Source organism: Mesorhizobium sp. WSM4850 (genome assembly GCF_055811735.1).
In genome coordinates, this window is the sequence record NZ_JBVVPV010000012.1 from 1 (window position 1) to 56420 (window position 56420).

50 protein-coding genes, 3 tRNA genes and 2 pseudogenes (1 of these 55 running past the window's edge) are annotated in these 56420 nt (G+C 60.6%); 32 read left to right on the forward strand and 23 right to left on the reverse strand.

The genetic code is table 11. The annotated features are described in order from the left end of the window. The first annotated feature begins 748 nt into the window (after window positions 1–748). The 3 genes from AC0L2Z_RS14100 to AC0L2Z_RS14110 all read left to right on the forward strand — a co-directional run bounded on the left by AC0L2Z_RS14100 (window position 749) and on the right by AC0L2Z_RS14110 (window position 1849). Window positions 749–1018, forward strand: coding sequence for a hypothetical protein (locus AC0L2Z_RS14100; RefSeq protein ID WP_473628394.1), 270 nt, complete (start codon window positions 749–751; stop codon window positions 1016–1018). Window positions 1019–1348: 330 nt separating this feature from the next. Continuing rightward, entirely contained in the window at window positions 1349–1597 is a 249-nt protein-coding gene (locus AC0L2Z_RS14105; RefSeq protein WP_027155572.1) for a DUF982 domain-containing protein, read from the forward strand. A 153-nt stretch (window positions 1598–1750) separates the two neighbouring features. Further along, window positions 1751–1849 (forward strand): hypothetical protein, encoded by a 99-nt coding sequence (locus AC0L2Z_RS14110; RefSeq protein ID WP_023800259.1) that lies wholly within the window; start codon window positions 1751–1753, stop codon window positions 1847–1849. Between the two features lie 51 nt (window positions 1850–1900). Here the strand turns inward: AC0L2Z_RS14110 and AC0L2Z_RS14115 are convergent, their stop codons facing one another. Then, complete coding sequence (locus AC0L2Z_RS14115) at window positions 1901–2725, reverse strand: class I SAM-dependent methyltransferase (RefSeq protein WP_473628395.1); 825 nt, start codon at window positions 2723–2725, stop codon at window positions 1901–1903. A gap of 390 nt (window positions 2726–3115) precedes the next feature. Here AC0L2Z_RS14115 and AC0L2Z_RS14120 point away from each other — a divergent pair, with 390 nt between their 5' ends. The 4 genes from AC0L2Z_RS14120 (at window position 3116) to AC0L2Z_RS14135 (ending at window position 5664) form a co-directional block, all read left to right on the forward strand. Continuing rightward, window positions 3116–3328 (forward strand): KTSC domain-containing protein, encoded by a 213-nt coding sequence (locus AC0L2Z_RS14120; protein ID WP_473628397.1) that lies wholly within the window; start codon window positions 3116–3118, stop codon window positions 3326–3328. A gap of 588 nt (window positions 3329–3916) precedes the next feature. After that, complete coding sequence (locus AC0L2Z_RS14125) at window positions 3917–4354, forward strand: VOC family protein (protein WP_473628399.1); 438 nt, start codon at window positions 3917–3919, stop codon at window positions 4352–4354. A 207-nt stretch (window positions 4355–4561) separates the two neighbouring features. Next, the gene (locus AC0L2Z_RS14130) at window positions 4562–5116 is read left to right on the forward strand and encodes a DUF982 domain-containing protein (RefSeq protein ID WP_473628401.1); all 555 of its coding nucleotides are present in this window, start codon (window positions 4562–4564) and stop codon (window positions 5114–5116) included. A 248-nt stretch (window positions 5117–5364) separates the two neighbouring features. Next, complete coding sequence (locus AC0L2Z_RS14135) at window positions 5365–5664, forward strand: DUF1236 domain-containing protein (RefSeq protein WP_091597134.1); 300 nt, start codon at window positions 5365–5367, stop codon at window positions 5662–5664. 205 nt (window positions 5665–5869) lie between these two features. Here the strand turns inward: AC0L2Z_RS14135 and AC0L2Z_RS14140 are convergent, their stop codons facing one another. Continuing rightward, window positions 5870–6124: a low affinity iron permease family protein gene (locus tag AC0L2Z_RS14140; RefSeq protein ID WP_287225365.1), complete on the reverse strand. Its 255-nt coding sequence runs from the start codon at window positions 6122–6124 to the stop codon at window positions 5870–5872. Between the two features lie 227 nt (window positions 6125–6351). Continuing rightward, a complete protein-coding gene (locus AC0L2Z_RS14145) occupies window positions 6352–6753 on the reverse strand; it encodes a DUF3606 domain-containing protein (RefSeq protein WP_287225363.1) in 402 nt (133 codons plus the stop codon). Here AC0L2Z_RS14145 and ligD point away from each other — a divergent pair. Further along, window positions 6752–8575: a DNA ligase D gene (gene ligD / locus AC0L2Z_RS14150; RefSeq protein ID WP_473628403.1), complete on the forward strand. Its 1824-nt coding sequence runs from the start codon at window positions 6752–6754 to the stop codon at window positions 8573–8575. The two genes, AC0L2Z_RS14145 and ligD, sit on opposite strands and share 2 nt — an antisense overlap. Here the strand turns inward: ligD and AC0L2Z_RS14155 are convergent. After that, a pseudogene (locus AC0L2Z_RS14155) lies at window positions 8558–9436 on the reverse strand (hypothetical protein); the annotation flags it as partial. The gene ligD and the pseudogene AC0L2Z_RS14155 overlap by 18 nt on opposite strands. A 758-nt stretch (window positions 9437–10194) precedes the next feature. Between AC0L2Z_RS14155 and AC0L2Z_RS14160 the strand changes: the two are divergent. After that, complete coding sequence (locus AC0L2Z_RS14160) at window positions 10195–10494, forward strand: hypothetical protein (RefSeq protein WP_287225358.1); 300 nt, start codon at window positions 10195–10197, stop codon at window positions 10492–10494. Here the strand turns inward: AC0L2Z_RS14160 and AC0L2Z_RS14165 are convergent. Genes AC0L2Z_RS14165 through AC0L2Z_RS14175 form a run of 3 tightly spaced genes read right to left on the reverse strand, consistent with a single transcriptional unit; the run spans window position 10387 to window position 12301 of the window. Next, window positions 10387–11268 carry a hypothetical protein gene (locus AC0L2Z_RS14165; protein WP_027155576.1) on the reverse strand — a complete coding sequence of 294 codons (882 nt, stop codon included), beginning with the start codon at window positions 11266–11268 and terminating at the stop codon, window positions 10387–10389. The two genes, AC0L2Z_RS14160 and AC0L2Z_RS14165, sit on opposite strands and share 108 nt — an antisense overlap. Next, the gene (locus tag AC0L2Z_RS14170) at window positions 11265–11660 is read right to left on the reverse strand and encodes a phage holin family protein (RefSeq protein ID WP_473628405.1); all 396 of its coding nucleotides are present in this window, start codon (window positions 11658–11660) and stop codon (window positions 11265–11267) included. The genes AC0L2Z_RS14165 and AC0L2Z_RS14170 overlap by 4 nt, the downstream gene beginning before the upstream one ends. Continuing rightward, entirely contained in the window at window positions 11657–12301 is a 645-nt protein-coding gene (locus tag AC0L2Z_RS14175) for a hypothetical protein (RefSeq protein ID WP_473628407.1), read from the reverse strand. The genes AC0L2Z_RS14170 and AC0L2Z_RS14175 overlap by 4 nt, the downstream gene beginning before the upstream one ends. A 766-nt stretch (window positions 12302–13067) precedes the next feature. On the opposite strand from AC0L2Z_RS14175, the gene AC0L2Z_RS14180 reads away from it, so the two are divergent. Further along, complete coding sequence (locus tag AC0L2Z_RS14180) at window positions 13068–13577, forward strand: ferritin-like domain-containing protein (protein WP_027155497.1); 510 nt, start codon at window positions 13068–13070, stop codon at window positions 13575–13577. Between the two features lie 433 nt (window positions 13578–14010). On the opposite strand, the gene AC0L2Z_RS14185 is transcribed toward AC0L2Z_RS14180, so the two are convergent. Continuing rightward, window positions 14011–14085, reverse strand: a tRNA-Thr gene (locus tag AC0L2Z_RS14185). Window positions 14086–14232: 147 nt separating this feature from the next. Here AC0L2Z_RS14185 and AC0L2Z_RS14190 point away from each other — a divergent pair. The 11 genes from AC0L2Z_RS14190 (at window position 14233) to AC0L2Z_RS14240 (ending at window position 21879) form a co-directional block, all read left to right on the forward strand. After that, window positions 14233–14439, forward strand: coding sequence for a hypothetical protein (locus AC0L2Z_RS14190; protein WP_287176425.1), 207 nt, complete (start codon window positions 14233–14235; stop codon window positions 14437–14439). Window positions 14440–14559: 120 nt separating this feature from the next. After that, window positions 14560–15852 (forward strand): UDP-N-acetylglucosamine 1-carboxyvinyltransferase, encoded by a 1293-nt coding sequence (gene murA, locus AC0L2Z_RS14195; protein WP_473628409.1) that lies wholly within the window; start codon window positions 14560–14562, stop codon window positions 15850–15852. A gap of 299 nt (window positions 15853–16151) precedes the next feature. Beyond that, window positions 16152–16586: a DUF2948 family protein gene (locus tag AC0L2Z_RS14200; RefSeq protein ID WP_128175663.1), complete on the forward strand. Its 435-nt coding sequence runs from the start codon at window positions 16152–16154 to the stop codon at window positions 16584–16586. 9 nt (window positions 16587–16595) lie between these two features. Further along, window positions 16596–17888 carry a histidinol dehydrogenase gene (gene hisD, locus AC0L2Z_RS14205; RefSeq protein WP_473628410.1) on the forward strand — a complete coding sequence of 431 codons (1293 nt, stop codon included), beginning with the start codon at window positions 16596–16598 and terminating at the stop codon, window positions 17886–17888. 5 nt (window positions 17889–17893) lie between these two features. Next, window positions 17894–18379, forward strand: coding sequence for a UPF0262 family protein (locus tag AC0L2Z_RS14210; RefSeq protein WP_027155503.1), 486 nt, complete (start codon window positions 17894–17896; stop codon window positions 18377–18379). A 1-nt stretch (window position 18380) separates the two neighbouring features. Then, window positions 18381–18845 (forward strand): arsenate-mycothiol transferase ArsC, encoded by a 465-nt coding sequence (locus tag AC0L2Z_RS14215; protein ID WP_473524168.1) that lies wholly within the window; start codon window positions 18381–18383, stop codon window positions 18843–18845. Between the two features lie 204 nt (window positions 18846–19049). Then, on the forward strand, window positions 19050–19268 hold the full coding sequence (infA, locus tag AC0L2Z_RS14220; RefSeq protein ID WP_006200926.1) for a translation initiation factor IF-1: 219 nt from the start codon (window positions 19050–19052) through the stop codon (window positions 19266–19268). A gap of 27 nt (window positions 19269–19295) precedes the next feature. Then, window positions 19296–19922 carry a Maf-like protein gene (locus tag AC0L2Z_RS14225; protein ID WP_023803279.1) on the forward strand — a complete coding sequence of 209 codons (627 nt, stop codon included), beginning with the start codon at window positions 19296–19298 and terminating at the stop codon, window positions 19920–19922. Further along, window positions 19919–20122, forward strand: coding sequence for a DNA gyrase inhibitor YacG (gene yacG / locus AC0L2Z_RS14230; protein ID WP_473628412.1), 204 nt, complete (start codon window positions 19919–19921; stop codon window positions 20120–20122). Before AC0L2Z_RS14225 ends, yacG begins: the two co-directional genes overlap by 4 nt. Before the next feature lie 197 nt (window positions 20123–20319). Continuing rightward, window positions 20320–20395: transfer RNA gene (locus AC0L2Z_RS14235), tRNA-Phe, on the forward strand. A 212-nt stretch (window positions 20396–20607) separates the two neighbouring features. Beyond that, on the forward strand, window positions 20608–21879 hold the full coding sequence (locus AC0L2Z_RS14240) for a tyrosine-type recombinase/integrase (protein WP_473628413.1): 1272 nt from the start codon (window positions 20608–20610) through the stop codon (window positions 21877–21879). Between the two features lie 32 nt (window positions 21880–21911). Here AC0L2Z_RS14240 and AC0L2Z_RS14245 read toward each other — a convergent pair whose 3' ends face one another. Beyond that, a complete protein-coding gene (locus AC0L2Z_RS14245; RefSeq protein ID WP_473628415.1) occupies window positions 21912–22067 on the reverse strand; it encodes a non-canonical purine NTP pyrophosphatase in 156 nt (51 codons plus the stop codon). Between the two features lie 40 nt (window positions 22068–22107). Between AC0L2Z_RS14245 and AC0L2Z_RS14250 the strand changes: the two genes are divergently transcribed. Next, the gene (locus tag AC0L2Z_RS14250; RefSeq protein WP_473534310.1) at window positions 22108–22533 is read left to right on the forward strand and encodes a hypothetical protein; all 426 of its coding nucleotides are present in this window, start codon (window positions 22108–22110) and stop codon (window positions 22531–22533) included. Between the two features lie 15 nt (window positions 22534–22548). Here AC0L2Z_RS14250 and AC0L2Z_RS14255 read toward each other — a convergent pair whose 3' ends face one another. Next, a complete protein-coding gene (locus AC0L2Z_RS14255) occupies window positions 22549–23670 on the reverse strand; it encodes a hypothetical protein (RefSeq protein ID WP_473628416.1) in 1122 nt (373 codons plus the stop codon). Between the two features lie 191 nt (window positions 23671–23861). Next, a complete protein-coding gene (locus tag AC0L2Z_RS14260; RefSeq protein ID WP_473534308.1) occupies window positions 23862–24797 on the reverse strand; it encodes a helix-turn-helix domain-containing protein in 936 nt (311 codons plus the stop codon). 225 nt (window positions 24798–25022) lie between these two features. Here AC0L2Z_RS14260 and AC0L2Z_RS14265 point away from each other — a divergent pair, with 225 nt between their 5' ends. Together AC0L2Z_RS14265 and AC0L2Z_RS14270 are read left to right on the forward strand one after the other, a co-directional pair. Then, entirely contained in the window at window positions 25023–25166 is a 144-nt protein-coding gene (locus AC0L2Z_RS14265) for a hypothetical protein (RefSeq protein ID WP_473534307.1), read from the forward strand. Continuing rightward, on the forward strand, window positions 25163–25810 hold the full coding sequence (locus AC0L2Z_RS14270) for a hypothetical protein (RefSeq protein ID WP_473628418.1): 648 nt from the start codon (window positions 25163–25165) through the stop codon (window positions 25808–25810). Before AC0L2Z_RS14265 ends, AC0L2Z_RS14270 begins: the two co-directional genes overlap by 4 nt. A 494-nt stretch (window positions 25811–26304) precedes the next feature. Here AC0L2Z_RS14270 and AC0L2Z_RS14275 read toward each other — a convergent pair whose 3' ends face one another. The 5 genes and pseudogenes from AC0L2Z_RS14275 to AC0L2Z_RS14295 form a co-directional block, all read right to left on the reverse strand. Beyond that, window positions 26305–29715, reverse strand: coding sequence for an NACHT domain-containing protein (locus AC0L2Z_RS14275; RefSeq protein ID WP_473628419.1), 3411 nt, complete (start codon window positions 29713–29715; stop codon window positions 26305–26307). Further along, window positions 29628–30830, reverse strand: a complete 1203-nt coding sequence (locus tag AC0L2Z_RS14280; protein WP_473628421.1) for a hypothetical protein — start codon at window positions 30828–30830, stop codon at window positions 29628–29630. The genes AC0L2Z_RS14275 and AC0L2Z_RS14280 overlap by 88 nt, the downstream gene beginning before the upstream one ends. Window positions 30831–31086: 256 nt before the next feature. Further along, complete coding sequence (locus AC0L2Z_RS14285; RefSeq protein ID WP_473628506.1) at window positions 31087–33723, reverse strand: hypothetical protein; 2637 nt, start codon at window positions 33721–33723, stop codon at window positions 31087–31089. A 291-nt stretch (window positions 33724–34014) separates the two neighbouring features. After that, window positions 34015–34557, reverse strand: a pseudogene (locus AC0L2Z_RS14290) (ATP-binding protein); the annotation flags it as partial. After that, window positions 34554–35813 (reverse strand): metallophosphoesterase family protein, encoded by a 1260-nt coding sequence (locus AC0L2Z_RS14295; RefSeq protein WP_473534303.1) that lies wholly within the window; start codon window positions 35811–35813, stop codon window positions 34554–34556. The pseudogene AC0L2Z_RS14290 and the gene AC0L2Z_RS14295, both read right to left, overlap by 4 nt. 328 nt (window positions 35814–36141) lie before the next feature. Here AC0L2Z_RS14295 and AC0L2Z_RS14300 point away from each other — a divergent pair, with 328 nt between their 5' ends. The 5 genes from AC0L2Z_RS14300 (at window position 36142) to AC0L2Z_RS14320 (ending at window position 47157) form a co-directional block, all read left to right on the forward strand. After that, window positions 36142–42129, forward strand: a complete 5988-nt coding sequence (locus AC0L2Z_RS14300; protein WP_473628422.1) for a DUF3320 domain-containing protein — start codon at window positions 36142–36144, stop codon at window positions 42127–42129. Between the two features lie 46 nt (window positions 42130–42175). Next, window positions 42176–44818: an AAA family ATPase gene (locus AC0L2Z_RS14305; RefSeq protein WP_473628423.1), complete on the forward strand. Its 2643-nt coding sequence runs from the start codon at window positions 42176–42178 to the stop codon at window positions 44816–44818. Window positions 44819–45406: 588 nt separating this feature from the next. Continuing rightward, on the forward strand, window positions 45407–45661 hold the full coding sequence (locus tag AC0L2Z_RS14310) for a helix-turn-helix transcriptional regulator (RefSeq protein ID WP_473534300.1): 255 nt from the start codon (window positions 45407–45409) through the stop codon (window positions 45659–45661). Between the two features lie 60 nt (window positions 45662–45721). Next, entirely contained in the window at window positions 45722–45973 is a 252-nt protein-coding gene (locus AC0L2Z_RS14315; protein WP_473534299.1) for a helix-turn-helix domain-containing protein, read from the forward strand. After that, window positions 45973–47157, forward strand: coding sequence for a tyrosine-type recombinase/integrase (locus AC0L2Z_RS14320; RefSeq protein ID WP_473628424.1), 1185 nt, complete (start codon window positions 45973–45975; stop codon window positions 47155–47157). The genes AC0L2Z_RS14315 and AC0L2Z_RS14320 overlap by 1 nt, the downstream gene beginning before the upstream one ends. A 125-nt stretch (window positions 47158–47282) precedes the next feature. Here the strand turns inward: AC0L2Z_RS14320 and AC0L2Z_RS14325 are convergent. After that, a tRNA-Ile gene (locus AC0L2Z_RS14325) sits at window positions 47283–47358 on the reverse strand. Between the two features lie 245 nt (window positions 47359–47603). Here AC0L2Z_RS14325 and AC0L2Z_RS14330 point away from each other — a divergent pair. After that, complete coding sequence (locus AC0L2Z_RS14330) at window positions 47604–48314, forward strand: SIMPL domain-containing protein (RefSeq protein ID WP_473628425.1); 711 nt, start codon at window positions 47604–47606, stop codon at window positions 48312–48314. Window positions 48315–48530: 216 nt separating this feature from the next. Here AC0L2Z_RS14330 and AC0L2Z_RS14335 read toward each other — a convergent pair whose 3' ends face one another. Both AC0L2Z_RS14335 and AC0L2Z_RS14340 read right to left on the reverse strand, forming a co-directional pair. Then, a complete protein-coding gene (locus tag AC0L2Z_RS14335) occupies window positions 48531–48893 on the reverse strand; it encodes a hypothetical protein (protein WP_128175676.1) in 363 nt (120 codons plus the stop codon). A gap of 245 nt (window positions 48894–49138) precedes the next feature. Next, window positions 49139–49585, reverse strand: a complete 447-nt coding sequence (locus tag AC0L2Z_RS14340) for a YcgN family cysteine cluster protein (protein ID WP_473628499.1) — start codon at window positions 49583–49585, stop codon at window positions 49139–49141. 210 nt (window positions 49586–49795) lie between these two features. Between AC0L2Z_RS14340 and AC0L2Z_RS14345 the strand changes: the two genes are divergently transcribed. After that, window positions 49796–51850, forward strand: a complete 2055-nt coding sequence (locus tag AC0L2Z_RS14345) for an OmpA family protein (RefSeq protein WP_473628426.1) — start codon at window positions 49796–49798, stop codon at window positions 51848–51850. A 289-nt stretch (window positions 51851–52139) separates the two neighbouring features. Here the strand turns inward: AC0L2Z_RS14345 and AC0L2Z_RS14350 are convergent, their stop codons facing one another. The 3 genes from AC0L2Z_RS14350 to AC0L2Z_RS14360 form a co-directional block, all read right to left on the reverse strand. Beyond that, a complete protein-coding gene (locus AC0L2Z_RS14350) occupies window positions 52140–53006 on the reverse strand; it encodes an SDR family oxidoreductase (protein WP_128175681.1) in 867 nt (288 codons plus the stop codon). Window positions 53007–53347: 341 nt separating this feature from the next. Beyond that, window positions 53348–53998: a helix-turn-helix transcriptional regulator gene (locus AC0L2Z_RS14355; RefSeq protein ID WP_473534295.1), complete on the reverse strand. Its 651-nt coding sequence runs from the start codon at window positions 53996–53998 to the stop codon at window positions 53348–53350. Window positions 53999–54006: 8 nt separating this feature from the next. Then, on the reverse strand, window positions 54007–54879 hold the full coding sequence (locus AC0L2Z_RS14360; protein ID WP_128170290.1) for a S1C family serine protease: 873 nt from the start codon (window positions 54877–54879) through the stop codon (window positions 54007–54009). Window positions 54880–55172: 293 nt separating this feature from the next. On the opposite strand from AC0L2Z_RS14360, the gene AC0L2Z_RS14365 reads away from it, so the two are divergent. Then, a complete protein-coding gene (locus AC0L2Z_RS14365; protein WP_473628427.1) occupies window positions 55173–56099 on the forward strand; it encodes a S1C family serine protease in 927 nt (308 codons plus the stop codon). Between the two features lie 3 nt (window positions 56100–56102). Here AC0L2Z_RS14365 and AC0L2Z_RS14370 read toward each other — a convergent pair whose 3' ends face one another. Then, window positions 56103–56420 carry the 3' end of an arginase family protein gene (locus AC0L2Z_RS14370; protein WP_287176508.1) on the reverse strand. The gene runs 594 nt beyond the window's last position, so 318 of the gene's 912 nt are visible here — the last part of the coding sequence; the start codon falls outside the window, past its right edge — the gene reads right to left on this strand; its stop codon occupies window positions 56103–56105.

A 56420-nucleotide genomic window follows, 5' to 3' on the forward strand; every position in this document is an offset into this window, starting at 1 on the left:
TTGGGCTTTGAGGTTCAGTTGGACATGATGCATCGACGGCAGTAACAGCGCAAAATCCTCTGGGGAGAGGGCTTTCAGCACATGATTGCGAGGAAGGGACTGGGACACGGCTCTCTCCCGGACGGGCAAGAGCACGTACCCTCTTACTGTCGGCTGCATCCGCAGCACCGGCGGCCGATATCGAAGCATAGGCTGCAATCACGCGATTGGCAAAACCTTCGCCACCCGCGGCCGAACTCCAAACTGAGACAAGGTGGCGGCGGTCGATCCGGCGCACTCGCGCATCCCCGCGCCGGCCCCGCGCAGCTGCGCACAGGGCGGCATAGAAGCCCTTCCAGAAAGCCTTGAAACTGGTGCTGCGAGAGAGGATTGAACTCTGAGTTGCTGTAATGGAATCAACAGCTTACGAGCTTTTTGTAACACTGTGACGTTCATCAAATGACCCAGGCATCAGATCGAACGCTGAGCGGCGCGAACGCAAACCGAGGCGGTATGAGCATCTGCCACCCCTTACAAGAACCTTTTGATGGCGGCCGAAATTTCGGCGGCTTTGTCTTCATATGTCCTGCCCCGGGGCGCTTGGATGACAAGATACAAGTGGCTTGAGGCCATGCCTCCGGCATGCATTTGCGGCAGCTCCGCCGGGCGCAATCACTCTCCGGCCGGCCAGTTCATGTTTCGTCACTGCATCGAAGCAGACATCCACGTCTGATGCTAGGATGTTGCTCGAGCGGCTCGCCGGCAACAAATGAAAAGCCTGCGTCACGTAAAGATCGGATCTCCTCAACTGCAACTTGGCGAGAACGATTTCAAAGACTTTGTTGAATGGCATTTCGGGAAGGTAACCGAGCGGTCCGAGCTGGCGCTGCTTGGCCGAGTGTTCAATCGCTTGAGGATTGACGGTCAATCGGAACAACAACGCGAAACGCTCGCGTCCCGAATTATTTCCAATTACATGGCCGGAGTGGTGGACGAGGAAGAACTTCTGTCGGCTTTGAAACAAGCGCTGGGGCGGTAAGCGACTGGCATGATCCGGAAATGAGAGCCGGTCAGAGAACTCGATCGAGCCGCCGCTGTGATCTCGCCTCTACCAAACAAGTGAGCATCCCCTAATTTATTCATCATGAGACTCCTCTGGTTCTCTCCCTCCGTCTACGTGAAGGCGAAACGTGTCAAGGGAGCCGCTCAGGAACTCATGGCGTGGGACACAAAGGCTCGAAATGGACGAAGGCGGTCCAATCATGCGTTGACGCGTTCGAGGGCAGAGTGTCCCCCCAAGAGGTCCGTGAAGCCTTGAGGCGGCGGCCAAGGAGGCGACCGTATATCTCTCGCCTGAGTAGGAGGTATCATGGCAACCCTTTGGTTCGTCCCTCCGGTGTTCGTGAAGACTGAAACGGAAGGCGCCAGGCATGGCTGCAACAATGCGAGGGCAGCCCTTGAGCAGCTCAAGACGTGGACCCGGAGAGGACCTCACTGGCACAAGGCGTGGACCCTCTGCCTGTCAGCACTGGAGGGCGATCCGATTGACCCTCACGTGATTCGAAAGGCTTTCGTGGCTGCCGCTAAAGAGGCGGAGATGTATCTCTCGCCTGAGTAGGAGGTATCATGGCCATCCATTGGTTTCACCCTCCCGTCAACATCGAGACCGACCGACCTGGGCTCACCTACGGCTGCAACAATGTCGAGGGAGCCGCTGCTGAATTCATGAAGTGGACCAAGCGGGGACTATGTGGAGGCAGTTAAGGCCTGCATGGCCGTCCATGATGGCGAGCGCACGCCCGACGACGTAAGGAAGGCCTTCGAGGTTGCTGTCAAGGAGGAGGGGCTGCTACGCTCCTCCTCTAATTAGGCTCACTTCCGTGGGCGCTGTTGAACACCGGATGCCGCACAGTGAGCTGCGCTATTTGCGTGCGAGCACGACGTGAGCCTCTTGGGCGAACATCAGCTCCCCTCCAGTTGAATAGATTGCCAGCGAAGAACTTACATCACCCATAATCGCTGCGATGACTGCGTCGCGGTGTCCGGCATCCATTCCGCTGACCAGCCCTGCCTGCGGAGTCGCTGCCAGCTGTAGTCGCACATATTCCTTTGACGAGGGGAATCGGATGTTCTGTGTCGTCGTGTGGATGGTCACCTGACGAAATCCCGCCCCGGCCACCAATCGGTAAAGCTCGTCCGCATCGGCGAGTGAATGCTCGGACCGTTTCGTTGCCGAAGCGCCTGGACCGAGGTGTCGATCCAAGGCGTCCACCAGCGCCTTTGCCGCAGGAGTGCGCTCAATAGCGCTGAAAACGCTTAAGGCCAGTCGGCCGTCAGGCACCAGCACCCGGAACATCTCACGTAGCGCACTCGACCGGTCCGGGAAAAACTGCAGTCCGAGCTGGCAAAGAACCAGATCGAAGGTGGCGTCAGGGAACGGCATTTCGAGCGCGCTTCCCTCGTGCCAGTCGATACGCGGTCCAGCGCCTGTCGGGAGGGATCGAGCAACGGCAAGCATGCCCGTGTTGATGTCGAGGCCGACGACCTGCCCACTTCCCATACGCTCGGCCGCCAAGCGTACCACCACGCCGGTGCCGCAAGCTACGTCCAGAACCCGCTCACCAGATTGAGGCGCAGCACGATCCACCAGGTCGGCAGCCCACAGGGCTGTGATTGCCGGGACCAGGTAGCGCTCGTAGAGTTCCGCGGCGCTGCCTTGCAGCTGCCACTGCTCCTGCTCGGCCATAGCGTTCCTTTCCGCACAACGAGCCGCTCGGCAAAAGGCTCGATCGGCGCTTTTAAGCAGTCATCATAGGCGCGCGTCTGTCAAACAAGCAACCGCGCCAACCGGCGGTTGGTAGACGTGCCGCAGCCGGCGCGCGTAGGATTTTTCCACGATCCGCGAACCGGGCATCCCGACCCACCCGAGCTCGGTGACCGCTTGATCGCCCCGTCGCTCTCCTGTGCGGCGGGTTTTTTTGTTTCCTATGGAACACCGGCATGGGCAGGACGTTCGTTCCTGCAGCATCTTCTGTGCTGCGAGATCGGTGTCCCCTCCCGATCGGCCCGCGTCCTTCCCCTCCGTGGGCGCGGGCAACTTCAGATGGACTCTCTCCCTGATTGGAGTAGTCACGTCATGCCGTCGACCTCGATACACAAAACGGAATACGATCCGGAGCGCAAAGTCCTCCCGGTGTGGCTCGTGGCCAGCGGTAAATGCTACCAGTTTGAGGACGTGCCGCCGGAGACCTTCGCCGAGTTCGAAGCCGCCTTCGCCAAGGGCCGCTTCTTCAACGGCCACATCCGAAATCACTTCCGCTACCGTCTAGTTGGACCCGCGGTCGACTGAGCAGCATCAGCGGACGATCTCTCTTTTGGCAGGGATGCGGCTCATTCGTCGCGGCCGTCCGGCCAGCTTTTGCGAGGGTAAGGTCGGACATCGGAACGAAAGGCGGATTCGCGAATTTCTACTGCTAGATAATCGGAATCGTCGCCCATGAGGCTCGCGACCCTCCACCTTGAAACTGCGAGATACGGCGATGTATATCGCGCGGAAAGGCTCGCTCGGTTGAGGCAGCAAATGATCCGGCACATCAAGCGCACTGACGCCTCGGCTCAAAAAGTCGAGCAAGCGCTGGCTAGTTTGGCCGAAGCAAACGCACCCATGGACCGGCTCGCGCGGCATCAGTAGGGCCGCGCTCATGCTCGCCGCATCGGCACGATGTACGGCGGGTTGTTCGGTTGCTGCATGTGGCGTTCTCACCACATCCGTTTCGTGATGCCTGTCCTTAGCCACCTGGGGCCGCAGAATTGTAGACATGTGGACACGACCGCACGTCCATATGTCATCATCTATCGGTGTTGGGGCCACTCAAGCGTCCGCTGTTAGACTAGGCGACACCCTGTAGATTGGAACGACACCCTGGAGATTCGAAACATGGCGCTCAAGCGGATGGACAACGTAGGAATCGTCGTCGAAGATCTCGGAGGCACGATCGATTTCTTTCGCGAACTCGGCCTCGAGCTCGAAGGGCGGTCCACGATCGAAGGAGAATGGGCCGGACGTGTCACTGGACTGGGCGATCAGCGTGTCGAGATTGCCATGCTGCGCACACCGGACGGCCACAGCCGGCTCGAGCTCTCCCGCTTCCTCACGCCGCCTGTCGTCGCAGATCACCGGAACGCCCCGGTCAACGCCTTCGGCTACCTCCGCGTCATGTTCGCCGTGGACGACATCGACGAGACGCTTGAAAGGCTCCGCACGCGCGGCGCGCAGCTCGAAGGCGAAGTAGTCCAGTATAAAGACGCGTATCGGCTCTGCTACATCCGTGGGCCTGAAGGGCTCCTCATCGGACTAGCCCAAGACCTCAGCTGAGCGCAATACGAAGACAAATGGCGAAGAGTGACCAATGCCAGCGAGCGCGTCCGAGGCCGACCCGCCTGTTCGACGTCCATCCCTCCACGGTCGGCCGCGCTACACGCATGCAATTATCGAAACGTGGGCATGCTGCCACGAAACGGCGCCTCGCGCCTTTGCTCGACCGCATCGACGTCCTGGATCTTGGCGGCGGTTAAGGCCTGCATGGCCGTTCGCGTCGGGCAGCGGCGCCCTGAATTCACGACGATGATGTGCAACCACCGCCACGTCTTCGCGTTTAACCGCCTTCACTCCTGGGGAGCGACGAAAATGACGGCGTTTGTCCCGATTACAAATCACAGGCCGATGGTGGTCGCGTCGATAGCCGACGCTGCGAAAGCGCTTCAGCAACCATGGCCATTCATGGACAAGCCGTCCCGGCTTGAAGCAATCCGAATGATCGAGGAATGCCTGGCCGGACATTGCAGTCACCAAGCTGCGTTCGCCGCCTTCGAGGCGGCTGCAACGGAACAGGGACTTCATAAGCAGAAGCCCCCAAGCGAAGGCCTCAAGAAGTTCGACGGGGTTGCTGAAGATCTGATGTGGGGTGATGCCCGTCCTCGCCACCTTGGAACCGCTGACAGGCCTCGCCTAGGCGGACGTGGTCAGGACCACCCGCAAATCGAGGAATGGCGGTGGTCTCTTGCTGCGCATTCCCTAGCTAACGACATTCCAATTGCCAAGGAACGCGATGGAGACGGCGAAGACCGGAGCGAGTAACCAGCGGGCTTGGTGGACGCTATTTTCCATGGGCTCTTCCAGTGAACTCACAGTGAGCAACGACTAGGGGCAGCCGCGGTTCCGGATGGTGCGATGTCCAGTCTGTTGCGCGAACAGTGAGACTTTGGTCCTGTCTGAGATCGGCCCGAAGCTCCCAGCCAAAGGAACTTTTGCAGCTGCCGCGGGTTCGGTGAGTATCGCGCGTGACGATGCTGTTCGGCGCGACAGGACTCACATAGGAGGCAACTATGAAAATGCGACTTTCCACTGCAGCCGCGGGATTTCTGCTGCTGGCAGGTATCGGCGCTGCTGCCGCTCAGGACGTAGTCATCGAGCCTGAACAGGAGACCGTCATCAGGGAATATGTGAAGAAGCAGCCGCTCGCATCGGTGAAGGTCCCTGGGATAGAGCTCAATATCGGCTCAACGCTGCCCGAGACGGTCGAGCTTCATGAAGTTCCCGACACCAAATACAGTTACGTGATGGTCGACAACCGGACCGTTGTCGTTGATCCAGGCACACGCAAGATCATCAAAGTCATCGAGTGACCTAAGCGACTGGGAGCACAGCCCGCGGTGCCGAAAGGTATAGCAGGACACTAAATCTGGAAGTCGGTCTGATCCAACAGACCATTGCCTGCCCTCTCTCGTAGGCAATGGTCTGTCGGCTCATCCGGCAACTTGCGGCCCAACCCAACGCATTGGGGCTGCAACGGTTTCGCGCGGCAATGCCGGGTCTCGTTATCGGTCAATCTCATTGCTGCTTTCGCTCTCGTTCTCTTTCAATCTCTTCAGGTTCCTCTTTGTCGAACTTGACCGTCTCGCTATCAGCCTTGCCGACGGCGCAAAGCAGTTCGTCCGTCTTGGCGTGAAGGGCCTGAGTATCGGGATGTTCGGCGCGCTGGATGAAAAGCGTCATGGCCCGTGTCGCTAGCGTCGCAATCGAATGCCAATCGAGGCTGCGTGCGTCATAGACAAGCCAAAGCCCGGCATAGGCCAGGAAAATCAAAAACGCCTGCGGGCCGCGACGTCAGCGTGCCAATGTGTGTGATGGTGCCCCGAACTGGGTGGTTTGCCATGTGCAAGAATTCCTACGCATCTTCATAGGACAGAAGCTCATGCTCTGGCTCGTAGTGATGAAGTGCCTGGCCCAAGATCGCGCTAATCGAAATCTTGCCGGCGGATAGGACAGCGCTCGAGATGCTCCGCCCCGGGCTGATCGGCCGGTCGTGAACTTTACCCTGTAGCTGGCTGGCCTCGCTGTTTCTCATTTCCGCTCACGCAGCGCCTCGCGGGTTCTGTCAGAGCGGCCCGGTTGTTGCCGTGGCTTTTGATAAGTTGGCGGACTTGGTCTGCCGAGACACCGTTCTGCTGGGTAAAATACTCGATCTCGTAGTCGTCACCGGCGGATACGCGGTCGCGGAAATCTCGCTCGCTCATGTCATCGCCCATGGCGTTCTCCTGTGAGCTTCGAATCAATTGCAACGCCGGCAAACCGATTTCGTTGCCGCGGGCCTGCGGGATCAAGTTCTGTTCACACGGGAGAATGCCAGCACTGCCGGACCTCACTTTGTTTTTCGGAACCGATTCGAAACGGGGATATTGATTCAAATCGAAGCGTCTGGAGTCCAATTGCATGCTTACCGAGCCTGGCATTGGCCGGCTGTCGTTTATTGAATTCCAGATGCCCACGCTGGTCGAGAAGCCGCCCAAGGGCGATGGATGGATTCACGAAATCAAATACGATGGCTATCGGACCCAGCTGATCATCCAGCGGGGCAAGGCGCAGGCCTTCACCCGAAGGGGCTTCGACTGGACCGACCGATACGGCCCGATTGTCGGTGCCGCGGCTGAGCTGAAAGCAAAGCGCGCAATCATCGATGGCGAGGCGACTGTATTAGGCGCTACCGGCCTTCCTGACTTTCAGGCACTACGCCGCGAGCTTGGAAAAGCTGAGTCAACGAAGCTGATCTTCCACGCTTTCGATCTGCTTCACCTCAACGGCAAGAATCTGCGGGACGCTCCGCTGCTGGAACGCAAGCGCGCCTTGCAACGTCTCTTGAGAGGCGCGCCGCCGGCGCTGGTCTATGTCGATCATTATGAGGGCGACGGCCCGACAGTGTTCGAGCACGCCTGCGAAATGGGCCTGGAGGGGATCGTGTCGAAGCGTGCAGATTCCCGCTACCGCTCCGGCCGGCAGGAGAGTTGGCTCAAGCTCAAATGCATCAAGAGCGACAACTTTCCGATCGTTGCCTTCGTCGAGAAGCTGGGGGCGAAGCCGCGCAGGATTGCCTCGCTTTATCTCGGCCGCCGCGAAGGGAATCGCGTCCACTATGCCGGCAAGGCGCAAAGCGGCTACAGCCTGCGCGATGCACGCGAAGTGCGCGAACGATTGGACCCACTGATTGTGGCGAAATCTCCACTCTCGGAACCGATAGACAAGCCCAAGGCAACTTGGGTGCACCCAGCAGTCGAGGCCGAAATCCAATATAGCGGGATCACCGATGACGGACTGCTGCGTGAGGCGGTGTTCAAGGGGCTGCGCGATGATCTGAGCCCACCAGCCCGCGCGCCGCCTTTAGGCCGCAAGCGGCCGCCGTCCGATGAAAGTTTCGGCGTGCCGCCCGAAAACATTCTGCAATTGCTGCCCGACGCCGTCGTGCCCTCGAAAGAGGATCTGATCGGATATTGGACGAAGGTAGCGAGGAAGGCGCTCGTCCACCTTGGCCGACGCCCGCTCAAGCTGGTTCGCCACTCCCACGGCGTCACGTTCTATCACAAGGGCAGATTGCCCAAAGTTCCGGATGCCGTGCATCAGCTGCGAGTTCAGAAACGCGAAGGTGGCGAAGGTGTGAGGCTGTGGGTTGATGACCTTGATGGGCTTCTTGGCTTGGTGGAAATGGGCGTTGTCGAATTGCACCCATGGAACGCCACCATTGATGATATCGAGCATGCCGACCACCTCGTAATAGATCTGGATCCTGGCGAAGGAGTCGAATGGGAGCTAGTTGCCGGCACGGCTTTGGCGCTCCGCGATATGCTGCGTTCAGCAGGACTCGACAGCTGGCCGAAGGTGACTGGCGGCAAAGGCGTGCATGTGATGGCGCCGCTGAACGCTGCGATCACCCACGATGCGGCCAGGCAGTATGCACGCAGGCTGGCGCAGCAGCTGGTCAACAAGTATCCCGATCGCTACCTGTTGGCGGCTGCGCCGTCCGCCCGCGTAGGGCGGATCTTCCTGGATTATCTCCGAAATGGGCGAGGAAACACGGCGGTCGGTGCGTATTCGCCAAGAGCCGGACCACACTTTCCGATAGCAGCTCCCGTAACCTGGAGCCAGGTCGAAAAGGGAATTCTGCCAGACGCGTTCACGCTGCAAAGCCCATTTCGACCGACGCCGCAGACAAGCCTGCGGAAAGCGGGTCGCGCTCGTGCCATTTTTTCAGATCGCCCGACGTGAAGGAAGACCAGAGACTCTATAATCAGTCGGCGGATCTGGAGATCGTGGCTCGACCAAGGCCAATCTTCCGCACGCGTCAAAGTGGATTGGAATAGGGTCGCAGATTGTCCCCGAAAACCGCTCCTCCGGACCCGAAATGAAGGCAAGTAGATAGTCCTGGTCACCATGTGTAAGAAGGCGCCCGGCATATATCTCGCAGTCGGGTGTGCCGTATAGGAATGGACCGTCCGCCGGTTTCCATGGCCCCAAGGGATGATCGGCACCAAGATAGTGGATGCCCGCTACCGGCTCTCCCGGATAGTTGCGTTTGAATTCTTCCGACCAACATTGTGAATGTGTGCAGAAGAGGCAGAACCATTTGTCGCCCCGCTGGAAGACTTGGGGGACCTCGATTTCCCCGAAAGATCCGACATAAACCGGAGGCTGAAGCTGCCAATTTACAAGATCGTGCGAATGGGCAACGCCAATTGCACCAGAGGCATTGGTATCCGATGGCATCGGCGATCGGGCCGTGAAATACATCAGCCAGCCAGAGCCCTCGGGGTCACGTATCACCCAAGGATCCCGCAGCGAGCAGTCCTTCCAGCGCCGCGGAACGCAACCCTCGTAATACTCGGCATTCTCACCGGTGCGCTCGAGCGCAAGGCCCTGCCTTCTCCAATGGACTAGATCGGCGCTACTCGCGCGTCCGATTCGTTGTATCTTGCCCTCTTCAGCGCGTGATGTCCCGGTATAGAAGAGGGTCCATGAATTCCTGTCGTTCCGCACAATGCAGCCGGTCCAGATCGTCAGATCATCAAAAGACGGAGTTTTGCTCGGCCGGAAAACCGTTCCCCGATACGTCCATTTGCGCAGGTCAGGACTTGTGGCAAGGCCCTAGGTGACATTCCAGTGTCGCAGTTCGGGATTCCCTAGCGAGCGATCGGCCTGCAGAAAGAAGGCATGCCAGAGTCCCTGATCATCCCGGCAATACCAGCTGTCCCATATCCATTTTCCTTCGACGGTCAACATTGGATGCCTCTGACGTCGCATTGCCAACCACTGCTGAAAGAAAACCATCAGCGCGCGCTAACGTTCCGCTTCAAGGCTTACGGCCGGGGAGGCAACCCGACTAATCTTGATTCCAAATATCGTGCGAACTTGGTTTCGGACTTGGTTGCCCAACGCGCGGTTCAGGTTGACCTTGTCGGCGGCCTGTCTGCCGGCCTTTAGGCGTCGGTCGCTACGCGGGCCGATGCCCGACACACCAGCCGTATTTCGGGATGGGTTCGAGCTCTTCCAGGCGGTCGTTCAGGCACCGGACCAGGCCGACTTGGAACGATCGGGTCAGGTGCCGACGGCGAAGCGATCCCCGATAGGCGCGCCTCTGCTTGAAGCGCCGGCTTTCGACGTCGCGGTAGCGGGGTCGGTCCACCTTCACGCGGTGGACCGGGACGCAAGTTTAGGTCGTTGCAAACCCGCGTTCAGGACGATCTGGCGATTTTCTAACTACCGTCATAGGACCCAAAAGGGGAGAAACCTAGCAGGCCCGCGCCGAACCAAGGTGTGAGCGTTATGGCGTTCACCTCGATACGCAAACGGAATACGATCCGGAACGCAGAACCCTCTCGGCGTGGTTCGTGGCCAGCGGTAAATGTTACCAGTCTGAGGACGTGCCGCCGGAGACCTTCGCCGCGTTCAAAGCCGCCATTGTGAATGCCGCTACTTCAAGACCACATCCGCAATCGCTTCCGATCCGGTGTGGTTACGACCGGCGACGGTGCCGGATGACATCGTATGGACCAAGCGCGTCATTCAGGCTGGTGGCGACGCTATGTGGTGGTAGAAGACTCGTCCGACGACCCCGGCAAACGATCGCGAATGGCTTCCTCAGTTCTGTTTGCGGTCGATTCCACAACTTTGCCGACCTTGCCTGCTAGGGTGCCTGCATCTCCACCCGAGCCTTGCCGGTCGGCCTCTTCCTTGACCGTTTCGTAGGCCTCGGCGGCAACTTGCTTTGCTTGCTCCAGGCCCGTTTCGAAAACCTCCTCCGCACTGTCGCGAATTTTGTCGCGGTAGGCGCCAAGTTGCTCGTCCTCTGTGGCTGTGTGGGGCAGCATCACCCCGATGGCAGTGCCCAGCGCAAGGCCGACTGCGGCGATAGCCAGCGGTTCGCGCTCGAAGAGGTCTTGTGCCGATTGGCGCGTCCGAGCCGCTATCTCGCTGGCGCTTGAGCCGAGCTGTCCGGCGGTTTTTGTCATCCTCTCCTTGGCGCCCGTTGCAGCGTTTGCTGCAGCTTCGGCCGCGTCGCTTGCTGCTGATGTAACCGAACCGGCGGTATCGGAGAGCATCGCCCCGATTCCGGACCCTTCGTTGCCCTGGCTGAAATCATCGCCGCGCAAGTTAGAGAAAGCGTCAGGAGCTGTGCCTGTCCGATAGGCGGCGGCAGCTGAGTTGGTTGCCGACGTGCCGTCGCCGAGCATCAGCCAGGCCAGGCCGGCTCCAATCAACGTCAATGGCAACGGGTTGTCCCTGACTTGCGACTTGAGATTGCCAAGCATGGCAGATCCCTCGCCACCGGCGAACATCCCGGTAAATTCGTCGATCAATTGACCCGGTGTCATCTTGCTGCGGATCGAATCGGCGGTGTCTGCTACTTTAGCACGGGCGATGTCGGCATCGCGTTCGAGCTCGGCTGCGGATTTTTCGCTCATCTTATTTGATCCTTGATCACGCGCGCGTCGCGCTTGAGTTGGTCTTGTGTGCGATCAGGCGTCAGCTCGGAAGGAGCCATGCTTTTCGTGCCGGAGCGCAAGAGAATGATCCCCAGTACCGCGACGACGATCCCGACAAGCAGCGAGGACCATCCCGCTCCCAGGCCGGCACTCGCCAGGGCGATTACGAGTGCTTGCAAAAGCACCATCAAGGCCGCGAGAAGGCATATGGCGCCGGCCAGAACCTCGGCGGCGCCTGTGCCGGCCTTGCTGATTTTCTCCGACATTTCGGCCCGCAACAGCCTACTTTCGGTTTGAAGCAGGCTTGTGACCTGCTGTGCCAGATCGCTGACGAGGGTTGCGAGGCCGCGACTTTCCTGATTGTTGTTCATGGGTTCTGCTCCAGGCTTGCGCCTGCCAAATCCCTGTCGTCTCTGGGCTGATTGAAGGGGGGCGGCGTAGTGTCAGGTGCCTCTGCCGATCGCGTAGCGGACTGATCCGAGTTCGAAACCGTTTCTGAACCCCCGTCTGTTTGCGATCGACTCGGTGTCTCGGTCCGAGCAGATGGCGGCGTGCTCTTGATAAACCGCCCCAGCGCCAAGCCTGCCAATACTGAGCCGGCTATCAGCGCCCCTGAGTTTTCGCGGCCGAAAGTCCGCATCTCGCCAAGAACATCTTCGAATGGTTTGTCCTTCAACGAAGATGAAAGGCGTTCAAGCGAGCCGGCGGCATCGAGGGTGAACTTCGAAGCGGTCCGTTGATTATTATTCGCCAGATGCTCGCTTGCTGCTCGCAAGGCTCCGCTAAAGGCCTTCAGGTTGGAGCTGATATCGCGCTGTGTTCCCTCGGCTTTGTCGAACAACGCCTGCTTCGCTTCAGCAGCGTAGTCGCCCGCCTTCCTGGCGAGTTCGTCGCGAGCGCCGTGTAGCGCCTCTGTCGCGGTCTGCGTTTCCTGCTGGAACCGTTCAGACAGTTCGCTTTTGGCTGTTTCGAAATCGGCCGGCTTACGGCCCTGATCGTCTTCGCGCTGCATGGTATCTCCTAATGGAATCCGAGGAAGGAGAGGATCGCAAGCACGACGACGACAAGGCCGATGAGATAAATGACACTGTTCATGGTGGCAATCTCCTCCATTGCCTAACGAACTTGGCGGGGGCAAACAGGTTCCATCACTTCCAGCTAAATTAGCAGTAAGAATTCGGTGCCAAAACCGGCGTCCATCGCATGGACTTCTAGCGACAGCGCGCCCATGGCGTGGGTCCAAGGGAAATATCCAAATGAACCAGGGCATCAATAGGCCCCTCCGAAAGCTGATCCGTTCAAGATGGCTGCCGGGAACCAGCCTCCGCAAGACACGTTGCTGAGTCACCGAACTTCTCAAAAAGGATGCTTGCTATGGCGAAAGAGATACCTCGCGAGGAAGAGCAACGCGGCACAGGAAGGGTCCTCATGTGGGGCGCCGTGATCACCGCTGTGCTTTTTGTTGCCCTACTGGCCACATTCGTCCTCGGGCCGCTCTGATCTGAGATACTCACCGCCCTAACCTCTGGAGCTTGTTCCTGCGGCGGACCAAAAGCTGCCGGCCGGCGCCTACCAGGCAACGCCCACTGCTCACAGAGCACTATTAGCTGACGCTAATGTTGCGCTTCAAGGGGCTTTTGGCCGGGGAGGCAGCGACCTGCGGGACGGGATGTCGTGGTCACCGCCGGGTATCGACTGCGCTTTGCAGGCGATCGGAACTAACGGTCTGTGGCAGCGTTGCGATGGCAGTAAGACAATGCTGACCAACGGAGACAGACATGACAGACTCCAAGGAACGTCTGGTGCAGTGGCTTCGCGACGCTCACGCCATGGAAGAACAAGCCGAGACCATGTTGAGCGGCCAAATCGAGCGTCTCGAAAACTATCCCGAGATTCGCGACCGGATGAACATGCATCTCGAAGAAACGAGGCAACAGGCAAAACGTCTTGAACAATGCCTCGATCGGATCGGCGACGGATCTTCGACGCTGAAGGACGCCGGCGGTAAGCTAATCGCCATCGGACAGAACATCAGCGGCATGTTTGCAGGCGATGAGGTGATGAAAGGATCACTGGCTAGCTACACATTCGAACATATGGAAATCGCCAGCTACAAAATGCTCATTGCCGCAGCCGGCGAGGTCGGCGACTCCGAGACCCAAAGAGCGTGTAAAGAAAACCTCCGCGAAGAAGAGGCGATGGCAGATTGGCTGGAAAACCAACTCGGCACGGTCACCAGCGAGTTCCTCAGACGCGACGAGCGGGATGCTGACACCGCGAAACGGTGACATGCCTAAAGTCTTGCGATCGCGTTGTAGAAATCCTTCGGCGGTACGAGGCTGATCGACGTCAAACCCGGTAGGGCTTCAGACGCGAAGGGATGGCGGATTGGTTGACGTTCTAAAAGAAACCGCTCCCTCTCAGCGCGATGTTCGAAGCAGAACCTGCGCGAGGCTTGCTAGGCCTCGCGAAAATCCCAGCCGGCATGGTTTGTGCAGCCAGGATGTTCGCACGCATGCTGATTCCCGGGCGCTATGACCTGTTCTGGCCGTGGGAGCCTGAATCTCGTCGCACATCACCTTCATCGTATGGGAATGGATACACGTCGATGTCAAGGGGCTGCGCTTGTCGATCTTGTGCCAACCAATTCCGTTGAAGGAATCTGCAGCGATCACGAGAGCCTTGCGTGTCAAGTGGTTGAACGATTTCAATGGGATAAACTGGTGCTGCGAGAGAGGATTGAACTCTCGACCTCTCCCTTACCAAGGGAGTGCTCTACCACTGAGCTACCGCAGCCGCTGATGGCGGGGCTTCTGCCATATCGAACCGGCAAGCGCAAGGCCAAGCGCAAGCGATCTGTGAAAGCCCGCTCCGACGGCTTTTGCGGACATGGCAGCGCCACATTGTTGGCTCCCTGAATAGCGGGTCAGCCGGGACGGAACCATGAACGACAAGGCAACTCCAACTGACAAGGGCGGGCCATCGAAAAAGGACAGCCCACCGAAGAAGGCTGACCGCCAGACCCGGCTCGCCGAGCAATTGCGCGCCAATCTGCAGAAGCGCAAGGCGCAGTCGCGCTCGCGACGCACTGGCGAGGCTGACAAGCGGCCGGAAGGGTTCGGCGCCTTAAGGGAAACGCAAAAGGATTGATATCAACAGGCTGGCCAGGGCGAGAATCCTGTTTCTTGAACCAAGCCGGCCAATGGTTTAGACGGGCCACAACAGACTCAACCGATTAAACCGGCCTTTCGGCCGAGGGGACGCTCTTCCATGGATCGCATCAGAATTGTCGGCGGCAACAAGCTTGCCGGAAGCATCCCGATCTCGGGCGCGAAGAACGCCGCGCTGCCGCTGATGATCGCTTCGCTGCTCACCGACGACACGCTGACCCTGGAAAACGTGCCGCATCTGGCCGATGTCGAGCAGTTGATCCGCATCCTCGGCAATCATGGCGTCGACTACTCGGTCAACGGACGCCGCGAAAAGCAGCAGGAGGGCTATTCGCGCACCGTCACTTTCTCCGCCCGCAACATCGTCGATACAACGGCCCCCTACGAGCTGGTGTCGAAGATGCGCGCCTCCTTCTGGGTGATCGGCCCGCTGCTTGCCCGCATGGGCGAGGCCAAGGTGTCGCTGCCCGGCGGTTGCGCCATCGGCACGCGGCCGGTCGACATTTTCCTGGAAGGCCTCCAGGCGCTGGGCGCCGATATCGACGTCGACACCGGCTATGTCATCGCCAAGACCAGGAACGGCCGTCTTGTCGGCAATCGCTACGTCTTCCCGAAAGTGTCGGTCGGCGCCACCCATGTGCTGATGATGGCGGCGTCCCTGGCCAAGGGCGAGACGGTGCTCGAAAACGCCGCCCGCGAGCCTGAGATCTTTAACCTCGCCGAATGCCTCAACGCCATGGGCGCCAGGATTTATGGCGCTGGCACCGAGACCATCACCATCGACGGCGTCGAGGCGCTGTCGGGCGCGCGCGTCCGGGTGATACCCGACCGCATCGAGACCGGCACCTATGCGATGGCCGTCGCCATGACCGGCGGCGATGTCGTGCTCGAAGGCGCGCGGGCGGACCTGCTGCAGACCGCGCTCGACGTGATTTCCCAAACCGGCGCCGAGATCACGCAGACCAATTCCGGCATCCGCGTCAGGCGCAACGGCGCCGGCATTGCGCCGGTCGACGTGACGACAGCGCCGTTCCCGGCGTTCCCGACCGACCTGCAGGCGCAGTTCATGGGCCTGATGACGATGGCCAAGGGCAAGTCGCGCATCACCGAGACGATCTTCGAAAACCGCTTCATGCACGTCCAGGAACTTGCCCGGCTCGGCGCCCACATAACATTGTCCGGCCAGACGGCGATCGTCGACGGCGTGCCGAAGCTGAAGGGCGCGCCGGTGATGGCGACCGACCTTCGCGCTTCGGTGTCGCTGGTCATCGCCGGCCTGGCAGCCGAAGGCGAGACCACGGTCAACCGGGTCTATCATCTCGACCGCGGTTTTGAGCGGCTGGAAGAAAAGCTGTCCGGCTGCGGCGCGGAGATCGAGCGGATTTCGGGGTAGAGGTAACGGCCTGAGGTCGGCGCTGCCCCTCATCTGCCTGCCGGCATCTTGTCCCCGTATAGTGACGGGGAGAAGGGGCTGGCCGCGACCTCGGCGCCCTTTCTGCAACGCCGGATATTGGCGAAATCCTTGCGAAGGCGTCCCTCTCCCCGCCACTATGCGGGGAGAGGATGCCGGCAGGCAGGTGAGGGGCGGCGCAAACCTGATGCGATTGTGCTGGAATCCGTGGCGCGGTTGCACGGATCGCCAAGACCGCCTAACAGAAAACTGATGTAATCCTTCGCAGGTGCGAACTCCGCATGAACCTTCTCAAGCTTGTCGCGCTCGACGATCAGGATCTGAGCATCGTCTCGGCCCATGTCCAGGACGCCGTGCTCAAGGTCGGCGACCTCGAATACATGCCGGCGGTCAAGCGCTTCATGATGACGATGAACCGCTTCGTCTGGGAGGCGAAATCCGGTTTCTTCCGCCAGCACAATGAGCGGCGGCAAAGCGTGCTGCATTTCGACCGGGTGCTGGGCGCCAAGACCAGCGGCATTGCCCGCGACAAGCCGGACGAGGTGCTGTCGCTGCTGGCGATCAGCTTCGTCGCGCTCGACAAGCCGGCCGGCATTGTCGAGCTGATCTTTTCAGGCGGCGGCGCGATCATGCTCGATGTCGAGTGCATCGAGGCGCGGCTGGCTGACATTGGCGGCGCCTGGGAAGCGACGTCGCGTCCCTTCCACGGAGCCTGAGGACACAAGATGGCCATCACGCTTCGTCTGTCCGATGCCGATTTCGAGCAGCGGTTTGCCGCGTTCCTTTTGACCAAGCGCGAGGTCTCGGAGGACGTCGACGCGGTGGTGCGCGCGATCATCGCGCGGGTGCGCGCCGAGGGCGACGCGGCGCTCATCGACTACACGCAGAGATTCGAAAAGGCCGATATGAAAGGCCTCGGCATTGCCGTGTCGCAAGACGACATCGCCAAGGCCTACGATGCGGCCGACCCGCAGACGATCGAGGCGCTCAAATTCGCCCGTGACCGCATCCGTTCGCATCACGAGCGGCAGCGGCCGAACGACGACCGTTATACCGACGCTGCCGGCGTCGAGCTCGGCTCGCGCTGGACCGCGATCGAGGCGGTCGGGCTCTATGTGCCGGGCGGTACGGCGAGCTATCCAAGCTCGGTGCTGATGAGCGCCGTGCCGGCCAAGGTCGCCGGCGTCGAGCGCGTCGTCATGGCGGTGCCGGCGCCCGGCGGCATCATTAATCCGCTGGTGCTGGTGGCGGCGGACCTGACCGGCATAACCGAGATCTACCGCGTCGGCGGCGCGCAGGCGATCGCAGCGCTTGCCTACGGCACCGAAACGATAAAGCCGGTCGCCAAGATCGTCGGCCCCGGCAATGCCTATGTCGCGGCGGCCAAGCGCCAGGTGTTCGGCACGGTCGGCATCGACATGATCGCCGGGCCATCGGAAGTGCTTGTCGTGGCCGACGGCAATAACGATCCGGACTGGATCGCCGCCGACCTGCTTGCCCAGGCCGAGCATGACGTGTCGGCGCAGTCGATCCTGATCACCGACGATCCTGTCTTCGGCGCGGCGGTCGAACAGGCGGTCGAACGCCAGTTGCAAAACCTGTCGCGCGCCGGGACGGCGGCGGCGAGCTGGCGCGATTTCGGCGCCGTCATCCACGTCCCCCGAATCGAGGCGGCGCTGCCGCTGGTCGACCGCATCGCGGCCGAGCATGTCGAGCTTGCCATCGACGAGCCGGAAGCCTTCCTGGCGCGGATGCGCAATGCCGGCGCCGTCTTTCTCGGCCGCCACACGCCGGAAGCCATCGGCGACTATGTCGGCGGCTCCAACCACGTGCTGCCGACGGCGCGCTCGGCGCGCTTCTCGTCCGGGCTTTCGGTGCTCGATTTCGTCAAGCGCACCTCGATCCTGAAGCTCGGGCCGGAGCAATTGCGGGCGCTGGCGCCGGCGGCCATCGCGCTGGCCACAGCGGAAGGCCTCGACGGGCATGGACGCTCCGTCGCCATCCGGCTGAATATGTAGCTGACATGGCGGACTACGATCGAACCCGTGCCAGGCTCATCGATGTCGAACTCGACGAATCGATCGGCCGTTCGACGCCCGACGTCGAGCATGAGCGGGCGGTGGCGATCTTCGACCTGATCGAGGAAAACAGCTTCCAGCCGGTCAATGACGACGGCGCCGGGCCCTACCGGCTAAAACTGTCGCTGGCCGAATCCCGCCTGGTCTTCGCGGTGACGCGCGAGGATGGCGCGGCGGTCGTAACCCACATCCTGTCGCTGACGCCACTCAGGCGCATCGTCAAGGACTATTACATGATCTGCGAAAGCTATTACGATGCCATCCGCACCTCGACGCCCAGCCAGATCGAGGCGATCGACATGGGCCGGCGCGGCCTGCACAATGAGGGCTCGCAGACACTGATGGACCGGCTGGCCGGCAAGATCGACATCGATTTCGACACGGCGCGCCGGCTGTTCACGCTGGTCTGCGTACTGCACTGGCGAGGCTGAACTGTCAGTCCCTCTGCCCCGCTCGATCCCGCCCCGCTCGATCCTGTTCGTCTGCGCCATGAACGCCGTGCGCTCGCCGATGGCCGAACTGCTGGCGCGCAAAGTGCTTCCGGCCGCGACCTTCGTCGCGTCGGCCGGGGTGCGCGGCGGCGAACGCGACCCGTTCGTCGACGCCGTGCTGGCCGAGGACGGGCTTTCGCTCGGCGACCGGCACCCGAGGACACTGGACGATCTCGAGGACGACTATTTCGACCTGATCATCACGCTGTCGCCGGAAGCCCATCACACCGCGCTCGAGCTTACCCGCTCGCTTTCCGTCGACGTCGAATATTGGCCGATGCCGGACCCGACTGGCGTCGGCGGCACGCGCGAGCAGATCATGGCCGCCTATCGCGAGGTGCGCGAACGGCTGAAGGCGCGGATCGGCCGCCGTTTTCTGGCGCCGGAAGCAGAGAAACCGGGCTGATTTAAGCATGTTCACAAGCGCACGATTATCATATAGGTTCCGCCCAAATTCCGGCTAGAGTCGGATGATTTCAGGTCTGTTCGACCTGAAATCTGAATCCGCCTCTAAATCCAAGAAGTAGAGCATGATGTCGTCCGAAAACCGCTTCACACTTTTCGGCATCATGCTCTAGGCGCTGGGAATCCATCCAAGCAAAGGTATCGAATGCCGAAGGAAGAAGTCCTCGAGTTTCCGGGTGTCGTCACGGAATTATTGCCCAATGCGATGTTCAGGGTGAAGCTTGAAAACGAACACGAAATCATCGCCCACACCGCCGGCCGCATGCGCAAGAACCGTATCCGCGTGCTGACCGGCGACAAGGTCCTTGTCGAGATGACACCCTACGACCTGACCAAGGGCCGCATCACCTACCGTTTCAAGTAAGATCGTCAGAGCTCGGCCGGGATCGCGATGAGCATTTTGCAGAAGCTCGTGCTTGCCTCGGGTTCGCCGCGCCGGATCGAACTGCTGCAGCAGGCCGGCATCGAGCCGGACCGCGTGCTGCCGGCCGGCGTCGACGAAACGCCGCTGCGCGCCGAGCATCCACGCTCGCTGGCCAAGCGCCTGTCGAAGGAAAAGGCCGAAAAGGCGCTGGCCTCGCTGCAGACGGAAGAGGATTATGCACCGAGCTTTGTGCTGGCCGCCGACACGGTGGTCGCCGTCGGCCGGCGCATCCTGCCCAAGGCCGAAACGTTCGACGACGTCGTCAATTGCCTCGGACTGCTGTCCGGCCGTTCGCACCGGGTCTATTCCGGCATCTGCCTGGTTACGCCGAGCGGCAAGCTGCGCCAGCGACTGGTCGAGACCAGGGTGCGTTTCAAGCGGCTGCCGCGCGCCGAGATCGACGCCTATGTGGCCTCGGGAGAATGGCGCGGCAAGGCCGGCGGCTACGCCGTCCAGGGTCTGGCCGGCGCCTTCGTCGTCAAGCTTGTCGGCTCCTACACCAACGTCGTCGGCCTGCCGCTCTATGAGACGGTGGCGCTGCTGGCCGGCGAGGGCTTCAAGGTGCATGCCAACTGGCAGTCAGTTCGGCCATGAACTCGGGTGCGGACGACAAGGTCACGCCGCTGCGCCCCAAGCGGCCCTGCCCCGAATGCGGCAAGCCGTCGGCGCGCGAGACCTACCCGTTCTGCTCCGTGCGCTGCAAGGACATCGACCTCAACCGCTGGCTCAAGGGCACCTATGTCATTTCGGGCCGCGACGACGAGGACGAAACGGACAACGACCCTCCCAAATGAAGCTGTTCGGCACGGCTTGGTGACTTCGACCACGTCCCATGAATCGAGCTGTCCAGTGATTGCTCGTTTGCCGCTTGAAATCAACGCTTAGGCGCTGGACAGGCCGGATTCCCGTGCTATAACCCACGCGCTTTCAAGGGGCGCCTGCGGCGCTTTCAAGAAATCCGGCGTGCAGAACTGCCCGCGTGCCGGAACAGGCCCAGATAGCTCAGTTGGTAGAGCAGCGGACTGAAAATCCGCGTGTCGGTGGTTCGAATCCGCCTCTGGGCACCATTCCCTCTTCTCCCGACAGTCTCTTTCGCCGAAGCTTCTACGCTTCTGTCTTGGCAACTAGCTGAAATCCTTGGTGATTTTAGTGCGCAAGGCGCGGTTGGTCGGGTTTTGTGGAATTTCGGCGTGGTTGGTCCAACGAGGCGGAGGGCTGGTATTTTCGCTGGTATTGGAGATCCTGATGGTATCGATGCAGCCAAATGGAGGTCCCGAAAATGGCGCTGACCGACGTGAAATGCCGAAATGCCCGACCCGCTTCCAAGCTCGTGAAATTTTCTGACGGTGGCGGGCTCCAGCTTTGGGTGCAGCCTACCGGATCTCGGCTATGGCGCCTCGCCTATCGTTTTGGGGGCAAGCAGAAGCTTCTGGCGTTCGGCAGCTATCCCCTCATCTCCCTCGCTGAGGCACGCGAGGCGCGCGATACCGCCAAACGTCTTCTCCTACATGGCATCGACCCCGCACAGGAGCGTAAGTCGCAAAAGGCTTCAGCAGAGGACACCTTTCGCTCAATCGCGGAGGATTATGTCGACAAGCTGAAGAAGGAGGGACGTGCCGACCGGACCATCACCAAGGTCAAATGGTTGCTCGACTTTGCCTATCCAACATTTGGGGACAAAAGCATAAGGGAGATCGATCCGGCCACAATTCTTGCTGCTCTCCGCAGCGTGGAGGTTCGCGGTCGATACGAGTCGGCCAGGCGACTGCGCTCCACCATCGGCAGCGTGTTTCGATATGCAATCGCAACCGCACGCGCCGATGTAGATCCGACGATCGCCCTGAGGGGCGCACTCGTCGGTCCGACGGTCACGCCGCGTGCCGCAGTTACCGATCCTAAGGCCTTGGGAGGCTTGCTGAGGGCGATCAATGCGTTTGACGGACAGCCAACAACCCGAGCCGCCCTGAAGCTGATGGCCCTGCTGTTTCCCCGCCCCGGCGAGCTGCGCGCGGCCGGATGGGACGAGTTCGATTTCGAAAGGTCGGTGTGGAGCATCCCTGAAGGACGCATGAAGATGCGAAGGCCGCACCGTGTACCTCTTTCCAGGCAGGCGGTCAGCGTCCTGACCTCACTCAGAGAAATCTCTGGTGGTGGATCGCTGTTGTTTCCTAGTGTTCGATCGGGTTCGCGTCCGATTTCCGACAACACGCTTAACGCCGCCCTTCGCCGTATGGGCTATAGCAAAGAGGAAGCTACCGCGCACGGTTTTCGAGCAACGGCATCAACTCTGCTAAACGAATGCGGAAATTGGCATCCGGATGCCATAGAGCGGCAACTGGCCCACATCGAAAACAACGATGTTCGTCGTGCCTACGCCCGGGCTGAGCATTGGGAAGAGCGTGTCAAGATGATGCAGTGGTGGGCAGATTATTTGGATGAACTCGAGAGGCTAGTGATCTCGAGCGGGCGACGCGGCAGGCCTGCCGTTCATACACCATCGCGACCGTCCACTTTGAACCCAACAGCGACGGCACACCAAACACCGAGATGAATCTCCAACCGGACGACCAAATGGGGCGTAGGTCATCCCGCCACCGTCGTCGGGCAGAAAAGGCCGTCCCAGTAGAACTCCCGCGATCCCCGAGGCGCGCGAGCGATAGTTCCCATCGTCTCACCCACGAACGTATGAGTCTGTCTCGCCTTCGGAATGATGCGAGTCGACGAGCGCGCTTTCCGCACGCGCTTGGCTGTCCGGCGACGGCATGAACAGCAAGGTCAGATGATAGCTGCTCTCGTAATGCGCGACTTGCCTTCGAAAGCGCCGCGCCGTTCTTCATCGACTACGGTCGGCGAAAGTCCAGACGCTGACGATCTGCTCATGCTGGTCGAGTGTGAGATCAAGGCCGGGTGCTCGTTTCTAAACTGGCGATCCATCCAACTAGCCGTCACTGAGCAGGTCGCGTCCAAGGACTGGCAAGGCGCGTATAACGTTGTGCCTATCCCCGCTGTTGAGCTACGCCAAAAGCTGCTGACGATGACGGGTAGCGGCGCCGCCGACGCTCCCCCCGCCCGCCGCCTAAACGTCATCGACAAGATAGGGGACGAGTACGGCGCGCCTGAAACTGAGCCGCGTCACCCCGGTCCGGCGTCTGGCTGCACGTGGCCGATTCTGACGCCCGATGCCGATTCGGAGGACGGCGATTAGTTCGTTACGACGACCTCAAGAAATTGCATCGGTGCTTACAGCACTGTGCCAGATTTCCAAGGCACCGCGCGGAAGCAGCGCCTCGACCGGCGTCATGTCGAAGGCGACACCGCGACCGATCACCTGGAAGTCAGATGCCTGAATTCCGCACCACAGTAGCGCTAGATCGCGGTCCGCCGTGCAAAGTTGCACGATCTCGCCGGGAAATAGAGCAAATAGATGGATGAGGACCTCGAGCGACCGCAGATCTGAAAGAGCGTTGTATGCGTCCTCACTTGAGTAGCCGGGTCGCAAGTTCAACAGAGTGAAGGTAGGGCTGCACCCATTCGGCACCGCAATCGAACTTGCGATCGCGAGAACCAGCAAAGATTTTCGTGGCACGTCGAACCGGTCTGCTGCGTCAATCACGGTCGCGATGCGGGCCGCGACGTTTTTGCGACTAGTCGGTGCGCAGAGTGTTGGCGCAAGCTCAAGTAACATGGCAGTTTTTCGGCTGAAGCTCGCGCGGGTGTCTTCGATCAGGCCGAGCGCACCTTCCAGACTCTTGGCTCCCACGACGATTTCGGCCTTGGGCAAAGCCCGTCTCAGCTTCTTGATCGCTTCGTCGATCTGCGCTTTGGCCTCATCGGGATCGGGGATTCGACGGCTGTTGCCTTCGAGAGCGCAGAGCACCGGATTGATGCGGATGGGGCTATCTTCGAAGAGGTCGAGGAAATCAGGTTCGCGGCCCTTCTTCACGCCACTTTCAAACCGGCTCACGATCTCGGTTACGACATTACGGTCGACCAGAATTATTGAGTCGGCCTTGATCGTTGCCAGTGCCGACGGCAGCCATCCGCCTTTCACAAGCCCGATCGCTCGCGAGGTGAAACGGCTTTCAAGAGTGGTACTGACGTGGACCGCCGTGCCTGGATCGACACTGTTGAAATCGGTGTGAAGGATCTCCCCGTTGTACATATCGAGTTGGATCGTGACAGGCAGATTGGAGGACGCGGCTGCAAGTTCCGCGTAGCTTCGCGGCTGAATATCGACGCCAGCGAAGCTGATCGTCCTGCCGGGACCGCCATTGGGCCCTTCGCTCTCTTTGAACAGGAAGGTTCCGCCGGCACGAGGAGCTGTTTCGACGTCCGAAGTCATGAATATTTAGTTCCGTTTGTTACTGAAAGCTCCGCGTCTCGTCCTGATCGTATCGACATGCAGGTCAAGAACGCAATTTGGAACAGATATCCGAAAATCGGCGGCAGGTTCAAGCCGCCGATTTTCGGCGGCAGCTCCACAGCCGTGCCTGACGGCTGATCGAAGGGGAACGCGGCCGATAGCCTCTACGTTCAGCCCGGAGTTAGTTTGATCTGCTTGCCAGTGTACTCACGCCACAGTCCGAGCCGCTTGATCCGGTATTCTACCAGTTCGGAAGATGTTCCAAACTTGCCGGCAATTTGGCCCGACGAGAGGTTCTGGGACACGGCTTTAATAACGGCGGCTCTTGGCAGCAGGGATGCGGAGGCAAGATAGTAGGCATCGTGCTCTTCGGTCGCGTCATAGGTTCGGCCGAAGGCCTCGGCCACCTTGCTAATTTTGGTGAGCTTATGCCCCAGCAGGATGTGCCAATACTCTTCGAGTACGGTGACACGCTGGCGCTCCACAGTGTGGCTATCGTTCAGAAGGACGGCCCACCGATCATTTTCCAAATCCAGCGGCAGGCTCATCGCTGACCATTCGCCGCTAGCAGTGCTCCTCAGGTACCTGACGGTTCGCGCGTCGACGTAATTATTCTTGGACAGTGGGACGATAGCGATGCCCTCAACCTCGAGGCGAAGGCTATCGAGGGGCGCATCTTTGTCCAAGCCGAGGTCCGCGCGGAACCGCTCTGCAGTCTCCTCGAGTTCCTCCTTCGAGAGCGCCACCGCCTCGTGGGTCGCGATATCGCCTTCATCACTCGCGGTGCTTGCGCTTCCCAATGATTGGCGAAGGCAGTCGGCAGCCTGCAGAAGCATTCGAACAGTGCCGGACTGAACGTTTCGTCCGGCGCGAAAATGGACGAACGCCACGTTGTCGAAGCCAAGGCCGGCCTCGTCAGCATACGGGCCGAGCCATTGAAGCAGTCGAATCTTGGAATTGTTGTCTGGCTGGCCCTCTCCCCGCTCGATCCGGGCAAGCGTGGAAAAGCTCACCCCCACGGCGGTTGATAGGCCACGGATGCTCAGCCCTTCGGCCTCGCGTTTCTTCTTTACGGCTTGGATCAGTTTTTCTTCGAAGGAAAGCATTTTGCCCGTGCGAATAACACACCTTGACACAGTAGCGCAGATCGGCGCAGCCTGTGCTGGTGACACAGACTCGCACATCACCGATTCCAAGGGAAGTCGCTTTGGCGCCGGAGACCGAATCTTTGTTGCGGCAGATCGGCGCGGCCCTGAACACGAAAGGGTCACTCCGGGTGCACACCGATGGTGTGATCTCCGTTGATCACGAAACGAAAAAGGAAAGTGCAGATGAACGAGAAAGAGAGAGAAGACCCGCAGCCCGACCACGGCAAAGGACCGCCCGACGGCAAGGGGCGCCCGGTGGATCACGGCCGTCCAGTCCCGCACCACGGTTCGGCCGCGATCTTCAACAAGCCTACGAAAGCCAATTGAGGCTCGCCGGTGAGGCGTATCCGACATTGGCGACATTCCCCGATGAAGACGGCCTGTGGCTTCTCGTCAAAAGCTCAATCCTCCCTGGCTTGACGCGGGAAGCCACCTTTCTCGTGGCGCTGCCTTATCGATTAGGAGTTGGCCCCCGCGCTTGGGGATTCTGGACCGCCACCAACAAACCGCCCAGGTGGATCGGTCCCCGCCACACCAACTTCCAGGACGGAACGGTTTGTGCCTTCGCGCCTACCGATGGGGCATGGACCGAGGGCGGCGATCTCAGGACGCTGCTCGACCTCTATAGCGTATGGGCAGCGCGGCAATTGTTTCTTGAGATCTTCGGATTGTGGCCCGGCAAGCAGTATGCGCTGATTGGGAGCCCGCTTGCCCTGCAGATCCACTATCGCCTCAGTGAGTGCAGAGACGATGAACTATGCGGCTGCGGCTCGGAAACATTGCTGTACGCGGACTGTTGCAAGCTCGGGGACTTGAAGTGGAACCGCCTACAACTCATTGAACATTTCATGCTGGCTATCCCAGGCGGCTTTGCCAGCCGCAAACCACCTGCCCATATCGTAGACTTCATTGACGGGCGTGCATGCTTACCCTCGATAGCAGATGTCCACTTGTTAATGCCTGTATCTTAAGGATTCCCCGCGGACCATCCGGTGACTCCTCTGAGCGCCGCGGCCCACCATCTTAGATAACTCGGCGACCACAATGGAGACGACAGTGCACCTCGAACTCCTCAGGGAAGCGGGCCCTTGGCCGCGGTGCGTTCTCACTCATCGAGTTCTAAGGCGTCGCCGCGATCCAGCCTGCCTTGAAGCGCGGACGAGACCGTCCTGGTCGTCTCGCCCGGCTGCCTAGCGATCTGCCTTTGTCCCAGTCACGTCTTGAGCGACCGATGACAACGCTTTCCGATTTCGCCCTCCCTCTGTTGTAGGGCGCGCCTCAATGCGCTGCTTGCAGGTGCTCCGTCCTCCGTTATTTGTAGACGCCAGCCACGCAAAGAGACGAAGTGGAACATTTCCGCGACGGTCGCCTCTCGGCTGGAATGTCCTGCATGCGCCATTGGGCAAGCTTAATCATCGCGAACCGGAAGTCGCCCCGACTACTTTCCGGTTTCCGCCGGGAAAGATCAGGTTAGCTTCTGCTTGCGCTGACGCAATGCCGAATTCGCGTAATGCTCAAATACAGCCGGCACGTCGTCCGAAAGAATGTTACCTAGCCAGAGCGGGTCTTCGCTGTCGGTAAGAAGGTACGGATCGGCACCTTCCACAGTTGCAACGAGCAAGCCCCATTGTCGGTCGACCGATGTAGAGGAAAAAGCGCCCAGAAGTGACCGGATGTTCGCTTCCTGGCGATGACGTTCGAGTGCGATTAGAGCGGCATGCCTGACTTCGCTGTCGCGGTCATGATCGGCGAGGTGACCGAGCTCTTGCGCGAGTGCTGCGATAGGCAACCACATCGCCAGTTCGGCTGCGGATCTGCGATGGAAGACGGTGCCGGTCATTCGCTCTGCGATGAAGCCTGAAACCGTGTTTGGATCGAGTCGCCGCAATGCCCGCCCCACCGCGTTCCGCAACGAGTCTCTTTCGGTCGTGACTGCTGCATTAATCAGCTTCTCGGCCGCGATCTCGGGCGCGATCCGGACAATGAGTCGACATAGGTGGCGCTCGATCTGTGGATGGGAGAGCAGCGCGAGTTCGATCGCGTCGACAGCTCGCGCTGCATCAAATTTTGCCAAGCCTTCTATGGCGCGGAGAGGCTCCGTGGTCACGAAAGAGCGCCCGGCAAAAGCCTTGTCGAAGATCTGCTCACGCAACAACGGTTCGCCCGCTTCCGCAGCTATGTCATACGGTACATCGCGGAGAAACCGTCCGCGCTGACAGCGGTCAACGGCGGCGCTGACGCTCAGCTTCCTGGTCGCAGGATTGGCATAAAGGACGCGGATCACCTCGTCGTCATGCTTCCCGCTGGCCGTCGTAGCGTCCCGGCCCTGCAGCCAGTCCCCAAGCAATTCCAAGCCGCGATCGCCGAGCCCGGCCATTGCATTTATGCCCATCCAAGCATTCTTAGTCGTATGGGCCATACGGAGAGCAAGTTGCGCGAAATCAGCCGACTGATCACCTAGCTGCCGAAGTGCGATGCACGCATACAGCGCCACCTTGCTTTCTGGCTCGGCTCGCTGAAGGACCAACCGCACCGACGGAATCAGATCCGTGTCCCCGCTCAACCAAGCAATCAGCAGTGCGATCACGAGCGACTCTTCGCTCGGCCCGGTGCTCTGTAATATCCGCAGAGCTGGGTCCGTTAGCGCGTTTGGCATCCGGCCGCGGTGACTACGAAGCTCGGCAAGGTTGGTCGGCACTTCCGCTATGCCACTATCTTGCAAGATGTCGACCAGAACTTCGTCTGCGCCGAGGGCCGCAAGCGCTGTCATCGATTGGTGGAATTCGGCATACGGATCGGATTCCAGTTTTCCGTTGGAATCACGCGGGACTGGGCGGCGAGCGATCACTGCGAGCCTTTCAATGATGCCGTCGTCCGCGCGAACGAATGCCCAATTCAACCCACCGTGGCGAACCCAGAAATGTTCAGATTCCAGCTCCCGTTTTATCAAAGTGGTGATTCCCTCACCGCTCATAAGGATCAAAACTCGACGCGCGCTTTCGCGAACGCGATCACGGTAGTTGCTATTGGTGCGCAGTCGGCTGCACGCGACTGCAGTAATCATCCGCTCCAATTCGCCCCCAGCCACCTCTGAAAGGATTGCCAGCAGCTCAGGAGAGACGATGCGTCCGAGAAAATCCAGAGAGTGATAGAGCCAACCTGGATCGCCTTCGATGGATTCATAGAAACGGTCGTGCAGGTCCTGTTCAAGCGCGCGAAGCATGAGCCTAAGCGTTGCCTCGTCCATTTCGTCAGGCCGCTCCCAGAAGAGATCTTCGATAAGGCGATGCGCGTTCGGTTCTGCTTCGGCAAGAAGACGAATATGTTGTTGCGTTAATTCGGATTGCGCCCGCAACACGCCCGGGAGCCAGTGATTTCGGGTCAGATACCGCTCGAACTTCTCGACCTCGACGAGGTGTTCAATCGCCCCCTGTGGATCCAGGATCGACAAGGCATATAGCGCCGCACCGCTGGCAGAATCTGCTGCCTGGGATAGGTGCTGGGTCACGAAGTCGAGGTTACTACGATCCAAAAACCGCGCGATGCAATAAAGCAGGCTACGCGGCTTACTGGCACCAACTTTAGACATCAATACAGCCTTGGTCTCCTCCCATATCGCGGGTGCATCGGGATGCTCCAACCCGTTCAGCAGATATCCAAGCTCGGAAACAGGCTCCTTCTCCACATCGGCTGCAAGAATGCGCTTACGCAGCCATTCTGGGTCCAACTCGAGGCCGGCACGCAGGGCCGTGGAACTGGCCCTGTAGCCGTCATACCGTGAAACGTCTGTCTTGTCCTCCAAGGCGTCCACGCGCTGCTGGTGGATTTCCCAGAGCCGATTGAGATGACGGATGTCGGGTGCGGCAGTGAGCACAGCGATGGCAACTGCCTGTCGGTTTTGGGACAATGAATGCAGCAATGAATTGACGACATCCCCCAACTCGACATTGTCCTGCCGGGCGAGATTGGCGAATGCTTTGCCGATCAGCTTGGCCCGATGCCCCCCGTCGGCGGCAGGGGGGTCGATTGCTTTCAACCGCTCAAGAAGTATTGGAACGGCTCGCTGCCCGAGGGTCGGCAAGTGCTGAACATAGAGCTCCTCGCCGTAGCTTCCGAATTCCCGGCTGTCTTCCATTTGCGCGACAGCCTGGCGTAGGGCCTCGGAATTCTTCGCGTCCGCTGCTAACAGCCAAAGCGTGTCCATCGGCACATAACCGAGCCCTCTGCGTTTCGGCTCACTTTCGTTGGCGAGGAAAGCGCCCAAGCTTTGAAGGGTCAATTGCTTGCGCTGGTATTGCCATACGAGAGACTTTGCGACCGCCCAATTGAGCAGACGATCATGAGCAAACGCCACATCACCGCTTTCGTTGACACGAAGCCACCCGGCGGCATCCAGCCGCAAAAGCGCTTCGTCATTCAGTCCAATCTCATTCCACATCGGCCGGGGTAGAGGATAGGAGCCATCCATCATGGAAACGGCGAGAGCGATTACGATCCCTTCGTCGCCGATCCGGCCCTTGGCGGCAATCCGTGCCCAGAATCCTTCGAAAATCTCGTATTCGCTACGTGGGACGCTTTGCACCGAGACGTATGGAAGCTCTAGGTAGAGTCCGGCCAGTATCGGGTTGCGCAGCAGCGCCTTCAAGTCAGGCGGGAGATCCGTCCACCTTCGACCGCTCCGCTTCAAGAGGCGATCAAGTTCGTCGACCGAGAACTCGCCGACGGCATGCACATGAACGACATCACCATCGGTCATCTCCAGTGCCCGTGCCACGGCTCGCGGAACGGTCAAGACCAGACGCATTCCCCAATCACCCCAATCCTGACGAACGAGATCGCGCGCGATGTCGATATCCTGGATGTCGTCGATCGCCACGGTAACCGGGAAGCAGGGCCCTCGCCTAGAAGTTCTCCCAGGAAATGCGATACCGCAACAAGGGATTTGTCGGAGGTGTCGCCAAGGCCCGTTTGCCACACGTCGCGCGCTGCCTGCGCCAGAAGGTCTGCTCGCGTTTTGCCTGCAAGCACCAAGGTTGCGATCTGGCGCTCTTGCCCGAATGCCTCCAGTATCTTTCCGAGTTGCCACGTCTTTCCTGCGCCGCTTGCTCCCGCAATCAACAATATCGCCTTGTCTTCAGGCCAATCAGGTACGTCACGCACGTCGCGGTCAGTTCGATACTTTAATCGCGCAAGCCGGCGGCGCGTTAACGCGCTCATCGTTTCGGCAAGTTCCGCCGCCTTACGCAGCCGCTCCGGATTGAGGCCCACACAACGGAACATAGAATCAATCCTGGCGGCATCGAATTGAGCTTCGCCGTTGCTCAATGTCTCGACAAGCACGCCGATCAGACGCTCTCGGATTCCGCGCTCGTCGCCAAGGTCGGGCGCATAGCGCCGCAACAGCTTTTCCACAGCGGTTGCGCGGGCGCTGCCGTCGGCACCAAACTCCATCTCAAAATGCGACAAGAGATGAAACGCGACCGCGCTTTCGTCGGTAGCCGATTGTTGAGAGCCGGCTCGTGTCACTTTAGCGATGTGGTCGAAGAACTCGCGGTTGGTACCGACCTGATCCTTGGCAAAACTTCGCTTCGCGACATCGTCGAGATCATCTGGTCCGGCTGCCGACTTTACGTCGGCGAGAAAGGCGTTGAATGGGTTCAGCTTGCCAGGGCGCCCATCGGTCACGAAGCGATAACAGGCATTCGCCCGACGCGATGGCGGTACGGCTTTGCGGAGATCGCTCAGGACAGATTCAATGCCAGCAAGAGGCCATGTGCCATCCTCCCGAGTTTTGTATTGTTCCACCAGGTAGAGACCACTTGCTTCTGCCCGCGCGTCTCCACCGCGACGAGGTTCCAACACAAGGCATGCATCCTTGATCTCGCGGCCGTCTAGGTTTCCAGAAAGCGTGACATCAGCTAGCCAGCCAAGGTGGTGGATGATTTGATAGAGAAAGCCGTTTATCGCAGCGGGTCCGCCGGCCTGCGTCATGTCTGCACCTTGTAAGCGACATCGATCGAGAGAGCCGGGACTGCACAAACACAGCACTGCTTCTGAGGCTTGTTTGCCAATGCGCATGACAGCGGTCAAGCTAGCGATCTACACACCTGACAGTCTTCGGATGGGCTGTTGTCGAAATGTCGGCTTTCAGGTAACCGCAAAAACTGAACTCTATGACCGAGCGCAAAGCGGTGGTTGTCCTACGGCTTGCCTCGCGAGATCGGGCCAACAAAAATGCCGTTTGATCTTACCCGAGCTCGTGGATGGCGACTTTAGGAATGACGGCCTTGGCAATGTCGCACAGGTGCTGATGATGGGTCAGGTAGATTACCTGGCCTGCGCTGGCCATCTCGCCGAACAGGCGGAAGACTTCCTCCGATCTGAGATGGTCGAAGGTTTCCATGATGTCGTCGGCGATAAATGGGACAGAAGGCCTGAGCTTGGCAAACTCATAGTATCCGGCCAGGCGTAGAGCCAGATAGAGTTGGAAACGCGCACCTTTCGACAGAGCGTCTGCGACCTTCGATTGGCCATCCTGCTGCGTTGCGATGAGTACTTCGCCGCCCTTTATAGGCTGGGTGGTCAAGCCTGTGTACTGGCCCCGCGTGATCAGTGCAAAGGCGTCGGAGGCCTCGCTCATCATTCCAGAGCGGTGACGTTCGCGATAGACCCGGAGCGCGCTCGCCGCCGACATCACCCCAAGTTTCAATTCAATGAAGCGAACGGCCTTCTCCTCGATTTCGAGAAGGACGGTGCGACGATCGGCATCGATCCGGGCAACGACGCTGTCGCCGCCGATCGCATCGAGCTTGTCGGTCGCCCGGGTTCGTCGGACGAGTTGCTGTTGCAGTGATTCATCGAGGTTGGCGAGGCGCCGCTCGAGTTCGGCCTTTTCAATTGCGAGCCCATCGAGATCGAGGCCTTCCAGCAACGACTGCGCCTGGATGAAGTCGTTGAGGGCGAGTTCGCTCGTCAGTCGTTCTTCAAGCTCGGCCACGGCACTGTGCAGGTCATTTCGCTCGCGAAGCTGTTCATCGCGCTCCACGACCTCCGGCAAAGTCTTCACCCCAAAGGCATCGAGCACTTCCTGCTTTGTTTTCTCGTGTGCCGCGAACTCGGCGTTCATTGCCTCTCGAACATCCTGCAACTTCTGAACGTCAAGGAGGAGATTTGCCCTCGCCTCACGGGCACGCTCGGCTTGCTCTAGACGCTCTGTCAGCCTGGCGCTCACCTGTTCTGGCGCCTCGTCGGTTGCAGGCTCGCCGGCTTGGGTACCAAGGCGTGCCACCTCTTCAGCAAATGCAGTCCTGTCCGCCTCCATCTTGCTGATGCGGATACGCATGGCCTCACGATCCTGCAGGGCCTTGGACAGCTCCGATAACTGATCGAGCACGCTGCCAAGCCCAGTTCCGGCGATGCCTTCTTGGAGCCAGGTGCCTTTTAGTGTTTCCTTGACCTCGGCCTGCCATGCACCCTCTCGCAGCTCGGCAATTTCAACAGCGAGCCGCCTGGCGGTCAGTTCCTCTTCTTTCGCGGCGACGATCCTCAGCGCCTCCGCTCGTTCGGCGTCGACCTTCGCCTGCCTGTCCAGAAAACGGTCGGCGACAACCACCCTCGCCTCCAGAGCCTCCCCGGCTTCGGTCTGTATTCCAACACTCTGAAGAGCCGAGGCCAATCCGAGATGGATCCGTTCGCCTTCGGCTCTGGCGCGCTCAATCCTTGCGCGTGCGAGCAGGATGTCGTCCCAAGCGACAAGCGCGTCGGCGCGCGCGGAAAGGCGCTCCTCGATAAGTCCGATCAAGAGGTCGAGCGACTGGGCCTGGCAATCCTCAAGCAAGGCGGTGGCCATTCGCTTGATTTCGGCGGACGCCATTTCTGCACGCTGAGCCACGCCGGCGAGTTGGCAGCTTACGCGCTCTATTGCCGCTTCGGTCTCGGCAGCCCTCTGCTTGATTGCGCGCAGATCCGCGAGCTCGCCCGCATGGGCCAATCGAGCCGCGCCGACATGATCGTCTTTGGCCAATGCTGCGGCAAAGACAGCTGCGGTTTCAGCCTTGAGGTCCGCCCGGTGATTTCGCCAGGCCTCGTGTCGCTCACGTCGAATGGCTGCGACTATGTCATCGTCGGCGAGATCGGTCGAGGCGCGAACAGCAGCCAGCCGTGACGAAGTAGATACTCGGCTTTGTTCATGCTCAGCCAGGCGCTCGGAGAAGACTGCCTTGTCCTTTTCAAGATCTGCGGCCAGTGTTTTCCAGGCCGCAATGTGCGTCGCTGTCGGAACCAACATCTTCGAAAGTGCGTCCGCATCTCCCGACCACGGCCGAAGCCGCCGCATCGTATCGGCCAGCTTTGTTTGCCGCTCGTCCTCCATCGCGCGAGCTTCTTTTATCTCGCGCGCGTAAGTGCTGGCTTTCGCCTCGGACACGGCTGCCATCAGCCGGGCCCTCACGGGCTCGGGCACCGCCCTCTCCTCGCCAACGCGACCTCGCGCAGCATTGAGCCCGTCGAGCGCGGCAGCGGCTTCGTAGCGGGCCATCCGCAGGCTCGTCGTAATCCCGGAGCGTTGTTCGACCATGTTGCGAAGCGTGCCGACCACAAACGCCGGCAGTATGAGCCGGGATGGATCCTGTTCGGCCGATCTTCCGAGCGCGGTGAGACAGTTCGCCACCGTCTGGTCGAGCATCTGGACTTCCATTTTGCGGGTCGGCAGATCCATGCCCGCGGATAAATAGCGCGCCTTGCGATCGGCGAGTCCTCGCACCTGTTCGGAGATCGCCAGCACAGCTTCGTCGAGAACGATTGCCGCGATCTTAGCCTTCGCCCGATCGATCTCGTCGGCATTGGCCTGGAGGCGGGTTCTCAGCCGGGCGTCATGATCGATCAAATCGGCGACACTGCCGCTCCAGGTCCTGGGAGGAGACGGGATGTCAGGCAGCTCAGCCAGTCTGCTCGCCTTGCGCTTGATCTTCGCAAGCAGCGGCGCAGCACGCGCATAGCGGTCGATTGTGGCGAGCCGCGCCGACAACACTGAGCGTGCAGCGAGGCTGCAATCATACTTGTCCTGGGCCTCCACCCGTTCCGCCTCGAGCGCCTCGAATGTCGAGGCCAGGGTGTCGATCGTTTCCTTGCGTGACTTGAGTTCGGCGAACCGCTTCTTCAGCACCGCGATTTCAGTGGTCTGGGCCTGTTTTCGGTGAAGTCCATCTGCCTCCGTCTCCAGTGCGGCCAAGAGATCGCTCGCATGACCAAGCCCGGCGCTGGCGGTGAAAAGGAGCTTGCCGAGATCACCACGCGATTCAAGGATCGCCTTGCCCCCTGCTTCCAGCGTCTCGTCATCCAGTGAGAACATGCTGCTGTAGGCATCGCGGGACAATCCGGCGAGGTGAGCCGAAATGGCAATCTCGCTCAGTGGCCGACCTTCGGTATCGTGCAGCGAGTTGCTGCGACTCTTGGTGCGTGAAACGGCAAGCGTCTGCGCCTCAAATTCGAGCAGCCCGCAGATGCGCATGGAGCTATATTCGTGCAGGAAATTGTAGCGACTGCGCTCTTCGATGCCGAAGAGCAGGTCGAGATAGGCAGAAAGCGCGGTCGATTTGCCGGCTTCGTTCAAGCCAAACACTATGTGCAGATCAGGCCCTGAACTCGGCTTGGGTCCGAAGTCAATCGCCTTGTCGGTGAACTTGCCGTAACGGGTGAGATCGAGCCGCCGCAATCTCATCGCGTGCCGCCTGCCTTGAGGCGAGCCGTGACCAGGTCGACGCCACGTGCAAGCACGTCATCGAGGAATGCCTCCAACGCCGACTCGTCTTTTCCTGCGAAGTCTCGCGCATCCGGCGGCAGGTCCGCGATGGTCTTCAACACCAATTCCCTGGCGTCCGAACGGAATGCGTCCGACGTTGCGTTGGCGCGCATTGACTCGGCTAGTTCTAGGGTCGGATCCGCGACGTCTTCGGACTTGCCAGTTCCGTGAGCAGAGAGATTGAGTTCGACCTTCTCCACCCACGTGTTGCCCACCTGCTCTGCCGCCTGTTCGGCCTCGGCAAGCACCAAATCCTTATCGCGGATCATCGTCCATGACAGCGCGGAAGCGCCGACCAGGCTGAGGCGGGCGATGAGGTATTGTGATCTGGCGGCAGTCCGGGATTGTTCAAGCGCAGACCGGATGCGGCCGACGGCCTCGGGCAGTTCGGATGTTCCTGCCAGGTCGACGCTCACGCGCTCGAACTGCGCGACGCTGGTCAGCCTCTCCTCAATGTCGACAGACCGATCGTCGTTTATGGTCGCCAGGGTGACCGATTTCTCACCAGCCTCATTGATGTCTCTGCCCTGAGGGATTCCAGGCATCACGAGCGTGCTTGCGCCGGGATAGACCTTGCGAACGTGAATATGGCCAAGGGCCCAATATTCAAAGCCGTGACCTTGCAGGTCGGCGACGCTGCAAGGCGCATAGACGTCGTGGCCGGGCGAGCCGGCCAAGCTGGTGTGCATGATGCCGATGTTCGCGGCGCCCTCTCGGGGGCCGGCAAATTTGGGCAGCAGGCTTTCGGCCACCTTGGGGCTGGCGAAGCTCAGTCCTTGAAGCACGACGTCCAGCCCGGCGCCCGACTGGATCACGGACTGCGTGCGGCCACTGAAAATCGTCACCGTGTCCGGCAGGACGAGCTGTTTAGAGATTCGAGACATGGCGTCGTGGTTGCCGCGGATCATGTAGACCCTGACACCGGCCTGGTGCAGACGCATCATTTGCGAGGCCAAGAAGCGCGCCGTCTTCATTGATGTCTGATCGCCATCGTAAAGATCGCCGGCAATGACAAGCGCATCAACCCGCTCCGCAAGACACAGGTCCACGATCGAGATGAAAGCCTGGCGGCTGGCATCTCCCACCAGTTCGGCGAGTTCGGGATTGCGCAACGCGAGCGTGCGCAGCGGTGAATCGAGATGGGTGTCGGCTGTATGAACAAATCGAAATGCCATCTGGCGCGCTCTCCCGGCCCGAACAGACGTTCAGGCAACATTGCCCATCAAGTCAAATCGCCCAAAACGTCGCAGCGAGCGGCGAAGGCGTCTCCAGTCCGGTTAGCAAAGTGCGCCGGCGTTCGGCAACAGTATCTGTGAATTGAGGCCTCGAAGTCAGGATAGGGTGTCTGCGACCTTCTTGTGAGGGAGCATTGACAGGCCTGACCTCCCTGTTGCGAGCCTCAACTTCGCGTGGATAAGCGAAGCTTTTTTATTCATCCGTCAGCCAAGAGCCTTTTAATATCCTCAAGAAATTGCTTAATCTCCACGCGGGGGTACAGGGTCAATGCAATCTGCAGATAGTTCAGAGTTAGTAACAAATGATAGTGAAGTTGCCGGAAGGCCACCTGGCTCGACCATAGTTGCCGACGTCGCGTCCAGCTTCACTTATGCATCCTATCAGAATGCGATTCCGGTTATCCGGTCCATCCGGCTCGATAACGACACCGCCCGCAGTTTTGAGAATTGCCGGCTGGAGCTTACGTCGTCGCCGTCGTTCCTGCGGCCGAAGACCTGGACGGTAGACCGCCTCATCCCAGGCGACCGGCTCCAGCTGAGTGACCGCAAGGTAGAGCTTGACGCTGGATATCTCGCCGGCCTGAACGAGGCTGAGCGAGGTGAGATTACCTTGCGCCTGTCTGCGGCCGGTGAGGTCCTGGACGAAAAGCGAGTGACGGTGAGGCTGCTTGCGCGCGACGAGTGGGGTGGCGTCGCGGACATGGCTCAACTGCTTCCGGCGTTCGTGATGCCCAATGATCCCGGCGTTGCGCCGATCCTTAAGGCAGCGGCCGAACGGCTTGCCGCGCACGGGCATCCGAGTGGCCTCGACGGCTATCAATCGCAAAGCCCGCAACGGGCATACATGCTGGCTGCCGCAATTTATTCGGCGATGGCCGGCATGGGGCTGCACTATGCCGAGCCTCCCGCAAGCTTCGAGAGCCGTGGCCAGAAAGTCAGGCGCCCCACGACGATTGCCGAGGAGCGCCTCGCGACCTGCCTGGATACTTCGCTTCTCTTCGCGGCGGCCTTGGAGGCAGCCGGTCTCCATCCCGCCGTCCTGATGTTTGATGGACATGCGGCTGTGGGGGTCTGGCTGGCCAAGCGCACTTTTGCCAATGCGGTTGAGCAGGATCAGATGGAGGTCCGCAAGGCGCTGGCCTCGCGCGAATTCATTGCATTTGAGACCACAGGCGTCACGCACCGGCCTGCGCTGACGCTAGAAGCGGCGCAGAACGCGCTCAGTGTTCGGCTTGCGGAGGAGCAGGCACATGCCTTCGTCGCAGCCATAGACGTGCGGCGATCACGCAGCGGCGGCATCACACCGCTCGCCTCGCACGAGCCGGTCCGACGCAATGTCGCCGACGAAGAGTCGGCAACAGCGGTTGCGGCTCTGCCACTTCCGGCGGCGCCAGCAATCGGCGAGATGCCGGCTGAGGCCGTTGAGATCAAGCCCACCACAGGGGCAGGGCGCATCGACCGCTGGCAAAAGAAGCTGCTCGACCTGACGCTCAGGAACCGGCTGCTTAATTTCCCCGATTCGAAGAAGACAATTCCCTTCCTGTGCACCGACGTCGCCTATCTGGAAGACAGGTTGGCGAACGGGGCCGCGGTCCGTCTTATTTCGCTGCCAGAGCAAAACCCTTTGGGAGAACGCGATGCGGAGCTTTATCGGGATGTCCACGGTCGCGATCTGCAACGCGGGTTCGCGGCTGAAGCGCTGCTCAGGGATGAGCTCGCCTCCACGTTGGATGCCCGCCAGCTTGAAGCGAGGCTGATCGACCTCTACCGGCAAGTTCGCAACGACTTCGCTGAGGGCGGAGCAAATACGCTGTTCCTCGCCGTCGGTTTCCTCCGCTGGAAGAAGAAACCGGAGGATGAGCGCAGCTACCGGGCGCCGCTGCTGCTGGTGCCGGTCCGGCTTGAGCGGCGCAGCGCAAGCTCGCGCTTCACGATCCGCTTCCATGAGGACGAGCCACGCTTCAATGCCACACTTCTTCAGTTCCTGGAGCGGGATTTCGAACTTCGTCTTCCTCAATTTGCCGGTGACTTGCCGCTCGACGACAGCGGGATCGACGTGCCGCGGATCCTGTCCTCGATGCGACAGGCAGTGCGCGATGTTCCTGGCATGGAGGTGATCGACGAGACCGCGCTGTCGACATTTTCCTTCGCCAAGTTCCTGATGTGGAAGGATCTTGTCGAACGCACCGACGCGCTTCGTCAAAACAGGGTCGTTCGTCACCTCATCGATACGCCCCAGCAGACGTTCGAGAGCTCAGGCGGACAGTCGGCCTTTCGCGATGAGGCAGAGCTCGATCATGCGTATCAACCTTCAAGCATCATAAGCCTGCTTCCCCTGGATTCCTCGCAAACATCGGCAAGCATGGCAGCGGCCGAGGGACGTGACTTCGTCATCGTCGGGCCGCCCGGGACCGGAAAGAGCCAGACGATCGCCAACATGATCGCCAACTGCCTTGGGGTCGGCAAAACAATCCTGTTCGTGGCCGAAAAAACTGCCGCGCTCGATGTAGTCTACCGCCGGCTGCGCGAACACGGACTTGGAAATCACTGTATTGAGCTGCATTCGAATAAGGCCGATCGCAGGCATTTTCTCGCCCAGTTGAAGGCATCATGGGAGAATGGCCGGGCGGACGCCTCACAGTGGATTGCCATCAATGAGCGGCTTCGCTCGCGCCGGGACGAGTTGAACGCCTATGTCGCGGCGCTTCACAAGCGCTACCAGAACGGTTGGACGCCCTATCTGGCATTGGGTATTGCACTCAAATCGAACGATCATCCGGCACCGGCGTTCACGTGGCAGGCGCCGGACTCGCATGACGCACAAACGCTGCTGGCGCTGGAGGATCTGGCCGCGCAGGTCGGCCTGGTCTTCGCGTCGGTTGAACGTCGGCCGGAGTTGGACCTGATCGATGTTGGAGAATGGAGCAGCGATTGGCAACTGAGGTTGCTTGCTACAGCGACGTCTCTGCACTCCGCCATCGGCCAGTTGACTGCATCGATACGGGACTATCAGTCCTGTCTAGGTCTTGCTCCCAGTGAGCCATTGTCGCATGCGGAAATCCAGTCGCTCGTGGGGTTGGCGCAGATCATGGCCCAGGCCCGCAGTCGCGATATCTCGATAGCATATGACCGGGATTTCTCGACTTTCGCGGATGCGGTCACTGCCCTGGAGCGCTCGATCCAGGGATATCGAGAAACCGAGCGTAGGCTCTCCGCCACTTATGAGATTGCGACTGTCCGTGACCTCGATCTGGATGTCATGGATCGCCAATGGCGTGATGCTGAAGCGTCGTTCTGGCCAAGATCGGCGCTCGGCAAAAGCAAGATCCAGAAACTGCTTCAAAGCCGAGCACAACGTGGCACCGCCGACCCCGGCAAGGAACTTCAGCTGCTCCGTCGGATGAGAGAGTTTCTGGCTGCGGTCGACCACAGCCCGTTGGGAGGCAAGCCACTGCCGATCGAAGGTCTGGCAACGGACGTAAAGGCCATCGGCGGCACCCTCGATCTTGCTCGACGGCTTCGCGTATCACTTCGCATTCCTGGCCGCAGCCCGGACGAATTTCGGGCCGTCGTCCGTTCTGTCGCGCCAAGTCTGCGCGGCACCCTTGAAAACGACCAGCTGCGCGAGGCCGGCGATCAGCTGCTGGCGGCCGTCAAGGAACTTGAGGCCGCGCGCCTGGCATTCGGCGAGGTTTCGGCACGGAAGCTTGCGGATACTTCGGACGGTCCTGGCCTTGAAGTGCTTAGAGCAAAGCTGATTGCGCTACCGAATGCTCGAAACTTGTTTCGCGATTGGGCAGCCTGGTGCCAGGTGAAAAGACAGGCCATCCACCACCATCTTGCGCCTCTTGTTGGGCAAATCGAGACGGGAACAATAGCCCCCGAACAAGCACGGTCGGCCTTTCGTGCGGGTTATGCCAGATGGTGGTTGCCGAAGGTTCTCGACGGCGATCCCGTATTGCGAAGCTTCCGCAGGTTCCAGCACGAGAACGCCATTACGGAATTTCGCGAGATCGACGACCTGGTGCGCACTCATGCGACCCAGCGGGTCGTCAGCGCGCTTGCCCATGGATTTGCGCCGGTACAGAGCGTCTCACGCAACTCCGAACTCGGCTTGCTGCGACATCAAATGGAGCTTCAGCGACCGAGCCAGTCCATCCGCGACATGATCGGCAAGATGCCGCAGAGTTTTGCCAAGCTTGTCCCGTGCATGCTGATGTCACCACTTTCCATTGCGCAATACCTTCCCCCGAACCAGGCTTTGTTCGACGTGGTGATTTTCGACGAGGCCTCGCAGATCACCACCTGGGATGCAGTCGGCGCCATAGCCAGAGCGCGGCAGACAATCATCGTGGGTGATCCCAAGCAACTGCCGCCGACCAACTTCTTCGGCCGCAATGAGGACGAAGAGGAGATTGCGGATCACGAGAAGGACCTGGAGAGCATTCTCGATGAAGCAAGGGCGTCCGGGATCCCGGTGCGCGACCTCAGATGGCACTACCGTAGCCGAAGTGAATCGCTGATCGCGTTCTCCAACTATCACTACTACCATAACCGCCTGGTCACGTTCCCCTCGCCGGCTGTCGATGACCGTGCGGTTCGCCTGCACCGGGTTCCTGATGGCGTCTATGACCGTGGCAAGAGCCGCACCAACAAGGTCGAGGCCATGGCGGTCGTGCGCGAGGCAGTCACCCGGATGATGGGCTGGCTGGCCCTGCCGGAGAACGGTCGCCCGACTTTGGGCGTGATCACCTTCAATGCGCAACAGCAGTCATTGATCCTGGACCTGCTCGATGCCGCACGCCGAGACCGTCCGGAACTCGAATGGTTTTTTGCCGAAGACCGGGTCGAGCCGACGATCGTGAAGAACCTGGAGAACGTCCAGGGCGACGAGAGAGACGTTATCCTGTTCTCGATCACATTCTACAAGGATGCCTCCGGGAGGCCACCAGCAATGGACTTTGGGGCGTTGAACCGAGACGGTGGCGAGCGCCGCCTCAACGTCGCGGTAACACGCGCCCGCCAGGAACTGATCGTCTTCTCCGGTTTCACGGCGGACCAGATCGATCCATCGCGAAGCAAGGCGATCGCAGTCCAGCATCTGAAGACCTTCCTCGACTATGCCGAACGCGGCCCAATTGCATTGCCCGCCCAGGATCTTGGATCGGTGGGCGGCTTCGATTCCCCGTTCGAGGAAGCAGTCGCCGATCATCTTGAGCAGCGCGGCTGGACAGTCGTTCCGCAAGTCGGGATTTCCGACTTCCGGATTGATCTGGGAATTCGCCACCCGGATCTGACTGGGGCCTATCTCGCGGGCGTCGAGTGCGATGGAGCGACCTACCACCGATCGGCAACGGCAAGGGACCGCGACAAGGTTCGCGAGCAGGTTCTGACCGGGCTCGGCTGGACCATCCTTCGTGTCTGGTCGACGGATTGGTGGTTTGACGCAAAGAGCTGCGCGGATCGCCTTCACGCAACCCTGGAGACCCTGCTTGAGGAAAGCCGGGCGCGTCATTCAAGCGAGCAGACGGGGGAGGTGACAACGCGTTGGGAAATGGGTCAGCAGCTCGAGCCGACAGGCGAACCGGAGGCCCAGATGCCGGCCCCAATCGAGGAGCCCCTGCCCCTCACGACCACGTCCGAGGTTGAGCTGGTTTCGGCAAGTGTTGCCACAGCACCCGAGCCCTCGGGCTTTGCAGCATTTTCAACGATGGTCGGCGAGCCAACCCAAAACCAGGGCGGACAAAGACATTATCGTGTGACGGATCTAACGGACTTTCGGCCGGACCCCGAGCAATTCTTCGAGTTTAGCTACGGCACCACGCTGCGCGGGATGATCGAAGCCGTCGTTGACATGGAGAGCCCATTGCGCTCTGACGTTCTCGCCCAGCGCATTGCACGGGTTCACGGTTGGCTGCGCACGGGCGGCCGCATCCGCGAGAGGATCGACCTGCACCTGCGAGATCTGGATTGCACGCAGGAATCCAGCGGCGAATTCATTTGGAAAAAGGGCGGGCTCTCGGATCTCCTTCCCTATCGTCAGCCGGTCAACGAGGAAGCGCGACGTTCAATTGCCGACATACCGTTGGCGGAGCTTGCCTCGGTCGTGATCGACAATCCCGGACTTCTCGACATGCCCGATCCTGCACGCGACATGGCCCATCTTCTTGGAGTTGAGCGCCTTGCCGCGGTATCGCGCGCGCGGCTGGACGAGGCGATCGCCAGGGCGAGACAGCATATTGCTGGATCCTCCTAGCCAGAGTCCTACAGGAATTCGCTAGGGTTTTTATGGGGGAAGGATAATGGCGGGGACGCCGATTGATGATGTTGTCGACTGGTCGACAAAGCTCTCGACCTGGAAACAGGACGCTCTGCGGCGGCTGGCGATCAGCAATGAGCTCACAGATGCTGACATCGTGGCTCTGCTGGCGATGGTCAAATACGCGGCCGGCTTTGCGCTCACTTCGGCGCCGCCCACCCCGATACCGTTTACGAAAGCCCACTTTGGGAACGGACAATATCAACCTATCGTCCTCAAGCGCATCGCCAATGTCGAGAATGTGAATCGGCTGGTGCCCAAGGCGTCTCTCACGTTCTGTCCCAAGGCTTTGACGATCGTCTACGGTCGCAACGGGAGCGGCAAAAGCGGGTTTGTTCGGATCTTTCGCACCGCTTGTCGGACGCGCGTTGAGAACCCAGCCAGGCTGAAGGTTCTTGCTGACGTTTACGGAAGCACGCCCGGCCCTCAGACAGCCGACATCGTGATCGATGCCGGCGAAGGCGAGGTAGTAGTTCCCTGGTCGCCAAGCAACACAGCGTCGCCGCAGCTCATGCAAGTTGCGGTGTTTGATACGGCCTCCGCCGAGCTTTACGTCGACGGCGGAAATCAAATCCGTTTTCTTCCTTTCGGACTGGCTCTGCCGCATCGGCTCAACGCAGTCTGCATTACCTTGAAGGAGAAACTGGAGGCAGAACGGGCGAAGGAAGTCGGCAACAAGGTCGAACTGACTGCGCTCGCGTTTCCTGCCCAGCACGGCACCGCGGCTCAGCTCTTCAACAAGAAGCTGAACAAGTCCACAACCGATGCGCAGATTGAGTCGGCAACGACGTTTACCGAGACGGACCAGCAGCGTCTCGCTGAACTCACCTCCGCCCTTTCCGCAGGCGCTGCCGCCGCTGCCGACGTCACCGCGCTTTTGAAGTGGACAGATGCGCTGCTGCTGGAGGTCGGGGCTGTCGGATCGGCATTCGCAGATGCAACTCTGGACGAGCTTCGAAAGCTCCGCGCTTCAGCAGTTGCAGCACGCCAGGCAGCGACGGTAGCCGCTGGCGAGTTGTTCACCGATGAACCTCTGCCAGGTGTCGGAAGCGGTGCATGGCGGGCACTTTGGGCGGCGGCTCGCAACTACTCGGTGACAGAAGCTTATAAGGATAAGGAGTTCCCGGTTCTGGTGGCAGACGGCGGCGCTGCTGCATGCGTGCTATGCCAGCAGCCGCTTTTGCCCGACGGTGCTGCCCGCATGCAGCGTTTCCAAAAATACATGGACGACACACTCGATGCTGCCGCCCGGGAAGCGGAGAAAGCCGTCGAAGACGCCCTGGGAAGCATGCATGCTCTGGCTCTCCTTGGCGCCTCCGATTTTGCCGACCGTCTCGAGCAGGTAAAAAGGCGGGACGAGATGCTCGCTGGCGCCCTCGCAACCCTCCAGGCATCGGCGGTCGCACGGCGAGCGGAGGCCCTCGCGCGATTGCGGGGTGAGAGCAGTCAGACAATTCCTCCTCTCGTCGTGCCAATCGAGCAGCTGGAAACTTTCGCGCTCAAATTGAAAGGCGAGAAGGATGGACTAACGCAGGCGGGAGACAACGAAGAGCGGATCAAACTCCTGGCGGAAAAGACGGAGCTTGAGGACCGCAAGCTGCTCTCCATCAACAAAACGAAGCTCACCGTGCGACGGAATTTGCTCATCGTTGATGACGCCTACTCCAAGGCTCTCGCCGACGTTCAAACTCGTGGCATTACGCAGCGCGCGAATGAGCTTGTCGATGCCCACCTGACAACAGCCGTCGTCACGCGTTTTGATGCCGAGCGCGCCCGCTTCGACATCATGCACCTCAAGGTAGGCCTCGCACGCAAGAGCAATCAGACAAAGGCGGAATTCGAGGTCGATCCCAAGACAAAACTGGCCAAGGTCACCTCGGATATCCTGAGCGAGGGTGAGCAGCGTGCCTTGGCTCTTGCCGGATTCCTGACCGAAGTTGCTTTGACCGACGGTTCAGGTCCGATCGTGATTGACGATCCCGTTTCGTCGCTCGATCGCGATCGAAGTGCAAGGGTCGCCCAGCGGATCGCTGAGGAGGCAACCAAGCGACAGGTCATCGTGTTTACGCACGATATTGTGTTTTTCAATGAGCTCAGTCGCGCGGCTGATGAAGTGGGCATCGAGCCCGTCACGGTGGCACTTTTTAGCGACAAGGCTGCCGCTGGCAGAGTGGATACGGCAGGGATGCCGTGGAAGGGGCAAAACGTCGGCAAGCGCATCGGGCTGTTGAAGAACGACTCAGCACAACTGACCAAGCTGCTTGCGACCAGCCCGGCCGAATACGAGTACCGCGTGAAGAACCTCTATGGCCGATTACGCGACACTTACGAGCGTGTGGTGGAGGAAGTGATATTCCGGGACATCGTGCGAAGAGGAACGGATGTCATCCAAACCCAGCTACTGCGCTATGTTCGACTCTCGGACGCGTTGGCAATACGATTCCACGAAGGCATGACCCGCGCAAACACTCACAGCCACGACAATCCCGCGGCGGATACGGTAGCCGTCCCCCTTCCCCAGGAGTTCATCGCGCATCTTTCCGAACTGGAGGCCCTAGTTGCTGATCTGAAGTCCGACAGCGAGGCAGCAGAGGCGGATCGGCCGCAGATGAAGCCAAAGAAATAGCGCTACTTTTCTCTGAGGTCAGCCAGAACATCGCCGTGGCGAGAAACCAGAGCACCCTCGTGGTGCTTACCAAGCAAAATGAGCGGAAAGCAACAGTGCTAGTTTGACCCCTTGCCGTTGGGCAAGCTGGGGACGCCAGCCTGCCAGCGGGCTATTTGGACTTAGTCGTCTCGGGCACTTGGACGCGGGGCTACCGCGCAAAGCTGCCGATCGCGGTGCGGCGCCATCGTCGATTTCGATCGGCTGATCGAGAGGTCTTCAATATGGAGGCATATTGATTTCGGCCCATAACAATGCTGTGGCGGCGGTGTTCGCCCCCTCGATAACGGCTCAAGTTTCCACGCTAAAGGAGGCGGCGAAGGCGGGGCGAGTAATGCATTGCGGAGCCGTCCGCCGATAGCTCTCCTGCCGTGATCCACCCGTTCACACGTTGCCGCCAGTTTACGCCGAACGAACTTAGTCAGACCGCTTCCGCTTAAGGCCCTTTCTTTCTAAGTCGGCACGACCACTCGCTAGGAACGGCAAGGAGGATGCGGCTTTGTGCTTCTACACCAATACGCCAGGCACCTCAGAGGCGAGACAGCGCCCATGAAGAGTGATGCAATCTCATATCCCCCACGAGGTCTAACTCGTGAGGAAGCAGCTCGCTACACCGGTGTCGGAACAACGCTTTTTGATGAAATGGTTGCCGATGGGCGCATGCCGAAGCCCAAGCGCATCAACAGCCGCGCTGTTTGGGATCGTGTGGCCCTCGACATAGCTTTCACCTCGTTGCCGGATAAAGGTAGCGGTCTTCAAGAACTACTGGAAAGAAGCAAACGGGACAGAGAAAGAAGAAAATAAATACGCTCGTTGCGTATATGCCGCAGGCGTAGTATGGAGATTGCCTGCGAAAGGCATGACATGAACGAGAATGAGAAACTGGCGCAAGAAGTCAAAGCCTGGCGGGCCAAGGAAGGGCTCACTGCTGAAGCCGCGGCCAAGGAGCTGGGAATACCGAAGCGCACCTTTGAAGGCATCGAGCAAGGCAGAGGGTTCCCTTACCCGGTGCTCCTGCGCGTTGCCATGGAAAGCAAGGCCGTTTCGCATGATCCGATTCATGAGAAGGTGAATGGTGGTGGGCAACTCCAGCAGAAGCCTCGAAAGAGCGTTTGATGGCTAAACATCCTGACTACCCTGGGGCTTCTTCCCGCGTCGTCAACGGCAAGGAGTACTGGCGCTTTCGTGCAAATCGCCATGCTCGGCAGATCGCCTTGCCCGGACAGCCGGGCGACGAAGCGTTTGGAGCCTGCTACCGACGTGCCGTAGAAGGTTGCATAGGCAAGTCGGAAATCATTGACATGCCGGGACGTGTCCTGCCGCGTTCGTTCGGGCACGCAGCACGGCGACTTGAAACCACGATGGAGTGGGCTGACTTCGATCCGGCTACCCAAGCCAAGAACAGCAACTTGATAGAGCGCTTCCTGAATATGCCTGTCGACCCCGAACATGTGCTGACATGGCGCGATGTGCCGGTTGAGTACATGGATGCCGACGGGCTTCGCACGATCATCGAAGGTATCTTTAAGACAAACCGCACCGTCGCCAAACACATGCTGGTAGCCGTCAAAAAGCTGCTCTGGGTGGCTATCGAAGTCGAGAAATGGATAAAGCCGCAGGATGATCCATCGTTGTCGATCCGCGTGCGCATACCAAAATCGACCAAGAACCCGGCTTGGCCAATTGCGATCCGAGAAAAGTATGAAGAGAGACATCCGATCGGTACAGCCGCTCGGACCTGCTATGCGCTGGGTTTCTGGCTCGGCAACCGACGAGGGGACATCGCTGACCTTGAATGGGATGATCTGGTGACTGAAGAGATCGAACTGTTCGATGGTTCCTTGGCATTGATCGAGGCGTTTGCCTTCCGACAGAAGAAGAATCGTAACCGCCATGGCGGGAGGGAGATGTTCATTCCCGTGGTGGACAAGCTGGCGGCAGCGCTAGACCCACTTGACCGCTCGAAGGGTGGAACCGTCTTGAAGAACGGCTATGGCAACCCGTTTTCAGAGAAGAGCCTGACAGGCATGATGCAGCATTGGGCCCGGCAGGCTGACATTCCTGACGGCTATACGCTTCATGGCCTGCGCCGCACGTTCGGCACCTACCTCGCCGAATGCAACATCCAGGCACGCGCTATAATGGAAGCGATGGGACATTCTTCCATGACGGTGACGGACGATTACGTGCGCGAGGCCAACAAAAAAAGAATTGCAGTCGACATTGCGATGGCGATCAACCAGCGTGAGGAAAAGCGCGATCACATGAAGCGGCGGGCGGCTTTGCGGGTCGTGCGGTGAGCCAGAACTTCGAAGCGATTTATGACAGCGGCTTTCGTCGCTTTCTTCCTCGCCGTGCGCGCCGTGGGCAAAGCGTGGGCAAAGCGTGGGCAAAAGCCGATTTTTTGTAATAAAGACAATGGTCATGGTGGGCCCGGAGGGACTCGAACCCCCAACCAAGCGGTTATGAGCCGCCGGCTCTAACCATTGAGCTACAGGCCCCACACGCGGCTGGATTAATGTTTTTCCCCGAACCGCACAAGGCTTTCCGGATGGGCTGGCCGAAATCGTCCAAATCAGCCCATATTCAGACATTAGAGCGAGGTGCGTCGACTTAGACGCGCAAAATACAAAATACGCTCTAACGCTTTGAATCTACGCATCGAGCTTCCCGAAAATCGATTCCGATTTTTATGCCGATGCGGTAGTCGACAAGCGCGACTGGATCGCAGACCGAGGAGATTTTTATGACCAGACATCTTTTGCCCTTGGCGCTCGCCGCCGCAATCGCTTTTCCGGCGATCGCCGGCGCGGCCGATTCGCCGCCGCCGCCCCGCATCGTCGTCACTGGCGAAGGCGAAGCGACCGCGGCCCCCGATCTGGCGCTGCTGACGCTCAGCGTCATGCGCGAGGCCAAGACCGCGCGTGCCGCGCTCGATGCTAACAACGACGCCATGGCCTCGGTGATCGCCGCAATGAAGTCGGCCGGCATCAAGGAGCGCGACCTGCAGACAGCCGGCATCCAGATCAGCCCGCGCTACAATTATACCAACAAGCCGGACGGCAGCCAGGAAGCCGAACTCATCGCCTACCAGGTGACCAACACGCTTTCGGTGCGCATCCGCAACATCGACAAGACAGGCGAGATTCTCGACAAGGCGGTATCGCTCGGCGTCAACCAGGGCGGCGGCATCTCGTTCTCCAACGAGGATCCAACGGCAACTGTCACCGAAGCCCGCAAGAAGGCGGTCGCCGACGCAATGGCCAAGGCCAGGACGCTGGCCGAAGCCGCCGGCGTCAGCATCGGGCGGGTGCTGGAAATCACCGACCAGAACGTCGCGCCGCCGCCGATACCGATGAACGCCAAGGCCTTTGATGCGGCCCGCGAATCGGTTCCGGTGCAGGCTGGCGAGAATTCCTACACGGTGCAGGTCACAGTCACTTTCGAGCTGAAGTGACCGCCCGCTGAAGCGCGGGTAACCGGCAACATTGACTTTGCTGCATTAAAAAAACCCCCGAGGACTGGTCCTCCGGGGTTTTTTCGAGCCGCACCCTTCTATCTCAGGGGGCTCTACTCCAGACCGACCTTCGCAGAAGGTCATGTCCCTAAAGCTGACCTTCGCAGAAGGTCATACTGCCAGGCAGGCCGTGCCGGTTAGGCAACGTGCGAACGCTTAACGGTAGAGGACCGGACAGCCGCGCTCATTGGCGAACACGACCACGACGCGGTCGCCGTACTGGCGGCCCGCTACTTTCACGGTGCGGCGGCCGACGTCGATGATACGGGCACGGCGCAGACCCATGCGCTCTGCCTTGCCGAGGGCACGGTTTGGCGAGCAGGACCGGCGCCAGTCGCGTTCGCGGCGGCGTTCGCGGTAGTAACCATCGTCATCGCCGGAATAGACGCCGACGCGCGGTTCGTCGTTGTTGCCGAAGCCGAGATAGATGCTGTCTGCATGGGCTGTGGCGGGGATGGCGGCAAGCGTGCCGAGGCCGATAAGCGCCGAAAGGGCCGCAGTCTTGATCGTGTTGAACATGTCTTCTCTCCTTGTTCAGGGCTTCCGCCCGCCTTTGATCGAACCAATGTGTCTTACCGATGGCGAGAAGAATGCGCTTACGTATCTGAACTGTTTAGGAACCGGCCGTTCATTTCCGGTTCATGTAGCACAAGCAATTGCGCAGTCTTCTCGGCTTTCCGGTTCTGAACAATCCGGCGGGTTCTGAACCATTGGGTGGAAAACGCGCTGTCGGGCAGCCGGTTCCGGTTGCTGAAGGCCCGTCGCTAGGGCTCGTCGTCCAGCATGTGCTCGAAATAGTCGTCTGGCTCGGCAAAATCGGTCTCGCTGGCGCTGACCCGGCCGCGCATGGAGATGCCGGCCTCATGCACCGTCTCGGCACTGCCTGACACCAGCCTGTGCCACCAGTAGAGATCGTGGCCCTCGGCGACCAACCGGTAGGCGCAGGTTTTGGGCAGCCAACTGATGGTGCGCACATTCTGCGGCGTCAGACCGACGCAGTCCGGGACGCGCGCCAGCCGGTTGGCATAATCGGAACAGCGGCAAGTTTCGGCGTCGAACAGCCGGCAGCCGACGCTCGTCCAGTAAATCGCGCCGGTGTCTTCGTCCTCGAGTTTCGACAGGCAGCATTTGCCGCAACCGTCGCAAAGCGATTCCCACTCGGCCGGGGTCATCGCCTCGAGCGTCTTGATTTTCCAGAACGGCGTTTCCATCGACTGGATGTGGCCCCGGCCGGGGTCAAGGTCAAGCACCACAACAGTCGCAGGCCGGCCGGCACCATAGGCCGGCACCATAGGAATAACACGAAGTCGCCTTCAAAACGCCGGCCAATTGCCCTTCGTACCCGTTAATGCCCAATAACCGGAACCAATCCGGTTGATGAACAGTTTGGGCCGGGATGGGACGCCAAAGGAGGATTTTTAATGAAACGCCAACCACGGATTCTGGCAGGCACGGCACTTGGCCTGCTGGTGGCGTCCGCGCCGTTGGGCGCATTCCCGTTGCAGGGCAGCGCCGCGTTCGACCCGCCGCAGAGTACCGCCACGCCGTTGATCCCCGTGCAGTCGAATTGCCCCGAAGGCGAGTCGGCAGAAGGCTGCGCACCGCAGGCGGAACCGGAGCAGAAGCCTCGCAAGAAGCGCGAGCGGCAGGCTGAACAGGCCGCGCCTTCCGGCGAGGAGCAGCAGGGCGGTCAGCGCAGGAAGCGCGAGCAGCAACAGCAGGAGGCCGAGCAGGCCGCACCTGCCAGCGAGGAACAGCCCGAGCCGCGCAGAAAGAAGCGCGACCAGCAACAGCAGGAGGCCGAGCAAGCCGCACCTGCCAGCGATGAACAGCCCGAGCCACGCAGAAAGAAACGTGACCGGCAACAGCAGGAGGAAGCCGCACCGGCCGAACGGCCCGCCGAGCAGGCCGCGCCTGCCAGCGACGAACAGCCCGAACCGCGCAGAAAGAAGCGGGAGCAGCAGCAGGAGGCAGCACCTGCCGAAAAGCCCGCCGAGCAGGCCGCGCCTGGCGAAGAGGCCGCACCTGCAAATGACAACGAGCAGGTCACGCCGCGCAGGAAGAAGCGGGAGCAGGATCAGCAGATCGAAGCCGCACCATCCGAACAGCCAGCCAGGAAGGAAGCCGGCGAGCAGGCCGAGCCGCTTCCGACCGACCAGCAAACGGCTCCCGCTGAGGGCGACAAGCCCCGGGATCAGGCCAGGGAACGTGGGAAGAAGCCTGTCGACGAACAGCCGGTGACGGGAGAGCAGCCCTCAACCGGCGAGCAGCCCGCCGAGCGCCAACAGGCCGCACCCGCCGAAGGGGAAGGTCCGGCCCAAGGCGAGGCTCCCGTGTTCGACAGCCAGAAGGAGCGCAAGCGCAGGGGCGGCAGGGACAACGCGCAAGAAACCGGCGGCCAGGACGCGGGTGGTCAGCCCACCCAGCAGGACGGCGAGCAGGCGGAAGCCCCGAGGCCGGCTCCGGTCGATCAGGGACCGCCGCCCACCGACGACAGGGCGGCCCAGCAGGCGATCAAGCTTGAGAGGATGGTTCGGGCGACGGAGGAAAAGGGCAGACGCGTTGAGCGTGCGCCCGACGAGGAAAACATTCGCCGCCGTCGGGAACGCCCGCGCGGGGTCGACGTCGTCAGGGAACTCGGCGACCGCGTTATCCTCCAGTTCAACAACCAGACGATCGTGGAAAGCGACGATGCGCCGCGAATGCGGCGTGGCGCGCGGAACGTCTACTATGAGGAGTTGTCGAGCAATCGCACCCGGGAAATCGTCGAGCGTGACAATGGTATCCAGATCGTCACCATCCGCAACCGCTACGGCGACGTCGTCCAGCGTTCACGCATCGCGCCCGACGGACGCGAATATGTGCTGAGCTATGTCGACGAGCGGCACTATGAGGACGATGGCGACTGGCGCGATCCAGGCGACGACCTGCCGCCGATTCAGATCGACATTCCGCGCGAGGAGTACATTCTGGATTCCGAGGAGGTCGAGGATCCGGACGACTACTATACCTTCCTTGAACAGCCGCCGGTGGAGAGGGTGCAGCGCCTCTACTCGATCGACGAGGTCAAGCGCTCGGCCCGCGTGCGCGACATCGCCCGCCGCATCGACCTCGACACGCTGAACTTCGAATTCGGTTCAGCCTCGATCCCCGAAACCGAGGTGCAGAAACTGGAAGGCGTCGCCAGCGCCATGGAGAAGCTGCTGGAGAAGAACCCGGCGGAAACCTTCCTGATCGAAGGCCATACCGATGCCGTCGGCAAGCCGGAGGCGAACCTCGCTTTGTCCGACCGTCGCGCGGAGGCGGTCGCCGAAGCCCTGAGCAATGCCTTTAGCATCCCGCCGGAGAACCTGACGACACAGGGCTATGGCGAGGAGTATCTCAAGGTCGATACGTCTGAGCCGGAGCGCGAGAACCGTCGCGTCGCCATCCGCCGCATCACCTCGCTGGTTGCGCCGGTCGCCAGCGCGAATTGACTCGCAGTTTCAGAAACCTGAACTGGTTTCTGGAATCTATGCGGGAAGACATAGCCCATCCCGGTTTCTCCGGGTTGGGCAATTTCCGGCAATCAGCCGAGGTTGAAGGAGAATGTAAGTCGCGATTTAACCAGGCATTGAATCGCGAGGTCGTCCACCCCAGATTCTGGCTAGGGCTTCCCTGCCCTGTCCCGACTCCAGCGGGACACATGAGCCCCGCCGGTACCCCCTCGCCGGCGGGGTTTTTGTTTCCTGCTTCGGTTGGGAAACGAGGGCTATCCGGTGCCAGTCAGTAGATATTTTTCACGTTGGTTTTCGAATTCGCAAACACCTCGTCCGGCACGAAGAAATCGCCGGCAAGCGGACCTGTCGCGTCAGGCGCATAGATCGAAAAATCGCTGACGCCCTCGGCGCCCAGCACCTCCTCGTCGATGTAGAAATTGCCGGTCGCTTCGCGCGACGGCCTGAGCAGGATCGCATGCGCGGCATCGGCCATGATATCGGGCGAACGGCTCATCGCCGCCACTGTCGCCCCGCCCAGAAGATTGCGCACCGCTGCCGTATCGATCGTCGAGATCGGCCACAGCGAATTGACGGCGATGCCGTCCCTGGCGAACTCCGCGCTCATGCCCAGCGTGCACATCGACATGCCGAATTTGGCCATCGTATAGGCGACATGGTTCTTGAACCATTTGGCCTTCATGTCGAGTGGCGGCGCCAGATTCAAGATGTGAGGATTGTCGGCCAACTTCAGGTGCGGAATGCACATTTTGGAAACCAGGAACGTGCCGCGTGTGTTGATCTGGTGCATCAGGTCGTAGCGCTTCATGTCGGTTTCCAGCGTGCCGGTGAGTTGGATGGCGCTGGCATTGTTGATGCAGATGTCGATGCCGCCGAATTTTTCGACGGTTCTGGCGACCGCCTCGGCCACCTGCCCCTCCTCGCGTATGTCGCACAGCATCGGCAATGCCTTGCCGCCGGCCTGCTCGATCTCCTCAGCCGCCGTATAGATCGTGCCCGGCAGCTTCGGGTGGGGCTCGGCGGTCTTGGCCGCGATGGTCACATTGGCGCCGTCGCGCGCGGCGCGCAGCGCGATCGCCAGCCCGATGCCGCGCGACCCGCCGGAGATGAACAGCGTCTTTCCCTTGAGCGACATGTCTTGCGCCTCCGTTGCAAATCGGTTGGTCGCGATCCTTGCCCCGTGCCGTCGCCGGATACAAGAGCGGGGAGCATCGAGAGATGGTGACGCTGCGGAGGATTTCCGCGGCGTCGCGCTGCCCCTCATCGCCCTGCCGGGCACTTCTCCCCGTATAGAGACGGGGAGAAGGACGCCTTCATCACAGCTTTTGCCAACTGGCAACGTCGCAAGAATGGAGCCGTGGCTGCGTTCAGCTCCCTTCTCCCCGTCACTATACGGGGAGAAGGTGCCGGCAGGCGCATGAGGGCAGCGCAAACTTTGACATGGTCGCCCCACATCCTGCCTTGGGACGTCATTCACTAAACCAGCACCAGGCCTTGCCGCATGGCGATGGCGATGGCGTCGGTGCGGTTGGCCGCACCTAGCTTGATCAGGATCGCCGCGACGTGGAACTTCGCCGTATGCACGGAAATGTTCAGGCGCCGCGCGATCACCTTGTTGGGCGCGCCCTCGGCCAAAAGCGCCAGCACTTCGCTCTCGCGCGGCGACAGCACCGGCCGGCCGGCGCTGTCGCCGACCGGCTCCTCGTCGTAGAGATCGTCGTCATGGAAGGCGAAATCGTCATGTCGATCGGACAAGGGGCGGCCCTCGCCCGAGATCCGATAGCCAGCCGCCGCCAGTCGCGCGGCGGCAGCGATCAGCAGATCGTCCACTGCCGGCGGCAGCACGGCAAACACGGTATCGGCCGGCCGCTGCCGGCTCGCTCGTTGCGACAGGAGCACCCGAGGTATCGCGGGATCGCTGGGCCCGCCTTCCACGCCGCCTCTTTCCAGGTAAACGCCATCGACGATCGCGACATCCGCTCTGTCGGCGCTATTGCTGCTACCGGCCACAATCGGCAGCAGATCGCCGGTCGCGGCAAGAGCGGTGGACAGGTGCTCGGCGCGCACGACGTCATCGAGCGCGATCAGCACCGTCAGCCGCCGCCCCGTGATCCTGTGACTTGCCATCGATCTTCTCAGTTTAGCGGCTTTTCGCCGATGGTCAGCACGACGTCGCGCCGTTCGCCGCCGCGCACCACGCCGAGCGTCACCGACGCGCCGGCGCTGTCCGGCCCGAGCCTGCGGATCAGCTCGCGCGGGCCGTGCACGGCCTCGCCGTTCCACGACGCGATGATGTCGCCAAGATGCAGGCCGGCCGCCTTCGCCGGGCCATTGTCGTCGAGGCTCATCACCATCGCGCCATGCGTGTCGCCGTTGCGGATCGGGTGCAGGCCGGCGCCGAGATAGCCGCGCGCGACATGGCCCTTCTCGCGCAGCGTCGCCACCGCCCGTTCGATCGTCTCGTAAGGCATGACCAGCGCCCGCCGGCGCGGCCCGAACAGCAGCATGCCGATCAGTGCGCCCTTGGCGTCGAGCACCGGGCCGCCCTCGAAACGGCCACCGGCATTGACGGCCAGATTGATGCGCCGGTCGATCGTGCCGCCGCGCATAGAGCGCCAGGCCGGACCGACCTCACCAACCGTTCCGAATGCAGCGAGCGACGCACCGTCGCTATTGCCGACGGCAATGGCCAGATGGCCCGGCCGCGCCGTGCCTGCCTCGGCCAGCGGCGGCACGTCCGGTGCGCCGGTCGGCTTCAGAAGGGCGGTCCCGGTGGATGGATCGCGGCCGACCAGCTCAGCCTTCACCTTGTCGCCCGAAGAAAGCGTCAGCTCGATCTCCTCGCCGGCCTCAACCGCCTCCTCGGCAGCGACAAAATAGCCGTCGCGCCAATGGAAGGCGGTCGCGGTGCGATGCTGATGCGTAGCGAAGCTCGCCGTCGCCGGCGCCGCTGCGGCGGCGATATCGGCTATGGCGTCAGAAAATGCGCTCAGATTGAAGTCGCTCATGTCGGTCTCCTGGGTCTTTTTCGCCTCGGCCCGAAAATCGGCATCGATTTTCGGAAAACACGGTGCGAGAACTCAAAGTCTTAGAGCGCACTTTGAGCGTCCAATGGACGCTCGTCGCTCTACCCCAGATATCGCTCGGCAGCGCGTTGGCGGGTACTCGCCTGACGGCTAGTTGGGCGTTGGACTGGCCATCTGGTCAGGTCGCGGCCGATCCGGCCGCTCCGCACATATAGGCATCCTTCATCTTGCTCTAAAGACACGGAGCCCTGCCATGGTCCCTCCCCGCCCAGCAATTGCAGTTCGACGATGCGCTGCTCGACGATTATTCGGCAACGGTCGCTGATGCCGTGGACCGCATCGGTCCCGCCGTCTGCCGCATCGAGCGCATCGGTGGTGCCGGCGGCCTGGGCTCCGGCTTCGTCATCACACCGGATGGGCTGGTCGTCACCAATTTCCACGTCGTTGGCGATGCCCGCAGCGTCCGTGTTACGATGCCGGACGGCGTCTCCAGAGAAGGCCGTGTTCTCGGCCGCGACCCCGACACCGACATCGCGCTGGTGCGTGCCGACGGCAGCTTTGCCGATATTGCGCCGCTCGGCGATTCCAAGCGCCTGCGGCGCGGCCAGATCGCCATTGCCATCGGCAACCCGCTCGGCTTCGAATGGACCGTCACATCAGGTGTCGTCTCGGCGCTCGGCCGCTCGATGCGTGCCTCCACCGGCCGGCTGATCGACGATGTCATCCAGACCGACGCAGCGCTCAACCCCGGCAATTCCGGCGGACCGCTGGTGTCGTCGGCGGGCGAGGTTATCGGCGTCAACACAGCCATGATCCATGGCGCGCAAGGCATCGCCTTCGCGGTTGCCTCCAACACCGCCAATTTCGTCATTTCCGAGATCATCCGCTTCGGCCGCGTCCGCCGCGCCTTCATCGGTGTCTCCGCCGATACGACAAACCTGCCGCGTCGCGCCGCCCTTTTGTCGCAAGTGTCGAGCAGCACGGCGGTGCGCTTGCGCAGTGTCGAGGCGAACAGCCCGGCCGCCAGAGCCGGCCTGAAAGAGGGCGACATCATCGCCGCCATCGACGGCCGCCCGGTCACCGGCGTCGACGATCTGGTGCGCATGCTCGACGCCGAGCGCATCGGCCGCGAAACGCTGTGCACAGTGGTGCGCCGCTCCGGCATTTCTCAGGTCACGCTGATGGCGGTGGCGCGGACGTAATAACTATCGCGGCGCAAACAGTTGGCCAAGCAGCGAAACCAGCAGCACTGCCAACTCGCCGGTCGGATCGAGGTCCGGATCGAAAATGGTCATGTCCATTCCGGTACAGCGCGGATCCGCCACCAGCGCCGCGAGGACGGCGATGAGATCGTCGGGATCGATACCGGGGCTGCCTGGTGAATCCACCGCAGGCATCACCGTCTGATCGAGCGCATCGACATCGAAATGCACCCAATAGGGCCAGCCGGTTCGCGCCAGCGTGGTCAAGGTCTTTTCCAGGACCTCTGCCGCGCCGAGCTCCCGCGCGGCAAAGACATCGAT

What these genes read in the sequence shown, in the direction of transcription:
- AC0L2Z_RS14170 (WP_473628405.1), bottom strand. Translation starts at nt 11,660, where the DNA reads ATGAACAACAATCAGGAAAGTCGCGGCCTCGCAACCCTCGTCAGCGAT.
- AC0L2Z_RS14255 (WP_473628416.1), bottom strand. Translation starts at nt 23,670, where the DNA reads ATGACTTCGGACGTCGAAACAGCTCCTCGTGCCGGCGGAACCTTCCTG.
- AC0L2Z_RS14130 (WP_473628401.1), top strand. Translation starts at nt 4,562, where the DNA reads ATGGCCGTTCGCGTCGGGCAGCGGCGCCCTGAATTCACGACGATGATG.
- AC0L2Z_RS14125 (WP_473628399.1), top strand. Translation starts at nt 3,917, where the DNA reads ATGGCGCTCAAGCGGATGGACAACGTAGGAATCGTCGTCGAAGATCTC.
- AC0L2Z_RS14175 (WP_473628407.1), bottom strand. Translation starts at nt 12,301, where the DNA reads ATGCAGCGCGAAGACGATCAGGGCCGTAAGCCGGCCGATTTCGAAACA.
- AC0L2Z_RS14165 (WP_027155576.1), bottom strand. Translation starts at nt 11,268, where the DNA reads ATGAGCGAAAAATCCGCAGCCGAGCTCGAACGCGATGCCGACATCGCC.
- AC0L2Z_RS14300 (WP_473628422.1), top strand. Translation starts at nt 36,142, where the DNA reads ATGCAATCTGCAGATAGTTCAGAGTTAGTAACAAATGATAGTGAAGTT.
- AC0L2Z_RS14355 (WP_473534295.1), bottom strand. Translation starts at nt 53,998, where the DNA reads ATGGCAAGTCACAGGATCACGGGGCGGCGGCTGACGGTGCTGATCGCG.
- AC0L2Z_RS14280 (WP_473628421.1), bottom strand. Translation starts at nt 30,830, where the DNA reads ATGACGCAGGCCGGCGGACCCGCTGCGATAAACGGCTTTCTCTATCAA.
- AC0L2Z_RS14360 (WP_128170290.1), bottom strand. Translation starts at nt 54,879, where the DNA reads ATGAGCGACTTCAATCTGAGCGCATTTTCTGACGCCATAGCCGATATC.
- AC0L2Z_RS14210 (WP_027155503.1), top strand. Translation starts at nt 17,894, where the DNA reads ATGGCGGACTACGATCGAACCCGTGCCAGGCTCATCGATGTCGAACTC.
- AC0L2Z_RS14115 (WP_473628395.1), bottom strand. Translation starts at nt 2,725, where the DNA reads ATGGCCGAGCAGGAGCAGTGGCAGCTGCAAGGCAGCGCCGCGGAACTC.
- AC0L2Z_RS14340 (WP_473628499.1), bottom strand. Translation starts at nt 49,585, where the DNA reads ATGGAAACGCCGTTCTGGAAAATCAAGACGCTCGAGGCGATGACCCCG.
- AC0L2Z_RS14120 (WP_473628397.1), top strand. Translation starts at nt 3,116, where the DNA reads ATGCCGTCGACCTCGATACACAAAACGGAATACGATCCGGAGCGCAAA.
- hisD (WP_473628410.1), top strand. Translation starts at nt 16,596, where the DNA reads ATGGCCATCACGCTTCGTCTGTCCGATGCCGATTTCGAGCAGCGGTTT.
- AC0L2Z_RS14240 (WP_473628413.1), top strand. Translation starts at nt 20,608, where the DNA reads ATGGCGCTGACCGACGTGAAATGCCGAAATGCCCGACCCGCTTCCAAG.
- AC0L2Z_RS14305 (WP_473628423.1), top strand. Translation starts at nt 42,176, where the DNA reads ATGGCGGGGACGCCGATTGATGATGTTGTCGACTGGTCGACAAAGCTC.
- AC0L2Z_RS14265 (WP_473534307.1), top strand. Translation starts at nt 25,023, where the DNA reads ATGAACGAGAAAGAGAGAGAAGACCCGCAGCCCGACCACGGCAAAGGA.
- AC0L2Z_RS14330 (WP_473628425.1), top strand. Translation starts at nt 47,604, where the DNA reads ATGACCAGACATCTTTTGCCCTTGGCGCTCGCCGCCGCAATCGCTTTT.
- yacG (WP_473628412.1), top strand. Translation starts at nt 19,919, where the DNA reads ATGAACTCGGGTGCGGACGACAAGGTCACGCCGCTGCGCCCCAAGCGG.
- AC0L2Z_RS14310 (WP_473534300.1), top strand. Translation starts at nt 45,407, where the DNA reads ATGAAGAGTGATGCAATCTCATATCCCCCACGAGGTCTAACTCGTGAG.
- AC0L2Z_RS14250 (WP_473534310.1), top strand. Translation starts at nt 22,108, where the DNA reads ATGATAGCTGCTCTCGTAATGCGCGACTTGCCTTCGAAAGCGCCGCGC.
- AC0L2Z_RS14260 (WP_473534308.1), bottom strand. Translation starts at nt 24,797, where the DNA reads ATGCTTTCCTTCGAAGAAAAACTGATCCAAGCCGTAAAGAAGAAACGC.
- AC0L2Z_RS14295 (WP_473534303.1), bottom strand. Translation starts at nt 35,813, where the DNA reads ATGGCATTTCGATTTGTTCATACAGCCGACACCCATCTCGATTCACCG.
- AC0L2Z_RS14180 (WP_027155497.1), top strand. Translation starts at nt 13,068, where the DNA reads ATGACAGACTCCAAGGAACGTCTGGTGCAGTGGCTTCGCGACGCTCAC.
- AC0L2Z_RS14100 (WP_473628394.1), top strand. Translation starts at nt 749, where the DNA reads ATGAAAAGCCTGCGTCACGTAAAGATCGGATCTCCTCAACTGCAACTT.
- AC0L2Z_RS14105 (WP_027155572.1), top strand. Translation starts at nt 1,349, where the DNA reads ATGGCAACCCTTTGGTTCGTCCCTCCGGTGTTCGTGAAGACTGAAACG.
- murA (WP_473628409.1), top strand. Translation starts at nt 14,560, where the DNA reads ATGGATCGCATCAGAATTGTCGGCGGCAACAAGCTTGCCGGAAGCATC.
- AC0L2Z_RS14200 (WP_128175663.1), top strand. Translation starts at nt 16,152, where the DNA reads ATGAACCTTCTCAAGCTTGTCGCGCTCGACGATCAGGATCTGAGCATC.
- AC0L2Z_RS14110 (WP_023800259.1), top strand. Translation starts at nt 1,751, where the DNA reads ATGGCCGTCCATGATGGCGAGCGCACGCCCGACGACGTAAGGAAGGCC.
- AC0L2Z_RS14320 (WP_473628424.1), top strand. Translation starts at nt 45,973, where the DNA reads ATGGCTAAACATCCTGACTACCCTGGGGCTTCTTCCCGCGTCGTCAAC.
- AC0L2Z_RS14335 (WP_128175676.1), bottom strand. Translation starts at nt 48,893, where the DNA reads ATGTTCAACACGATCAAGACTGCGGCCCTTTCGGCGCTTATCGGCCTC.
- AC0L2Z_RS14225 (WP_023803279.1), top strand. Translation starts at nt 19,296, where the DNA reads ATGAGCATTTTGCAGAAGCTCGTGCTTGCCTCGGGTTCGCCGCGCCGG.
- ligD (WP_473628403.1), top strand. Translation starts at nt 6,752, where the DNA reads ATGCTTACCGAGCCTGGCATTGGCCGGCTGTCGTTTATTGAATTCCAG.
- AC0L2Z_RS14190 (WP_287176425.1), top strand. Translation starts at nt 14,233, where the DNA reads ATGAACGACAAGGCAACTCCAACTGACAAGGGCGGGCCATCGAAAAAG.
- AC0L2Z_RS14315 (WP_473534299.1), top strand. Translation starts at nt 45,722, where the DNA reads ATGAACGAGAATGAGAAACTGGCGCAAGAAGTCAAAGCCTGGCGGGCC.
- AC0L2Z_RS14135 (WP_091597134.1), top strand. Translation starts at nt 5,365, where the DNA reads ATGAAAATGCGACTTTCCACTGCAGCCGCGGGATTTCTGCTGCTGGCA.
- AC0L2Z_RS14345 (WP_473628426.1), top strand. Translation starts at nt 49,796, where the DNA reads ATGAAACGCCAACCACGGATTCTGGCAGGCACGGCACTTGGCCTGCTG.
- AC0L2Z_RS14145 (WP_287225363.1), bottom strand. Translation starts at nt 6,753, where the DNA reads ATGCAATTGGACTCCAGACGCTTCGATTTGAATCAATATCCCCGTTTC.
- infA (WP_006200926.1), top strand. Translation starts at nt 19,050, where the DNA reads ATGCCGAAGGAAGAAGTCCTCGAGTTTCCGGGTGTCGTCACGGAATTA.
- AC0L2Z_RS14350 (WP_128175681.1), bottom strand. Translation starts at nt 53,006, where the DNA reads ATGTCGCTCAAGGGAAAGACGCTGTTCATCTCCGGCGGGTCGCGCGGC.